53 protein-coding genes and 3 pseudogenes (1 of these 56 only partly in view) are annotated in these 56,760 nt (G+C 58.5%); 27 read left to right on the top strand and 29 right to left on the bottom strand.

Going from position 1 to position 56,760, the window contains the following annotated elements:
• A protein-coding gene (chrA, locus tag ACIPZE_RS00280; protein ID WP_283436234.1) for a chromate efflux transporter crosses the window boundary here: on the top strand, positions 1 to 338 show its final stretch. The gene continues 862 nt to the left of window position 1, outside the view; the window shows 338 of its 1,200 coding nt (coding positions 863-1,200); its start codon lies off the left edge, out of view; the stop codon is at positions 336 to 338.
• A gap of 33 nt (positions 339 to 371) precedes the next feature.
• Here chrA and ACIPZE_RS00275 read toward each other — a convergent pair whose 3' ends face one another.
• Positions 372 to 1,259, bottom strand: coding sequence for an EamA family transporter (locus tag ACIPZE_RS00275; RefSeq protein WP_400770453.1), 888 nt, complete (start codon positions 1,257 to 1,259; stop codon positions 372 to 374).
• Between the two features lie 107 nt (positions 1,260 to 1,366).
• Here ACIPZE_RS00275 and ACIPZE_RS00270 point away from each other — a divergent pair, with 107 nt between their 5' ends.
• A complete protein-coding gene (locus ACIPZE_RS00270) occupies positions 1,367 to 2,149 on the top strand; it encodes an AraC family transcriptional regulator (RefSeq protein WP_400770451.1) in 783 nt (260 codons plus the stop codon).
• A 92-nt stretch (positions 2,150 to 2,241) separates the two neighbouring features.
• Here ACIPZE_RS00270 and ACIPZE_RS00265 read toward each other — a convergent pair whose 3' ends face one another.
• A complete protein-coding gene (locus tag ACIPZE_RS00265) occupies positions 2,242 to 2,655 on the bottom strand; it encodes a hypothetical protein (RefSeq protein ID WP_400770449.1) in 414 nt (137 codons plus the stop codon).
• Positions 2,656 to 3,311: 656 nt separating this feature from the next.
• Here ACIPZE_RS00265 and ACIPZE_RS00260 point away from each other — a divergent pair.
• Positions 3,312 to 3,674: a DUF6124 family protein gene (locus ACIPZE_RS00260; RefSeq protein WP_400770447.1), complete on the top strand. Its 363-nt coding sequence runs from the start codon at positions 3,312 to 3,314 to the stop codon at positions 3,672 to 3,674.
• A 103-nt stretch (positions 3,675 to 3,777) separates the two neighbouring features.
• Here ACIPZE_RS00260 and ACIPZE_RS00255 read toward each other — a convergent pair whose 3' ends face one another.
• The 5 genes and pseudogenes from ACIPZE_RS00255 to ACIPZE_RS00235 all read right to left on the bottom strand — a co-directional run bounded on the left by ACIPZE_RS00255 (position 3,778) and on the right by ACIPZE_RS00235 (position 9,853).
• Positions 3,778 to 4,290: a hypothetical protein gene (locus tag ACIPZE_RS00255; protein WP_400770445.1), complete on the bottom strand. Its 513-nt coding sequence runs from the start codon at positions 4,288 to 4,290 to the stop codon at positions 3,778 to 3,780.
• A 178-nt stretch (positions 4,291 to 4,468) separates the two neighbouring features.
• Complete coding sequence (locus ACIPZE_RS00250; protein WP_400770443.1) at positions 4,469 to 5,137, bottom strand: DUF3313 domain-containing protein; 669 nt, start codon at positions 5,135 to 5,137, stop codon at positions 4,469 to 4,471.
• Positions 5,138 to 5,229: 92 nt separating this feature from the next.
• Positions 5,230 to 7,203 (bottom strand): alkyl/aryl-sulfatase, encoded by a 1,974-nt coding sequence (locus ACIPZE_RS00245; RefSeq protein WP_400770441.1) that lies wholly within the window; start codon positions 7,201 to 7,203, stop codon positions 5,230 to 5,232.
• A 597-nt stretch (positions 7,204 to 7,800) separates the two neighbouring features.
• Positions 7,801 to 8,235: pseudogene (locus tag ACIPZE_RS00240) on the bottom strand (DUF1214 domain-containing protein); the annotation flags it as partial.
• Positions 8,236 to 8,389: 154 nt separating this feature from the next.
• A complete protein-coding gene (locus ACIPZE_RS00235; RefSeq protein ID WP_400770439.1) occupies positions 8,390 to 9,853 on the bottom strand; it encodes a DUF1254 domain-containing protein in 1,464 nt (487 codons plus the stop codon).
• A 249-nt stretch (positions 9,854 to 10,102) separates the two neighbouring features.
• Here ACIPZE_RS00235 and ACIPZE_RS00230 point away from each other — a divergent pair, with 249 nt between their 5' ends.
• Positions 10,103 to 10,663: a fasciclin domain-containing protein gene (locus tag ACIPZE_RS00230; protein ID WP_400770437.1), complete on the top strand. Its 561-nt coding sequence runs from the start codon at positions 10,103 to 10,105 to the stop codon at positions 10,661 to 10,663.
• Between the two features lie 145 nt (positions 10,664 to 10,808).
• Here ACIPZE_RS00230 and ACIPZE_RS00225 read toward each other — a convergent pair whose 3' ends face one another.
• From ACIPZE_RS00225 to ACIPZE_RS00215, 3 genes and pseudogenes are all read right to left on the bottom strand, one after another.
• Positions 10,809 to 11,063, bottom strand: a complete 255-nt coding sequence (locus ACIPZE_RS00225) for a hypothetical protein (RefSeq protein WP_129394253.1) — start codon at positions 11,061 to 11,063, stop codon at positions 10,809 to 10,811.
• Positions 11,064 to 11,184: 121 nt separating this feature from the next.
• Positions 11,185 to 11,553 (bottom strand): hypothetical protein, encoded by a 369-nt coding sequence (locus ACIPZE_RS00220; RefSeq protein ID WP_400770435.1) that lies wholly within the window; start codon positions 11,551 to 11,553, stop codon positions 11,185 to 11,187.
• 40 nt (positions 11,554 to 11,593) lie between these two features.
• A pseudogene (locus ACIPZE_RS00215) lies at positions 11,594 to 11,686 on the bottom strand (cation transporter); the annotation flags it as partial.
• Between the two features lie 49 nt (positions 11,687 to 11,735).
• Here ACIPZE_RS00215 and ACIPZE_RS00210 point away from each other — a divergent pair.
• Complete coding sequence (locus ACIPZE_RS00210; RefSeq protein WP_400771012.1) at positions 11,736 to 12,194, top strand: metallophosphoesterase family protein; 459 nt, start codon at positions 11,736 to 11,738, stop codon at positions 12,192 to 12,194.
• 39 nt (positions 12,195 to 12,233) lie between these two features.
• Complete coding sequence (locus ACIPZE_RS00205; protein WP_400771010.1) at positions 12,234 to 12,335, top strand: hypothetical protein; 102 nt, start codon at positions 12,234 to 12,236, stop codon at positions 12,333 to 12,335.
• On the opposite strand, the gene ACIPZE_RS00200 is transcribed toward ACIPZE_RS00205, so the two are convergent.
• Positions 12,332 to 12,787, bottom strand: a complete 456-nt coding sequence (locus ACIPZE_RS00200) for a GNAT family N-acetyltransferase (RefSeq protein WP_400770433.1) — start codon at positions 12,785 to 12,787, stop codon at positions 12,332 to 12,334. The two genes, ACIPZE_RS00205 and ACIPZE_RS00200, sit on opposite strands and share 4 nt — an antisense overlap.
• A 238-nt stretch (positions 12,788 to 13,025) precedes the next feature.
• On the opposite strand from ACIPZE_RS00200, the gene ACIPZE_RS00195 reads away from it, so the two are divergent.
• From ACIPZE_RS00195 to ACIPZE_RS00185, 3 genes are all read left to right on the top strand, one after another.
• Complete coding sequence (locus ACIPZE_RS00195; RefSeq protein ID WP_400770431.1) at positions 13,026 to 15,413, top strand: DUF3772 domain-containing protein; 2,388 nt, start codon at positions 13,026 to 13,028, stop codon at positions 15,411 to 15,413.
• A gap of 195 nt (positions 15,414 to 15,608) precedes the next feature.
• Positions 15,609 to 17,105, top strand: a complete 1,497-nt coding sequence (locus tag ACIPZE_RS00190; protein WP_400770429.1) for a hypothetical protein — start codon at positions 15,609 to 15,611, stop codon at positions 17,103 to 17,105.
• Positions 17,106 to 17,227: 122 nt separating this feature from the next.
• Positions 17,228 to 17,689, top strand: a complete 462-nt coding sequence (locus ACIPZE_RS00185; protein WP_283436220.1) for a DUF3574 domain-containing protein — start codon at positions 17,228 to 17,230, stop codon at positions 17,687 to 17,689.
• On the opposite strand, the gene ACIPZE_RS00180 is transcribed toward ACIPZE_RS00185, so the two are convergent.
• From ACIPZE_RS00180 to ACIPZE_RS00125, 12 genes are all read right to left on the bottom strand, one after another.
• Positions 17,686 to 19,050: an APC family permease gene (locus ACIPZE_RS00180; RefSeq protein ID WP_400770427.1), complete on the bottom strand. Its 1,365-nt coding sequence runs from the start codon at positions 19,048 to 19,050 to the stop codon at positions 17,686 to 17,688. The two genes, ACIPZE_RS00185 and ACIPZE_RS00180, sit on opposite strands and share 4 nt — an antisense overlap.
• On the bottom strand, positions 19,040 to 21,427 hold the full coding sequence (locus ACIPZE_RS00175) for a TonB-dependent receptor plug domain-containing protein (RefSeq protein ID WP_400770425.1): 2,388 nt from the start codon (positions 21,425 to 21,427) through the stop codon (positions 19,040 to 19,042). Before ACIPZE_RS00175 ends, ACIPZE_RS00180 begins: the two co-directional genes overlap by 11 nt.
• Before the next feature lie 433 nt (positions 21,428 to 21,860).
• Entirely contained in the window at positions 21,861 to 22,526 is a 666-nt protein-coding gene (locus tag ACIPZE_RS00170; protein WP_400770423.1) for a sulfite oxidase-like oxidoreductase, read from the bottom strand.
• A gap of 173 nt (positions 22,527 to 22,699) precedes the next feature.
• Positions 22,700 to 23,755, bottom strand: a complete 1,056-nt coding sequence (locus ACIPZE_RS00165; protein WP_400770421.1) for a substrate-binding domain-containing protein — start codon at positions 23,753 to 23,755, stop codon at positions 22,700 to 22,702.
• A gap of 24 nt (positions 23,756 to 23,779) precedes the next feature.
• On the bottom strand, positions 23,780 to 24,805 hold the full coding sequence (locus ACIPZE_RS00160; protein WP_400770419.1) for an ABC transporter permease: 1,026 nt from the start codon (positions 24,803 to 24,805) through the stop codon (positions 23,780 to 23,782).
• Positions 24,798 to 26,354: a sugar ABC transporter ATP-binding protein gene (locus ACIPZE_RS00155; RefSeq protein WP_400770417.1), complete on the bottom strand. Its 1,557-nt coding sequence runs from the start codon at positions 26,352 to 26,354 to the stop codon at positions 24,798 to 24,800. The genes ACIPZE_RS00160 and ACIPZE_RS00155 overlap by 8 nt, the downstream gene beginning before the upstream one ends.
• Before the next feature lie 8 nt (positions 26,355 to 26,362).
• On the bottom strand, positions 26,363 to 27,034 hold the full coding sequence (locus tag ACIPZE_RS00150; protein ID WP_400770415.1) for a methionine ABC transporter permease: 672 nt from the start codon (positions 27,032 to 27,034) through the stop codon (positions 26,363 to 26,365).
• Positions 27,031 to 27,831 carry a methionine ABC transporter ATP-binding protein gene (locus ACIPZE_RS00145; RefSeq protein WP_400770413.1) on the bottom strand — a complete coding sequence of 267 codons (801 nt, stop codon included), beginning with the start codon at positions 27,829 to 27,831 and terminating at the stop codon, positions 27,031 to 27,033. Before ACIPZE_RS00145 ends, ACIPZE_RS00150 begins: the two co-directional genes overlap by 4 nt.
• The gene (locus ACIPZE_RS00140) at positions 27,828 to 28,637 is read right to left on the bottom strand and encodes a MetQ/NlpA family ABC transporter substrate-binding protein (protein WP_400770411.1); all 810 of its coding nucleotides are present in this window, start codon (positions 28,635 to 28,637) and stop codon (positions 27,828 to 27,830) included. The genes ACIPZE_RS00145 and ACIPZE_RS00140 overlap by 4 nt, the downstream gene beginning before the upstream one ends.
• Positions 28,638 to 28,664: 27 nt before the next feature.
• Complete coding sequence (locus ACIPZE_RS00135; protein WP_400770410.1) at positions 28,665 to 29,711, bottom strand: isopenicillin N synthase family dioxygenase; 1,047 nt, start codon at positions 29,709 to 29,711, stop codon at positions 28,665 to 28,667.
• 1,007 nt (positions 29,712 to 30,718) lie between these two features.
• Positions 30,719 to 30,868: a hypothetical protein gene (locus ACIPZE_RS00130; protein ID WP_400770409.1), complete on the bottom strand. Its 150-nt coding sequence runs from the start codon at positions 30,866 to 30,868 to the stop codon at positions 30,719 to 30,721.
• A 46-nt stretch (positions 30,869 to 30,914) separates the two neighbouring features.
• Positions 30,915 to 31,190 (bottom strand): hypothetical protein, encoded by a 276-nt coding sequence (locus ACIPZE_RS00125; protein WP_283436210.1) that lies wholly within the window; start codon positions 31,188 to 31,190, stop codon positions 30,915 to 30,917.
• 146 nt (positions 31,191 to 31,336) lie between these two features.
• Here ACIPZE_RS00125 and ACIPZE_RS00120 point away from each other — a divergent pair, with 146 nt between their 5' ends.
• Both ACIPZE_RS00120 and ACIPZE_RS00115 read left to right on the top strand, forming a co-directional pair.
• Positions 31,337 to 32,173 (top strand): AraC family transcriptional regulator, encoded by an 837-nt coding sequence (locus tag ACIPZE_RS00120; RefSeq protein WP_283436209.1) that lies wholly within the window; start codon positions 31,337 to 31,339, stop codon positions 32,171 to 32,173.
• A gap of 55 nt (positions 32,174 to 32,228) precedes the next feature.
• Positions 32,229 to 32,825, top strand: coding sequence for a LysE family translocator (locus ACIPZE_RS00115; protein WP_400770408.1), 597 nt, complete (start codon positions 32,229 to 32,231; stop codon positions 32,823 to 32,825).
• 88 nt (positions 32,826 to 32,913) lie between these two features.
• Here the strand turns inward: ACIPZE_RS00115 and ACIPZE_RS00110 are convergent, their stop codons facing one another.
• Positions 32,914 to 33,687, bottom strand: coding sequence for an AraC family transcriptional regulator (locus tag ACIPZE_RS00110; RefSeq protein ID WP_283436207.1), 774 nt, complete (start codon positions 33,685 to 33,687; stop codon positions 32,914 to 32,916).
• A 230-nt stretch (positions 33,688 to 33,917) separates the two neighbouring features.
• Between ACIPZE_RS00110 and ACIPZE_RS00105 the strand changes: the two genes are divergently transcribed.
• From ACIPZE_RS00105 to ACIPZE_RS00075, 7 genes are all read left to right on the top strand, one after another.
• The gene (locus ACIPZE_RS00105) at positions 33,918 to 35,543 is read left to right on the top strand and encodes an APC family permease (protein ID WP_400770407.1); all 1,626 of its coding nucleotides are present in this window, start codon (positions 33,918 to 33,920) and stop codon (positions 35,541 to 35,543) included.
• A gap of 22 nt (positions 35,544 to 35,565) precedes the next feature.
• Positions 35,566 to 36,492, top strand: a complete 927-nt coding sequence (locus ACIPZE_RS00100) for a 4-hydroxyproline epimerase (protein ID WP_400770406.1) — start codon at positions 35,566 to 35,568, stop codon at positions 36,490 to 36,492.
• Positions 36,493 to 36,547: 55 nt separating this feature from the next.
• Complete coding sequence (locus tag ACIPZE_RS00095; protein WP_400770405.1) at positions 36,548 to 37,495, top strand: dihydrodipicolinate synthase family protein; 948 nt, start codon at positions 36,548 to 36,550, stop codon at positions 37,493 to 37,495.
• 69 nt (positions 37,496 to 37,564) lie between these two features.
• Positions 37,565 to 39,157 carry an aldehyde dehydrogenase (NADP(+)) gene (locus ACIPZE_RS00090; RefSeq protein ID WP_400770404.1) on the top strand — a complete coding sequence of 531 codons (1,593 nt, stop codon included), beginning with the start codon at positions 37,565 to 37,567 and terminating at the stop codon, positions 39,155 to 39,157.
• Positions 39,147 to 40,403: an FAD-dependent oxidoreductase gene (locus ACIPZE_RS00085; protein ID WP_400770403.1), complete on the top strand. Its 1,257-nt coding sequence runs from the start codon at positions 39,147 to 39,149 to the stop codon at positions 40,401 to 40,403. The genes ACIPZE_RS00090 and ACIPZE_RS00085 overlap by 11 nt, the downstream gene beginning before the upstream one ends.
• Positions 40,404 to 40,510: 107 nt before the next feature.
• The gene (locus ACIPZE_RS00080) at positions 40,511 to 41,560 is read left to right on the top strand and encodes an NAD(P)-dependent alcohol dehydrogenase (protein WP_129394283.1); all 1,050 of its coding nucleotides are present in this window, start codon (positions 40,511 to 40,513) and stop codon (positions 41,558 to 41,560) included.
• Positions 41,561 to 41,705: 145 nt separating this feature from the next.
• Positions 41,706 to 42,401, top strand: coding sequence for a tRNA (adenine(22)-N(1))-methyltransferase (locus ACIPZE_RS00075; RefSeq protein WP_400770402.1), 696 nt, complete (start codon positions 41,706 to 41,708; stop codon positions 42,399 to 42,401).
• Positions 42,402 to 42,596: 195 nt separating this feature from the next.
• Here the strand turns inward: ACIPZE_RS00075 and ACIPZE_RS00070 are convergent, their stop codons facing one another.
• The 3 genes and pseudogenes from ACIPZE_RS00070 to ACIPZE_RS00060 form a co-directional block, all read right to left on the bottom strand.
• Positions 42,597 to 43,331 carry a hypothetical protein gene (locus tag ACIPZE_RS00070; RefSeq protein ID WP_283436199.1) on the bottom strand — a complete coding sequence of 245 codons (735 nt, stop codon included), beginning with the start codon at positions 43,329 to 43,331 and terminating at the stop codon, positions 42,597 to 42,599.
• Between the two features lie 227 nt (positions 43,332 to 43,558).
• Positions 43,559 to 43,840 (bottom strand): annotated as a pseudogene (locus tag ACIPZE_RS00065) (hypothetical protein); the annotation flags it as partial.
• Positions 43,841 to 43,947: 107 nt separating this feature from the next.
• The gene (locus tag ACIPZE_RS00060; RefSeq protein WP_400770401.1) at positions 43,948 to 45,210 is read right to left on the bottom strand and encodes a hypothetical protein; all 1,263 of its coding nucleotides are present in this window, start codon (positions 45,208 to 45,210) and stop codon (positions 43,948 to 43,950) included.
• Positions 45,211 to 45,449: 239 nt separating this feature from the next.
• Between ACIPZE_RS00060 and ACIPZE_RS00055 the strand changes: the two genes are divergently transcribed.
• From ACIPZE_RS00055 to ACIPZE_RS00035, 5 genes are all read left to right on the top strand, one after another.
• Entirely contained in the window at positions 45,450 to 46,277 is an 828-nt protein-coding gene (locus ACIPZE_RS00055) for an oxidoreductase (protein ID WP_283436196.1), read from the top strand.
• 11 nt (positions 46,278 to 46,288) lie between these two features.
• Positions 46,289 to 47,227: an AraC family transcriptional regulator N-terminal domain-containing protein gene (locus tag ACIPZE_RS00050; protein WP_400770400.1), complete on the top strand. Its 939-nt coding sequence runs from the start codon at positions 46,289 to 46,291 to the stop codon at positions 47,225 to 47,227.
• Positions 47,228 to 47,354: 127 nt separating this feature from the next.
• A complete protein-coding gene (locus tag ACIPZE_RS00045; RefSeq protein WP_129394287.1) occupies positions 47,355 to 47,564 on the top strand; it encodes a 4-oxalocrotonate tautomerase family protein in 210 nt (69 codons plus the stop codon).
• Positions 47,565 to 47,588: 24 nt separating this feature from the next.
• On the top strand, positions 47,589 to 48,299 hold the full coding sequence (locus tag ACIPZE_RS00040) for an SDR family NAD(P)-dependent oxidoreductase (protein ID WP_283436194.1): 711 nt from the start codon (positions 47,589 to 47,591) through the stop codon (positions 48,297 to 48,299).
• Between the two features lie 88 nt (positions 48,300 to 48,387).
• On the top strand, positions 48,388 to 49,314 hold the full coding sequence (locus ACIPZE_RS00035) for a LysR family transcriptional regulator (protein WP_400770399.1): 927 nt from the start codon (positions 48,388 to 48,390) through the stop codon (positions 49,312 to 49,314).
• A gap of 21 nt (positions 49,315 to 49,335) precedes the next feature.
• Here ACIPZE_RS00035 and ACIPZE_RS00030 read toward each other — a convergent pair whose 3' ends face one another.
• Positions 49,336 to 49,920, bottom strand: coding sequence for a TetR/AcrR family transcriptional regulator (locus ACIPZE_RS00030; RefSeq protein ID WP_400770398.1), 585 nt, complete (start codon positions 49,918 to 49,920; stop codon positions 49,336 to 49,338).
• Positions 49,921 to 50,131: 211 nt separating this feature from the next.
• On the opposite strand from ACIPZE_RS00030, the gene ACIPZE_RS00025 reads away from it, so the two are divergent.
• From ACIPZE_RS00025 to ACIPZE_RS00010, 4 genes are all read left to right on the top strand, one after another.
• A complete protein-coding gene (locus ACIPZE_RS00025; RefSeq protein ID WP_283436192.1) occupies positions 50,132 to 50,809 on the top strand; it encodes a type 1 glutamine amidotransferase domain-containing protein in 678 nt (225 codons plus the stop codon).
• Positions 50,810 to 50,913: 104 nt separating this feature from the next.
• Positions 50,914 to 52,038 (top strand): alkene reductase, encoded by a 1,125-nt coding sequence (locus ACIPZE_RS00020; protein WP_283436191.1) that lies wholly within the window; start codon positions 50,914 to 50,916, stop codon positions 52,036 to 52,038.
• 191 nt (positions 52,039 to 52,229) lie between these two features.
• Entirely contained in the window at positions 52,230 to 53,768 is a 1,539-nt protein-coding gene (locus ACIPZE_RS00015; protein WP_400770397.1) for a cryptochrome/photolyase family protein, read from the top strand.
• A gap of 130 nt (positions 53,769 to 53,898) precedes the next feature.
• The gene (locus ACIPZE_RS00010) at positions 53,899 to 56,370 is read left to right on the top strand and encodes a PAS domain-containing protein (protein ID WP_283436189.1); all 2,472 of its coding nucleotides are present in this window, start codon (positions 53,899 to 53,901) and stop codon (positions 56,368 to 56,370) included.
• 81 nt (positions 56,371 to 56,451) lie between these two features.
• Here ACIPZE_RS00010 and ACIPZE_RS00005 read toward each other — a convergent pair.
• A partial coding sequence (locus ACIPZE_RS00005) for an isochorismatase family protein (protein ID WP_400770396.1) occupies positions 56,452 to 56,760 on the bottom strand: 309 nt, incomplete at its 5' end.

The raw sequence follows: 56,760 nt of genomic DNA, 5'->3' as shown, positions 1-56,760 counted from the left end.
TCGGTGCCTCGATGACCGTTACGCCCTCAGGCTGGCTGGGTGGCGTAATCTGTTTACTGGCGATTTTTGCCCCTTCGTTTTTGCTGGTCGTGGGAGCCTTGCCATTCTGGCAGCAGCTGCGCCGCAATACCCGTGCACAGGCCGCTTTGGCCGGGGTGAATGCTGCGGTGGTCGGCTTGCTGTTGGCCGCGCTTTATCACCCTGTCTGGACCAGTGCCATTCTCGTGCCGCAAGACTTGGTTTTGGCACTGCTCGCCCTGATTGCCTTGATGTTCTGGAAGCTGCCACCGTGGCTGGTTGTGCTCGGGACGGCAGTGGCGGGCTGGGTTATGTATTAAAGAGTGTCCGGCACGTCAGGGTCGGGCCAATGCTCAGGCGATTCGCGCACGACGGCGTGACAACAAACCCTGCAAATACCCTGAACCCAATACGATCGCCACCAGCACCAACAGGATCAATCCCCACTCCGCAGAACTCGGGTGTTGGCCAAGAATCGCCATCGAACTGAAGATGCCAAACACCGGAATCAACAGCGACAGCGGGGCCACGCGCGAGATCGGGTATTCGCGCAATAGCAGGTTCCAGCCCCAATAACTGAAGTGCGTCGCTGCATACACCTGGAACGCGAGTGAAAAAACGGTCATCGCATTGAGCTGCGCAGGCAGTGCGATAAAGGGTGCCGAGCCATGCAATGTCCACGTCAGCAACATCAGCGGGATCGGCGGAAACAGGCTGGCCCACACCACGAACGCGAAGATCTCGCGCACCTTCGATACCTTGATGATGACGTTGCCGACGCTCCAGGCCATTGCGCTGCCAATCACCAGTGCCAGCCCTGCCCTCGACGCGTCGCCGGGGCTGCACAAGACGATGCCCAGTAACCCTGCGGCCGCCAACAGCGCGCCGAGCAATTGCGGGCGCCCGAGACGTTCGCGAAAAAAAATCACGCCCCAGCCCAAGGTGAAAAATGCACTGCACTGGATCAGCAGTGATGCGGTGCCGGGCGGCACTCCCCACGCGATGCCCTGATTGATCAACGCCCACATCGCGACGCCGAAGATCAGTCCGTAAGCGGCTAACCATCGAAACGCTATTCGTGGGCGCTCGACGAAAAACACCCAGGGCAACGCAGCCAGCGCGAAACGCAACGCGGTCAGCAACAGCGGATCGATGTCGACCAGACCCAGTTTGGTCACGGGAAAATTCAGTCCCCACACCGCTGTTACCATGATCGCAAGTAGGAGATGTTTCTTGTGCATGATCGATCGTTCCCATCGCCGAGCGGAAGTGCTCGTGCGGGGAGAATATGCAAGCTATCGAGCTGGCCCGCTTTCAGTCACAGGCCATCTTTCGATAGAATCGGGCCATGCGCACAATCACCGGTCATCCTTACCAGAACATACCCCGCGATGCAGTCGTGACCGCCGTTGATTACGCGGACGGCACGTTATTCCCGCTGCACGATCATCAACGGGGTCAGTTCGCGTATGCCGCCAGCGGCGTCATCACCGTGTTCACCGACGATGGCAACTGGGTCGTTCCGCCCCAGCGTGGCATCTGGGTGCCCGCGCAACTCCCCCACTCCATGCAAATGCGTGGGCCGGTGACCCTGCACAACACCTATATCCGCAAACAGGCGGCGCAGCGACTGGGGTTGTCGGGCCAATGCCAGGTACTCGATGTGTCGCCATTGCTGCGGCAGTTGCTGTTGAAAGCCATCGACGTGCCGGCGCGCTATTCCAGCCAAGGGCGCGACGGTCATTTGATGAGTCTGCTGCTGCACGAGATTGCCGCGATGCCCGCACTGTCGCTGAATGCGCCACTGCCGGCAGAACCGCGTCTGGCGTCGGTGTGTCGCGAGTTCCTGAACCTGCCTTCGCTGGAAGTGGGTATCGATGAGATGGCCGTACGTGCGGGAATGAGCCGGCGCACCTTTACCCGACATTTTCGGCTGCATACCGGGATCAGTTTTATCGAGTGGCGGCAACAGGCTTGTCTGCTCGCAGCGGTGGTGATGCTGGGCAAAGGTCAGCCAGTCACCCAAGTCGCGATGACCTTGGGATATAGCAGTTCCAGCGCGTTTGCCACGGTATTCAAGCAATTACTGGGGGAAGTGCCGAGCCGTTATGTCGTCGAGCAACACGTTTAGCGGTCGCATAAAAAAGGCCGGATCTATTGTTTGATAGATCCGGCCTGTTTCTTTAACCTTGACGCTTTGCGAGCAGCACCCAAGTCAAATCCTTAGTTGCTCGTATCCAGCCCACCGTAAATATTGGCACTGCTATGCGATGTGCCTTTATTACTGTAAGTTGTATCGTAACCACCATAGATATTTGAACTGCTTTGCGAAGTACTGCCATCACTATTATGCGTATCGACTCCGCCATAAATATTCTTTGTACTTTGCGATTTACGGCCATCGCTATAGCTTGTGTCTTGGCCACCGTAAGGGTTCGCGCTGCTTTTCGAAGTGATGCCATTGCTATAGCTGGTGTCTTGTCCACCATAAATATTCTTGCTGCTGGTAGAGCTTGTTCCATCGTCGTATCGGCAATTGAAACCACCGTAGCTGTTGGCACTGCAATCGTCTGCCAGGGCTTGATACAACGGCATGGCGAACAGAACCGAACCCAGCAAAGCAACCTTGAGCTTCATGAAAACTCCTTGAAGAAAACTCGACATCACTTAAAAGACATTAGTTAGCGTTACCGTGCAGGCACGCTTGAGAGATAAAGGACGAGATAACTCATGAAGGATAAGGTGGATGAAACTCCTTGTTCAGAAGTGGCCGCATGCCATTATCTATACAGACTGAGTTTCGAAAACTAAGTTTCTGCAGTACAAAATTATTTTTAACGCGACAAGATCAAAGGATGCCTGGGCAGTCTGGCTGCGGCTGCGGCTGAGTTGCACGTCACCATCGGCGCGGTCGCATCGCTGAAGGCCATGATTGTTTAACGTTTTTTGCGTTGTGTTTAAGGACACTTGGCGTTACGTCCGAAAGGCTACGACGCCTTGCGCCGTTGCCTACGACTACGCCAGAATCCGCCGACTTGTGCGCCTGGAGTGCCATCGGTAACTTGATTCGCGTCACTGTTCGCAGTGACCGGGTTTAGTAGCCCGAGGTAAATGAAAGTGCACAAGCGTCTGTCAAAAAGGTATTCACGTACCTGCATTTGATGGCGGCTGTGCGTAGGGCGCCCTCGGGCGCGCCGGCTTTCTTCTTTTCCCCGGTCTACTAACCTGCGCACCGCTGCCACCCCCTGTTTAGTAGCTCGGCGCGGCGGCCACATAACAGGAAAAAGAAGAACATGTGCAAGATAACGCCGAACCCTCCAGAAACCGATCCGGCCTCACCTTATGAATCGCTTGATTCAAGAAAAATGCACGACGCGGCTGAGCGTGCGCTCGATCATTACCTAAATCCCGCTGCGGCGATCATGGCTACGCCGTATCAGGCGAGCACGATGTTTCTGGTTAACCCGGAAACGGATACCGAGTCATTGCTGGTTAACGCGTGCGAATCGCTGGCCTCGGCCTCCATCATGCTGGGGGATGTTGCGGGGTTGGTGGATGGACCGATTCGCAAGACGTTGCTGGGCATTGCGCAGGTGGTAATGCTTGGGGAGTTGGCGGTGAATAGGGCTTTGGACAGGGTTGAAATTACAGACTAGGTCATTGCATTCAGTGGCGGTTTGACCGTCGCCACTGATCGGATCAGATTCTTTTGAGCGCTTGCGAATGGCTGCTTTCGGGCAAAAACAGCCGTTCGACACTCTAGCGTTGCATAGGCGCAAGCGGCCCCACGAACATCACCTTTAGCCGATCCTTTCCGATGACACGGGCCAACTCTGCGATAACGCAATACATGAATATCAGCGTGATGAGCAATATTTGCACGGCCCAAAAACGCGGCCAGTTCATCGAAGCCCACAGCAAAGAGTTCGCTTCCATGAGGTTCGGCGCTTCTTTCCAGAAATCGTAAAGCCGCTCCAGATAGTGGACGATCAGCGCCACCAGCGCATACATGAGTGTCTTCCAGATGACGTTCCAGATCAGCGGTTTATCGGGAAAGCGGTTGATGAACGGCAGCATATCCGCGACCAATACGGACTTTCCAAGTATGAGGGAAGCAATCAGCACCGAGGCTGACACCGGAAGATCGACCCCCGCCCCTTTGATCATGAGTGAGCGAATCAACGCGACTATGTGCAAAATCACGAAAAAAAACACCGTGGGTGGCAGCACTTTCATGAATTCATGTTTGACCTTAATCATCACCGCGCTCATTTCGGCGTCCTTTAGAAGGTAGGAAATCCGCTTTGCACCAAGACCAAGAGTGTTTAAGCATTCAGGGTGCATTGCTTTTTTATCGTGCCCTCAGAACCGCCACGTCGCACCACCACCGATGATGCGCAACGTGGCGTTCTTGTGGATGCCCGATAAGGTTGTGCCCGAACGTGCAGCGCTATTTCTTCAACTGCTCATAAGACTTGACCATGTCCCTCGCCCAGACATCGAGCAACGCTTTGAAGTCATTGGCCTCCAGAACCTGCGCGGAGTTGTCGAGATCAGCGCCGGCGCCCTTGCGCACCACTTCGGCGACCAGTTTGTTGTCACTTCCATCGAGAAACGCGGCTTCGGTCGCCAGGCTGGTGTCCTGATCACGAATGCCGGTGGCGGCGCTGACGCCAGCCGCCACGAGTGCAATCGGGATGACTTCATACGGACGCAACCCTTTGGTCTTGGCACTGGCGGCGGTGATTGCCGGGCGTACTACCAGCACGCCCGGCCCTGGGCCGCTAGCGAGCGGAAGCGCGCTGGAAAATGCATTTTTTAAGGTCTGGTCGTAGTACTGAGTGATGCCATTGAGGGTTTTTTGCGGGATTTTTGCGGTCGGTTGCGGCTTGGGAAACAGCTGACTGGGTTCGACGTAAACGCTGGTGAATTTACTGACATCGACTTTCGGATCAATCCAGCGCATGACAGCGGCACCGGAAGGAGATTTCTCCTCCTTCAGGACGCTGTAGTCGCCGAGAAATCCGGAGTACTGCTCGGGGTCCACGTACTTGCTGGCACAGCCGGAAAGGGCCAACGACAGCACACACAACGGTACAGCGAGTGCCTTGAATTGCATGAGAACGCTCCATTGTCGACATACTGGTGTGACGCTGGTCTGCGGCGGCGTTTTGAACCGCTACCGCAGACCGACATCAACTGACTCGGTCGTTACGGCGTGACGATGTTGAACCAGAAATCGAAGTCATCCATGTACGACACCAACTCTTCGAGCTTGCCCTGCGTGCCATCGACTTTGATATCACCCTTGGCCAAGGCGTCCTTCAAAGTGGTTTCTTTCAGCACGATTTTGTTCAAGGTGTCGCGAGTCAGGGTCACCTTGGCATCAGCGTCTTTGCCTTCAACGCCTTCAGTGTGGTTAAGCACGCCGTTCTCCATTTCCACCGAGTAGTTTTGTTTCAAGTCAGTGAAATCAAAGTTGAGCGACAAACGCTTGCCATCCGCTTTCGGGCCATTGAGGCGCATGGCCAGGAAATCGAAGAACAGATCGAGATCCATGGCGCGAACAGTGTCCGGACTGGCGGTGTCAGGAGTAGGCAATTTCCTCACGCCATCGCGCAGTTCTTGTGCACCAGTGAGGTAGAAATTGCGCCATGGGCCGCTTTCGGCCTGATAACCCAGTTGCTCAAGCGCATCGGCTTGCAGGTTTTTCGCCGCTTGGTTGCTCGGGTTGGCAAACACCACATGATTGACCACTTCCGCGACCCAGCGGAATTCGCCTTTATCCATGTACTCCTTGGCCTTCTTGAGTACGGCGTCTTCGCCGCCCATCATTTCCACGTAATGCTTGGCGCCCTCCTCCGGCGGCAATTCATTCAACGTAGCCGGGTTGCCGGTAAACCAGCCCAGGTACAGCACATAGGTGGCTTTGACGTTGTGGTTCACCGAACCGTAATAACCACGGTTGGAGAACTTGTTGGCGATCGCCTTGGGCAGTTTGAACTGCTCGGCGATCTCCACCATCGTGTAACCCTTGTTGATCATGCGCAGGGTTTCATCGTTGATGTAACGATACATGTCGCGCTGGGAAGACAATTGCTCACGCACTTCCTTGTTGCCCCAGACTGGCCAGTGGTGCATGGCGTACATCACCTGGACGTCGTCACCCCACAGTTTCAGCGCTTCGTTGAGGTACTTGGACCATGGCAGCGGTTCGCGGATCTTCGCGCCGCGCAGCGAGTAGGTGTTGTGCAGGGTATGGGTGGAATCTTCGGCGGTGTTGAGCGCCTTCTTCTCTTTGATGTAATAGAGCATTTCCGCCGGTGCTTCACTGCCGGGCGCATACAGGAATTGGTAGGTCAGGCCGTCGATGACGTGGGTTTCACCGGTGGTCTTGATAATGTCGGTCGGCGGTATCAGTGTCACGGTACCGGCCGACGTGGTGGTGCCCAAGCCTGCACCCAACTGACCAGTCGCCGATGGGGGCAGCAGGTTGCCGTACATGTAACTGGCGCGGCGGCTCATGGCGGTGCCGGCCATGACGTTTTCGGCCACTGCGTGTTCGACGAAGCCTAGAGGAGCGTAAACCTTGACCTTTCCGGCCTTCACATCGTCTTCGTTGATCACCCCGCGTACGCCGCCATAGTGATCGACATGGCTGTGGGTATAGATCACCGCCACCACTGGTTTCTTTGGCCGGTGCTGATAGTAAAGATCGAGGGCTGCCTTCGCGGTTTCGGTAGAAATCAATGGGTCAAAGATGGTGATGCCGTCCTTTCCCTCTACGATAGTCATGTTCGAAAGATCGTAGTTGCGCACCTGATAGATGCCATCGGTGACTTCGAACAAGCCAGAAATATTGATCAGTTGAGACTGACGCCACAGGCTGGGGTTGGTAGTGTCCGGTGCAGCCTCACCTTCCTTGATAAAGGCATACTTGGCAGGGTCCCAAATGACGTTGCCCGAGCCGCCTTTTATTACTGTCGATGGTAACGGCGCAATAAAGCCTTTGTGCGCCAGTTCAAACGAGGTTTTGTCGTTGAACGGCAGCTCATTGAGCAACGCATTGTTCGCCGCCTTGGTGGCTTCCGACGCAGGCTTTGGCTTTTCCGCGTCAGCCGCGAAAGCTTGCGAAGCCAATCCGATAGCTGCCACCAACGAAAAAGCGGCACCAGCCAATTTCAAGGAACGCCATTCCCCTCGGGATTGACGTTGCACTGTCGAATGAATTTCCAAGACCATCTTCTACGCTCCTTCATAGTAGGAATGCGCTAAGCCTAAAGCGCAAAGAACAAGCCCATTTGAAGGTAGTAGGAATTTTCTGACGGCTAGAAAAAACTTCGGGAAACTCCAGAAATCAAGTGAAACAAATTTTAACGTAAGTGATGACAAGCTCCGGATTTCAATCGGCGGAAAGGTTTCGGTTAAAGTGCTAAAAAACAATAATCACAGGAATATCAATAGCTTGTAACTTCGCCATACAGATCGAAAAAAATTTCCAGGCATTCCAAATAGATCGATAACTGCATCCCAGAGAATTGCCTTTACACACTGTCATGAGGCGACGAGCGGTAACCTAGATGACAAACGTAGTCCCTGCCAGGACGGTCGCAAATGGCCATACATACGAGATTTTTAAAGTCCAGCGCTAGGTTATGAACGACCGCTTCCGGCCGTTTTCTGCCTTCCGCGACAGGCAGCAATCTGCCAATAGCAGCTGGTGAAGGGTATTGAAGGTATGAGTACGCTGATGTACCCATACCGCTCAAGAACGTCTCAGAATCATTGCTTGTTCAAATCCCCCGGTTTCCAAACTTTGTCGAAGAACGCCATGGTCGGGCCGTACAAACGCAGAATCACGAAGTAGCCTTCGCCCGGCAGGGTTTTGACCCAGTTTTTACCGGCGCCGGGTGAGTCCGGGCCGAAATGCACATCGATCGAACCATCGGCATTGGCGACAGGTTTGTCCATGGTATTGATCGATGGAAACGGCTGGCCATTGTCCAGGCCGGACGCGGTGATCGAGTCGTACGCGGTGACCGACCAGAACAGTGCAGCGGGAATACCTTTGGGCAGGTTCAGCGTGTAGCTATTGCTGCCGGAGAGCAATTCACCCTTGGCATCGACGAACGTGGCCGGGTACTTGGCGCCGACGTTTTCCATGTTCACGGCCATGCCCGGGCTGGCGGAATAGGCGTTAGTGAAGAAGCCGGTGCGCGGGTCGATGTAGTTGAACGTGTCGGCGGTAAACGTCGCGTTGCCGCAAAAATGGGGACGCGCAAAAATGGGGACGGATTTATTTTCAGAAAAAATAAATCCGTCCTCTTATTTTCTTTTTCAGAAAAAATAAATCCGTCCCCTTATTTCACGTTCAATTGGCTTTGACCACAGCGGGCGGCACCCATTGGCCATTCAGCGAGGCCGGCTCAGGCCAGTAAGCGCGAATGTAGAGCGAGAAATCAGCACCTTTGGGCGTCGGCAGCCAGTTGGTTTCCTTGTTCTTGCCCGGCGATTCACTCTGCACGTAAATCGTTAGCGAGCCGTCAGCGTTGGCTTGCAGGGATTTGTTTTTGGTGCCGATGGAATAGCGCTTGAGGTCGTTTGGTGAGAAGAAGTGCTGTTCGTTGTACAGCGTCAGCGACCAGAAGCCTTTGACCGGCGGCAACTGCCCTTTGGCGAAGGTCACGGTGTAGCCGTTTTGCCCGTTGAGGCGCGTGCCGGCCTTGTCCAGATCCTGGTAGAAGTACTTGGTCTCTTTCTGCTGGTTGACGAAAATATTCGAGCGCGCGACGGCGGTACGGCTGAAATAGTCGGTGCCGAATGCCGCACCGTTGCTGATGGTGCTCCAGTGATCCGGCAGTTGCAGGCCATAGTTGCGGAACTGCAACAGCGGATCGATCACTTCGCTGTCGGCTTTTTTCGCTTCATCGATCATCGCAGCTTTCAGTTGCGGATCAGCCTTGGCGATGGCCGCGAGAGTGGCCATCTGCGCGTAGCGAGCTTCTTCGCCCGGCAACGGTTTAGCGTCCTTGAGTAGCGCCGGCAACTCGTCGAAGAATTTCTCCGGCATCACCCATTTGGTTTCGCCGCTGCCCGCCGCCTGCGCCGGGAGTTTCGGCAGTTTCGCCCAGTCGCGATGTTTGACCTTGCCGTCGAATTGCGACAGCGGGTACATGTCCACGCCCGACAGCGACGCTTGAATGGCCGCGCGGTCGACAGCGCTATCGTCCTGGAACACCCGGGGAATCACGAAACCGGTGTTGGTGCGCGAGCGGAAGACTTTGGTGATCCCGGCCGGGACTTCGCCCTTCCAGTCAGGGCCCACCAGCAGATAGAAACCGGGCTTGGTGTCATACATCTTGCCGAGTTCGGCAAAGCTGTCGGAACGCAAATCCACCACTTGGTACACCCAGAAACGGCTGCCGAAATCCGGCACCTGCAACACCACCGGTTCCAGATCCAGCGCGATGCTGCCCGCGCCGTAGACCACGTCCTGATTCGGGCAGGCCACGAGGCGCTCGGCCGGATCAATGTAATCGCTGAGCATCGATAGGCGATTGATCGGCGCGACCGGAACAATTCCGCCCATCAAGCCCGGTTCAGGCAAATCCTTGAACGCTTGGCGACGGTTAAAAATATTGGCCATCGGCCAACCCCAGAAATACGCCTCACGGGCCATCATCCGCACGTAGGGCTCAGTGACCTTGGTGTTGGCGACAGGCCCGGCAACGGAAGCTTCGCCAGCGTAGCTGGGTGGCACCAGCAGGGATGTGGTTGCCAGTGCACCGAGCAGCGTCAGTGCGAACAGGTTCAGGCGATGGGGCGATTGATTCATAAAAGCATCCTTACTTGCGGGATCACCTTTTGCTGGTGAGTCGCAGGAAAGATAGCTCAAGTTTGGTGGAGTGACGCTTGATCGGCTTGAACGTCAGCTTCTGGCCCAGCAGCCATCCAAAAACGCCCTACGCCAACCAAAAACCGCGATCAAAATAAAAACTTTTCCCCCACGCTGCATCCATTCCCGCCCCTGCTCCGTAAATTCATCACCCTCACTCGAAGGGTCGAAGAATTCAGGAGATGCATCATGCACACGCTCATCAAACGCATTGCCCTTACCTGCCTCACAGTGCTGAGCCTTGGCGCTGGACTCGGTTTCGCCGCCGACACCGTCATGGTTGGTGGCGCCGCCATGTATCCGACGAAAACCATCGTCGAAAACGCAGTCAACTCCAAAGATCACACCACGCTCGTTGCCGCAGTCAAAGCTGCCGGACTGGTTGATACGCTCAACAGTAGAGGCCCCTTTACCGTCTTCGCCCCCACCAATGAAGCCTTTGCCAAACTGCCCGCCGGGACTGTCGATACGCTGGTCAAACCGGAACACAAAGCAGACCTGACGAAGATCCTGACCTACCACGTTGTCGCCGGCACCCACACCGCCAAGCAGTTGATGGATGACGCGAAAATGCATAGCGGCAAAGTGATGCTGAAAACCGTTCAGGGCGAACCGCTGACGGTCATGTTGCACGACGGCAAACTGTGGCTGGTGGATGCAAAAGGTGGCAAGGCTGCAATCACTATCGCAGACGTCATGCAATCCAACGGTGTGATTCATGTCATCGATACGGTGCTGATGCCGAATTGATTTCTAACGGCTTGGGCGGGCGTTCTTCAGAGCGTTCGCCATGCTTGGAAGTGGCTCAGCAAACGCGATATAGATTTGAATGACATCCGCGCTCAAACCACTGTCGGAAGTCGCCAGGGCGCAAAGCCCTGGCAGGCAGCAGAGACTACTTTTTCTTTTTCGCAGGCTTTTCTGCCTTGTCTGATTTCTTGGCCTTTTCGGGCTTGCTGTCAGCTTTCTTCGCGGATTTCTTCGGTTCAGGGTCTTTTTTCTTGTCTTTCTTGTCCTTGTCAGAGGATTTCGAAAGCGCCGAGGCCGCCGCAGCTTTCTTCGTCGGTGATGCCTTTTTGTCTTTCAACTCTTTGCTGGCTTTGGAAGCTTCACCTTTGCTTTTCTTCTCGTCTTTAGCCACGTTGATCACCTCTCGGAGCATGCCGGTATTGGCACATCGCCTGCGGGATTACCCATAGGCTAATCATTAGGCGAGCGTGTCCAAGAGCGGTTCAAATTCTTTTGCTGCTACACAAGGACTTAGCACTCGATTAGTTCTGACGAGCGGACATGCCCTTCAGTCGCTTCCCCCAATCGCCGCCATGAATGTTTTGACACTCTTGCTCCGAGTCGAAGCGGACATTGCGATCGGTAAGCTTCAGCTCGATTCCGGCCTCACCCAACGCTACAGCCGTCAGCTCGAAGATGCGCACTTTCGCCTCAACCTGAGCGAGCTTTCTATCCGCGAGGGTTTCGAACACCCAGATCACGCTCAGGGTTTCAGCCAGTGCGCTCAGGTCAGCCGTGTGGGTGAGCCAGGTGAAGCCTTTGATTTCAGCTTTTGCTGTTTCGCACGCGTCCGTCAGCGTGGTGATCAGCCGGCGCTCCATGCGCGCCAGTTCACGTTTGCCTGCAGGCATTGCAAGTTCCTTGGAAGATCATCGGGGGGAGCGGCATCTCAGGCTGTTTAACCCGGTCGCGGATTGCCTCGGCAACGTGCGCGTCTGTTTGATCGAGCAGTATACCGGCGGTATCTCTTATCAAGGTCAATGCTCACTGGCTGACCGCTGCCATGCAGATCAACCCTGCTAATCTCTCCCCCATGAAAATAGCCATCATCTCCGACACCCACGGCCTCCTCCGCCCCGAGGCCCTGGCCGCCGTTCAGGGCGTCGACCTGATCATCCACGCCGGCGACATCGGTGCCGCCGAAATCCTCGCGCAACTGGCCGAAGTCGCGCCGGTACAGGCGGTGCGGGGCAACAACGATCTAAATCTCCCTTGGGCCGCCGACCTCCCGGACCACCTCACCCTCGACCTCAATGGCTGGCCAGCCCTGCTGACCCACGATATCGCCGACGTCGCCGCCCTCCTCGACAGCTCCATCAAACTGATCATCACCGGCCATTCCCACAAGCCCTTGATCGAATGGCGCGGCGATCGGCTCTACATAAACCCAGGCAGCGCCGGGCGTCGGCGTTTCAAACTTCCGGTTACTCTCGCCCTGTTAGACGTGGGTGTTGATACTCTGGAGCCGCAGCTTATCGACCTTCTGCCCTGAAGGCGGTGACACGGAAGAAAATCCGTGCAGCCGTAGAGCATTTCGAAGGTCGTCACACACATTGGGTTCGAGTTTGAAGTACGCGCAGATATCCTGAGAATCTGGGGATACTTGCCCAAATCCTATGACGAATTTTCCTAGTGCTCCAGTGCCTTCGCCATGATGATCGTGCGCTCCGCCTGATGGTATTCATCCCGGACTTTCTTGAAGCCAAGTGCCGCGTAGAAGCCTTCGGCAGTAATCGACGAGGGCACACGCAGCAGGTCGATACCTGCGCTCAGGGCGACTGTTTGAAGCTGCTCCATGAGGTGTCTGCCGACAGCCAGCCCTTGATGCCGTGGATCGACAAACACGCTGCGAACAACGTCGTGATCGAGACTCGCGGTGGCCACGACATGACCGTCGAGCGTGGTCACGAAGACCTGACGCCGGGCCAACAAGTCCAGGACCGCCCGTGGCGAAAAACTTTGCTCCACCTGATCAATGATGTCGGATGAATAGTCCAGCGCGTTGGACTCGCGAAGCGTATGGATGATGACCCGGCTGATCGCCGAGGCATCTGCCGGGGTCGCGGTGCGAATCAGGTAATCCATTCTGATGATTCCTCCCAATCATTGGCTAGACGAGTGCCGCGCAGACAAATGACAGCCATCACACCGGTTCAGTCTGTAACCGCGACACCACCGTGGAGCCCAAGCCAACTGATATAGAGCATTTTGGCAGCATTTTCCGCTATTGCTCGTGCCGTACTTGCCGTGAAACTTTTCCGCCCCATCCGGCCTGATCACCTAACCTCATAGACTGTGTGTCCATCGAGAGTCGGCCCGTCCCATGCGCAACAGCATGAAGTCGTTGTTTTCAGTGGTATTCGTCTTGCTCATCAGCAGCAGTCCGGCGCTGTGGGCCGCCGAATTGCCTGCGCCTTCGGTGGCCGCGGTCGCGCCGCTGCCGGTGATTTCACAAAACGACCTGCAAGCCTTGCAGCAGCGCCTCGACGGCCTCAAGCAGCAAATTTCCTCGGCAAACAATTACAACCAGCTCGAAGGCCCGCAGGATCGGGTGCAGGCGTTCATTCTGGATGTCGATAAATTGTCGGCGGCGTTGCTGCCGCAGCAGGCGCAGTTGGCCGTGCAGTTGAGTGTATTAGGAGCGGCGCCGGCAACTGAGGTCGCGGCCGAGCAGGCGGATATCGTTGCGCAGCGGGCGTCGTTGGCGGAACAGAAGAGCAAGATGGACGCGTCGCTGAAGAGTCTGGCGGCGCTCAAGCAAAGCGCGGCGGATCTGATTACGCAGATCGCCGGTATCCGCCGCTCATTGCTCGAGAGCGAGTTGACCCTGGGCACCCACAGTGTGTTGAGCCCGCATTTCTGGTCGCCGCTGGTCAGTCCGACGCCGGACGATCGTCAGCGTTGGCGTTTTTTCATCGCCCAAATCAGCGAAACCTGGGCCACGGTCTGGGCGCCGGGGCAGCGTTTCTATACCACTTTCCTGGTGTTGTTGGCGCTGGTTATCTGGACGTTCGGACGCCGGCTGGCCGAGCGCGGGCTGACATGGCTATGCATTCATCGCGTGCCGGAGGGGCGTTTGCGTCGTAGTGCGCTGGCGTTTGCTTCGGCGCTGGCAACGATTGTTACAACGGGCCTTGCGCTGCAATTGCTGTTCTATGCCTGCACTCGCCACGAGCCGTTGACGCCGGTGCTGGAGACGTTTTCCGAGGAGTTCGAAAAAGCCGTTTATGCCTGTGTGCTGATCACCGGGCTGAGCCGCGCGTTGTTGTCGACCCAGCATCCGTCGTGGCGGCTGCCAGCGATTGCCGACCCCGTGGCGCTGGCGATGAAGCCGTATCCGCGCATTTTGTCCGGCACGCTGCTGGTGCTGGTGACGCTGGTGCAAGTGAGCAATTCCACCGGCATGAGCAGCCAGATTGTCGTGGCCGGGCGCGGCGTCATCTCGATTGTGGTCATGGTGATTGTCGTGTCGTTGCTGTTGCGCGTGGGCAAAGTGCGCAAGGCACTGGTCGCCGCTAACGATGCCTCGGCGACGGGCAGTACGTTTTCCGGCGTGGTGTACACCATCGCCAGTATTTCGATGTTGGTCTCGGCGATTGCCCTGCTCACCGGCTATATCTCGCTGAGCCGGTTCATCACCTATGAAGTGGTCTGGGCTTACATCGTGCTCTCGGGTTTCTACTTGCTGATCCAGGTGATCAAGGACGGCTGCGAGTACGCGTTTTCAGCCAAACATGCGAGCGGCAAAGCACTCAAGCAATTGCTCGGCATTGGCGATCGACGACTCGAGCAGATCTCGATTCTGTTGTCCGGGTTCAGCCGCGCAGCGCTGTTGCTGCTGGCGGTGATCGCGCTGTTTGTCGGCGGCATCGGCACCACGCTCGGGCAGTTGGCGACCAATATCATGGCGATCCTCGGTGGCGCCGGCTTGCGCAAGTTCAATATCGTCCCGGCGCACCTGCTCAATGCGGTGTTGGCGCTGATGATCGGCATCTGGTTGATCCGTGCCCTGCGCCGCTGGCTCGACAACGAGTTCCTGCCCAAGACCGACATGGACCCGGGCATGTGCGCGTCGCTCAGCACGCTGTTTTCCAATATCGGTTATGCCTTTGTGATCCTCATGACCCTGTCGTCGCTAGGCGTGCAGTGGACCAACCTGGCGTGGATCGTCAGTGCGCTGTCGGTGGGCATCGGTTTCGGTTTGCAGGAGATCGTGAAGAACTTTGTTTCCGGCCTGATTCTGCTGACCGAGCGCCCGGTGAAGGTCGGCGATCTGATCAGCATCAGCGGCGTCGAGGGCGACATCCGCCGGATCAACGTGCGTGCCACGGAAATCCAGCTCAGCGACCGCTCGATCGTGATCGTGCCGAATTCGCAACTGATCTCGCAGAACCTGCGCAACGTCACCCTCGGCGGTAGCGCTCAGGGGGTGGCGTCGCTGGAGTTGATGTTCCCGCTGGATATCGACCCCGAAGAGGTCAAGGACCTGCTGCTCAACACCTATCGCGAGAACGAAACCATCCTCGATAAACCCGCGTCGTTCGTGCGTTTCAGCAAACTGTCGCCGGACGGCATTACTCTGACGGTGACCGGCTATGTCGGCAGCCCGAGAATCGTCGGGGTGACCAAGAGTGACTTGCTGTTCGAGATTCTCAAGCGCCTCGGCGCAGCGGGAATCGCCCTCGCCACTCCCCCACCCAGCAGCCCCTGACACCCCCCGTAGGAGCTGCGGCACGCTGCGATCTCTTGATCTTGCCTTATAAAAACAAGATCAAAAGATCGCAGCCTCGTTGCACTCGTCAGCTCCTACAGGTCATGCGCTGTACCAGACAGAGGGTAAAGTCTTTGTCGTTACTGCCGAAATGTTAATGTGCCATCACTTTTAATCCGACAGTGTGCCCTCTGCATGGATGCCTTGATCCGCCGTTTCAGTTGTTTGTCTTTGCTTGCCCTCGCCCTCTACGGATGCCAGAGCTCCCCGTCCCCCAAACAGACGAGTGCCGATTTCGATGCGCTGGGGCGCATGGAGTTTGACGCGGCAATGCTTGGTCAACCCAACCCGAATACCATCGTGCGCGATGGCGATCACGTCAGCTACTACGTGATTGCCACTGAGGGCCGGCGAATACTTCATCTGGCGAACTTCACCGCCGACTGTCATCTGCCAGATGCGCAAATGGCGCATTTGACCAACAAGGGCATGCTTCAGTTTGCGGCTGTTCGAAACAGTCGAGCAGCCGAAGACAAGCAAATGCCTGCCGAACAGAAAAAGCTGTTTCTGCAGAGTCCTCAATTCAAACAGGTGTGTGCTCAGACCCCGGTGGCACAATGGCGGGTCATTTCGGCACCGGAGTTACAGGAATGGCAGCTGATTGATCGTGCCAGCCTGAATCAGAAAGACGGCCAGATATTCTTCTGGTCTGCCCGGGTACCCGCAGGCGAAACGCTTCTGCCCCGGGGAAATGGCCTGTATGCGCAGGAGCGTAGGCGCTGGAGCGCTGATTGCGCTCAACAACAATTGACCTCGCTGAGTACCTTCTACGTAGATAAGCAAAACCGCGTGATAGCCGGCGCGATCAGCGTTGACGCCATCGCCGAGAAAAACCTGAACGCCGACAACCGTCAATTGCTCACAACTGCATGTGCTACACCACAGGTGTTGGCGGCACTGAAACCTTTCTCGGGCCGAGAACAAACGTCATTCGTATTGCCTGATCCAGTGCTGCCGTCCTCCGTAACCAAATCCATTGAAGCGTTGAAATTGCCGGTCCCGGAACACAACATTCAACGCTTGCGCGTGATCTTCAAAGACCCCAACGAGGCTGATCGGCGCAAACAGCTTCAGGAGGCGGGCATGTCGTACCTGCTCTCGAACAACCCCGAACGACTGGCGCTGGGACGCTTGGGCAGGGACAGCCGCTACCTCGGATACGAGCCGGGCAAGCAGCTCACAGAACGCTACAACGGTAAAAATTATCAATCGGTCAACATCACTTTCCGAGGGCTGATCGACCTCGCCGATATTGATTACAGGAATGACAGTGACGGCATCACCGTGCGTAAAAACGCGATCACCGACCTGCGATTCACCGGTGACTGGACGAACATGCCAGTCGGTGCGCTACTGAGCTACACCGAACAAAGGTCCAGCACCCGCCACCAGAAAGCCGCTGAACTTGAGGACACACGGTTTGACTGCGCCGTGGAAGCACAAGAGCCTGCCAGTGCGTTCTTTCCATCGTTGACGGGCACCGCCAAAGTCATCACTTGTACAGGCAGGCACTACCGCCACGGTGAAAGCACTGCGATGTATGCCTATTTGCAGGCGTACGGGATGTTCGTGCCGATCGACCTCACCCAGAATCGCAGCTACGGTGAGTTCAAGATCGAAGCGGTCGAATGAGTGCCGCAGGCGTTTCGGGTTATTCCCGAAACGCCTGCCAGCCTGCTTTTTAGGTCTTTATTGGTGGTCGAGCGGCAACCTTATACTTCAGCGGTTCACCCACCGCTCAATAAGGATGCTCCATGCCTCAACGTCTTTTACTGGCGGCACTGTTTGTCGCAGTCGCCGGTTGTACCAGCCCTCCTCCGGTTTCCGTTCACACCCATGATCCCGCCAGTTCAACGCTGCAAGGTGACGCCGCGCGTCCGGCGCAGGCGCAATGGCTGCGTACCGAATTGTACTTTTCGGTGGGTGCGATCGATGGCAAGGAAGGTGCGGTCAGCCCGGCGCGCTGGCGCGAATTTCTCGACAAGGAAGTCACGCCGCGTTTCCCGGATGGCTTCAGTGTGCTCGACGCGTATGGACAATGGCGTGATAAAGGCGCGAAAGAGCCCGAACGCTTGAGCACCAAGGTCATCGTGATCCTGCATGAGAACAGCGCGCAGCGTTCCAGCGACATCGAAGCGATTCGCCTGGCGTACAAACGCATCACCGGCGACTTGTCGGTGCTGCGTTTGTCGCAACCGGCCGAGGTGTCGTTCTAGTCCGAAGTCTGTCGAAGAGCTTGCCGAGGCGTCGACGCCACGCGGCTCAACCCCGCCAGAATCAGCGCCCCCACCAGCAACACGGCAATCCCCAGAAACGCGCCATAGCCGACCACTGTCACGCTGGAATACAGCATGTACAGGCACAACCCGAAAAACAGCAGCGGCAACAGCGGATACAACGGCACCCGCACCGGCCTCGGCACCTCGGGAAAGCGCCGCCGCAGAATGATCAACGCGACGCTGCTCAAGCTCAGAAACAGCCAGTACACCGGGGTCAGATACTCGACCATGGTGTTGAAACCGCTCTGGGTGAAACTGCCGAACAACACCAACAACAACGCCACCGCGCCTTCCGCGAGCAAGGCTTTGCGCGGCACCCCGTGACGATCGTCCCAGTCGCCGAAACTGCGCAATTGCGGCACATCGCGGGCGGCTGCGTAGGTAGTCCGGGCGCCGACAAGCAGCGTCGAGTTAATGCTGGCGATCGCGGCGATACCGACCATCAATAGAATCAGCATGACCCCGGGCGCGCCGAATGCACGGTTCAGCAGCTCAACTGCTGGCGCGTTGCTCGCCGCCAGTCCGGCGAATCCCAGACCGGCGACGAACGCCCAATTGAGCGCCAGATAGATGCTCATCAGCACCGTCAGCGCTCCGATCAGCGCGATGAAGATGCCCCGTCGACCATCGCGCACTTCTGCAGATAATGTTGCCGCGTCGCTCCAGCCACCAAAGGCCAGAAACACGAAAATCATCGCCGCCGAAAATCCGGCCATACCGCTGTGCTCCGGCGTAACCGATACGTCCGCTACCGGTGGTTCGATGCCCTGCCACTGCAGCCAGACACCGGCGCTGGCAATGCTCAGAAAACCCAACGCGAGCAAGCCCACCAACAACGTCTGGGTGATGAAACCGATGTGTTTACCCGTGAGATTGAGCAGCACCAGGGCGGCAATGATCGCCCCGGCAAACAACCCCGAGCCGTACTGCCCCAACGGCACCACCGCGTTGAAGTAATCGGCAAACATGAACGCCGACAACGCGATCCATCCGGTGTGCATCACCGAAAACCGCGACCAGGCGAACAGGAATCCCATGCGTTCGCCGTAAGCCATGCGCAGAAAATGATAATCGCCACCCGGATGCGGAAATGCCGTGGCCATCTCGGCAAAACACAGCGCGCCGATCATCGACGCCACACCGCCGAGCACCCACACCAGGTAGAAATGTTCTGGCCCGACGTTAAGTGCCACGGTCGGCGCGGTTTTCAGGATGTCGGTGGTGATCACCATGCCCAGCGTGATCAATAGCGCCTGAAACACCGGCAGATGCCGTCCCGGCCCGGCGTCAGAAGCCATAAGTGGCGCGGGCGTAGTAATAGGCTCCATTGGTGCCGATTGGCGAGAGCACGTCATACGGCAGGTTGCCGCCGTAGTTGATCGCCGAACCGGAGCGCTCCGGGTAGTTGTCGGTAAGGTTGTTGCCACCCACGGCAATATTGAATTTCGGGGTGAATTTGTAGCTCACCTCAGCATCCAGTTGCCACACCGCGCCATAGGTTTGCTCAGGTTGCGAGTCGCCGAAATCGAACACGCGGGTGGTCTCGCCCTGACGCGTCAAACGCCCGAGCAAGCCCCAATGTTCGCTGGCCCAGTTGGCGGAAAAGATGAAACGATCCTTCGGCGCAGCGTCGGTCAGGGTGTTGGTTTCCTCGACACCGACCAGCGCATCATTGCCGATGCCCAGTGCAGTCAGTTGCGACGGCGTGCCTTTGGTGCTGGTGACCTTGGTGTGGTTGTAGGTGTACGCGGTGGTCAGGCCCAATTGCCCGTCATAGAGCGGCTGATGGTAGTTGAGCACCAGTTCGGCGCCGTGGGTGCTGGTGTCGGCGGCGTTGGTGAAGAAGTTGACGTCGTGCACGCCGGCGACGCCGAAGTTGTCGTTGATGTAGTTTTCCAGGGCATCGCTGCCGATACGTTGCGACAGGGTGATGCGGTCTTTGACGTCGATGCGGAACACGTCCAGCGACGCGTCGAAGCGTTCGTTCAACTGGAAAGTCAGGCCGAGGCTGAAGTTCTTCGAGGTTTCCGGATCGAGTTTCTCCGCACCCAGCGCGCGGGCGATCGGGTCGTTGACCGAGAGCACGCGAATATTGGTCAGCGTGCCGCCATCACCGAAGTTGCTGGTGGTGTTCTGGAAGCCGCTTTGCGCCAGCGAGGGAGCACGGAAGTTGTTCGACACCGCACCGCGCAACGCCCACTGATCGGTCAGTTTGTAGCGGCCGCTGAGTTTGCCGGTGAGCTTGCTGCCGGCATCGTCGTAATGCTCCCAACGCGTGGCGCCGTCGACGAAGAAGCGGTCGGTGAGGTCGCCGGACAATTCGGCGTAAGTGCCGAACACATTGCGGTCCAGGTCCGACTCTTCGCTCGGCCGCAAGCCATTGGCGCCGTCGGCTCCGGAACCAATGTAGGAAGCTTCGTCGCCGGCATAGGTCAGGTAATTTTCGTAGCGATATTCACCGCCGACGGCCAGCACGAACGAGCGCTCGCCGAGGCGCAATTCACGGCTGAAATCGAGGTTGCTGGTGGTCTGGCGCAGTTCGTAGTCGCCGGTATCGAACCGGGTCGGCGAGTCTTCACCGAGGCTGACGTTGAGGGTGCGTCGGGTCGAACCCTCGAAGCGGTTGCGGCCGTGGGTGACGCTGCTGTCGAAGTCCCAGTCATCGCCGATCATGCCTTTGAAACCGGCCGTGGCGGAGACATCCTTGTTGTCACCGAGCGATTGCGGCAAGTAGCCGTTGGGGTAGAACTGCGGCTGCTCGTACGGATAGCGATAGAACTCGGCGCCAGTGGTATGGCGCTGGTTGTAAGTACCGAAGCTGTAGGCCTTGCCGCCCGCCAATGGTAATTCACTGTTGAACCACAGGTTGACGTCGCGGGCGAGGCCGTCGCCCATCACGTAATTGCGCTGGCCGGGGGTGTCGGCAAAACCGTCGAAACCGGCGCGGTTGGTCGGGTTGCGATCCTTGTATTCGGTGCCGCCACGAATGAAGCCGCCCTCCTCGCCAAGCCGCGTGCCGATCTTCGCGGTGGTCACGCTGTTCTGGCCGTCGGTGGTGGTCTTGCCAATCGCGTCCTGATGGGTGTGATAGGCGCCATAACTGGTCGAGACCTCGCCGCCCTCGGGCGCGTCGTCGAGGATGATGTTGATCACCCCGGCAATCGCGTCGGAGCCGTATTGCGCGCCGGCGCCGTCCCGCAGCACTTCGATGCGTTTGATGGCGCTGATCGGGATCGAGTTGAAATCCACTGGCGCCGTGCCACGGCCGATTTTCGACGAATCATTGACCACCGCCGAGGTGTGGCGACGCTTGCCGTTGACCAGCACCAGCACCTGATCCGGACTCATGCCGCGCAATTGCGCCGCTCGCACATGGTCGGCACCGCCGGAGTTGGATTGACGCGGCAGGCTGAAGGACGGCAACAGCGTCTGCAATGCGGCGCCCAGTTCGCCATCAGCAGCGCCGGCGGTTTTCAGGTCCTCGGCGGTGAGTACATCGACCGGCACCGGCGAGTCGAGCACCGTGCGCGAAGTGCCGCGCGTGCCGGTCACCAACACCGTGCCGAGGCGCGATTCGTCTTCTGCACTGGCGGCTGTTTCTTCGGCTTTGACGGGAAGTTGCCAGATGGCAGTTACAACAGCAGCGGCCAGTAATGAACGGGAACGGTAATGCATGTAACAGCTCCTTGAATCGCAGTTAATACCCGGCCGTCACCGACAATAAGAAGTCGGCAATCAATGCGCGGCAATGTCTGCTGTAATTTTGATTTTTAAAGGCAGTTGAAACGAAGAATATTGGTAACGCGCAGAATCCCCAGAGTAAGTCATTGTCCCTTGAAGCCTGATGCTAGACGAGCGACGGCTTAGCGCAAAAGAACCAATAACACTTAGGTTAGATCGTTCTAAAGGAATGTTCTTAGTCCAACACAAGTGTTGCTGAGGCAACACTAAAGCTCATTAAAAACAAACTAATCCAACTATAAAACTTCCTTCTGTGGGAGCTGGCTTGCCAGCGATAGCGGAGTGTCAATCAACGAATCTGGTGACTGGCTGAACCGCATCGCTGGCAAGCCAGCTCCCACAGTTGATCGCATTACGAGGCGAGCGCTTAGTCGAACTCTTTGTCCCGCCAGGCATCTTCGGCAATGTCCAGTTCATCACCGCTGAAACGCTGTTCGGCAAACGGATCTGCGTGCAGGTGAAAGCCGTTCTGCTCCCAGAAACCCGGTTGTTCATGCTCGACAAATTCAAGACCGCGCAACCATTTTGCGCTCTTCCAGAAATACCGGCCGGCGACCACCAGACGCAACGGCCAGCCGTGTTGCGCGGTCAGCGGTTGGCCGTGGTAATGGGTGGCCAACAGGCTGTCCGGGTGCAACAGATCGTCGAGTCGCAGATTGGTCTGGTAATCGTGGTCAGCGTGGGCCATGACGAAGGCTGACTTGGGCTGGATGTTCAGTACTTGCAACAGATCCTGCAGATGCACCCCACTCCATTGGGTGTCGAACTTCGACCAGCGCGTGACGCAATGAATGTCGCATTGCAACTGCCGTTGCGGCATTGCCAGCAGGTCGGCATAACGCAACTTGATCGACTGTTCGAGCGTGCCAAACAGGCGTAGCGACCAATCAGCAAGATCGTATTGCGGCACTGCGCCTTCGTGCAGAATCGGAAAGCGCTCCGTCAGCACTTGCCCCGGCGGCAGTCGTGCGCCGAACAGCGGATCGGCACTCGGCAAACGGCTTTTACGCAGGCGCGCAGCCTTGTTGTGCATGTGTTCTCCAGATTTCGCCAATGCAAATCAGCCGTAAATTCTATGACTCAACCCGCCCTTGTGGGAGCTGGCTTGCCAGCGATGAGGCCTGTCGAGTCAATATCTCTATCGGCTGAAACACCGCTATCGCTGGCAAGCCAGCTGCCACAGGGTGCTCATCGGACTTGAGCGTTTTAGTTAGCCACGGGAATCCATGGCGCCCGCGCGACGTTGGCGGTGTCGCCGAAGGCCGGGAGTTTCTGCGCGAGGTCGCGGACATTTTTCACGTCCAGGTCCAGCAGTTGCTGGCGAGTGATCAACGTCGGCGGCACCAGCACCTGATGGCCAGGGTTTTCCCCGGCAATCAACATCGCCAGACTGCGCACACTGATCGCCCCGGCCACTTGCGGATTGACCGCCGCCGTCGCGGCCCAGGCGCTGTCCGGCTCTTTCATGATCTGGATGTCGGCCGTGGAAATATCGGCGCTGTAAATCTTCACCTTGCTCGCCAGCCCGGCTTCGTCCACGGCAATCTTCGCGCCTTTGGCAAACTCGTCGAACGGCGCAAAAATCACGCTGATCCCCGGATTCGCCCGCAGCACCGCACTGGCCTGATCCGCCACCGAATTGGCAATCGGCGGATTCAGCGTGCCGAACCGTGCCTTCTCGATGATTCCCGGATTGGCCTGCTTGACCTGACTCCAGATCTCGTCACGGCGCTCCATCGGCGTGAAACCGCTGATGTACACATAACCGGCATCGAAACGCGTGCCGTTGTCCTTCACCGCTTGATCCAGTGCCAGACGCGCCAAGGCATGGTGATCCTGCTCGACTTGCGTCACTTGCGGCGTGTTCAGATCGACATCGAAGGCGACGACCTTGATGCCTTTGGCGATGGCCCGGTCAATCGGCCCTTTGAGGGTTTCCGCCAGACCCAATTGCACGATGATCCCGTCGACACCGAGATCGGCCGCCTGATCGATCATCTCGCCCTGACTCGCCGCCTGCTGCCGCGCATCGAACACGCGCAAGTTTGCACCCAACGCTTCAGTCTGTTTTTCCACGCCGCGCAGATACGCCTCGGGAAAGTCCCCGGAAAACAGATAACCCACCAGCGCAATCTGCACCTGACCTTTATCGAACGGCGCCGGTGCGCCAGGCAATGCCTTGGCTTGCGCGCCCAGCGCCAACGTCGAAAGCACCGCCGCCGCGAGGCAATGGCGGGCAAACTGTTTGATTGAACCGTGCATACAACTTCCTTGAATGGAGGCGGCTCAGCGCGCTCGATGCGCGAGGCCGAAGGTGAACATCAGGGCCAGCACCAGCACCAGTCCCTTGACGAAATCCTGTGCGTAATACGGCGCGTTGAGCATGGTCAGGCCATTGAGCAACGACGCCACCAGCAGCGCGCCGACGAGGGTGCCAAACGCGTTGGGTTTCTTGGCGCCGAGCACAGCAAAACCGATCAGCGCCGCGCCCAGTGCATCCAGCACCAGGCCGTTACCGGAACTGACATCGCCACGGCCCAGGCGCGCCGCGAGCAACAGCCCACCGAGTGACGCCAGCACTGCCGAGAGCACGTACGCCAGCAACTTGAACCGCTGCACCGGCGCACCGGCCAGCCGCGCCGCCTGCTCGTTGCCGCCAATCGCATAGAACAACCGGCCAATGCGCGTACGTTCGAGAAACAGCCACACCGCAACAGCCACCACAGCGGTGATCAGCACCGGAATCGGCACCACGTCCCACAGCCGGCCGCGACCCAGAGCGAGGAACGCGGCGCTGAACGTCCCTTCGGTTTCTTCGCCGTTGGGCAAAGTCATGCCCACCGCAATCGAGCGCCCGCCCGTGGGAATCAACTGCACACCGATCACCAGAAACATGCTGCCGAGCGTCGCGAGAATGTCCGGCACCCGCAGTTTGACGATCAGCCAGCCGTTGAGCAGCCCGACCAGCGCGCCGCCCGCTAGGCTGATCAGCACCGCCGGCACGGCGCCCCAGCCGAGTACGACCATCACGTAACTGGCGATCATCAGACTCATCGCCGCCACCGCGCCAATCGACAGGTCGAGGCCGCCGACCGCCATGGTCAGCGTCACACCCAGCGCCAGCAGCGCCACGATCGACACCGATTGCAGGATGCTGAACAGATTGCCGACGCGCAGGAAGGCAGGCTCGGCGAAACTGAAAAACACCACGATCAGCGCCAGCAACCACAGCAGGCCATAGCGGATCAGCGCTTGCAGCAGAGGTTCGGCAGGTGCCGCGCGGGTCGATAACAGTGAACTCGAATCAGGCACTCGCTCTGCTCCTTGGCGTGGCTTGAGGGGGTTTTTCAAAGACATCGCTGCCGGCCAGGGCGCTGACCAGCTCGGCGCGATTGAGGCCCGCGCGCGGGTATTCGGCGACCACCGCGTGATCACGTACCAGTAGAATTCGATCGGCAATCTCGAGGGCTTCATCGACATCGGCGCAAATCACCAATGTCGCGCGACCGTGGGCGCTGTCGCGCAGCAGTTGGCCGATCTCGCGACGCGCACGCACGTCGACGCCCTGGAACGGCTCATCAAGGATCAATACCCGCCCCTCGCCGAGCAACCACCGGCCGAGCACGACTTTTTGTTGATTGCCGCCAGACAGCGCGGTCATCGGCACATCGATGCCGGCGGTCTTGATGCCGAGCGCCGCCACTTGCGCCTCGACTGCTGCGGCTTCAGCGCGATTGCGGATGAAGCCACCATGGGTAAAACGCTCAAGAAACGGCAAGGTCAGCGTGCGACGCAGGGAGAAGTCAGGCACCAGCGACTGGCTGGCACGGTCCTCGGCGGCAAAGAACACACCGCGCTGAATCGCCTCGCGTGGCGACCCGGCGAACCCTTCAACGCCATCCACTCGCAGCCAGCCCGACGCCGCTTGACGCAGACCGAACAGGACTTCGGCGATCTCGGTTTTACCGGCGCCCAACATCCCGGTCAGCACCACGACCTCGTTTTCATGCAGCGTCAGATCGAAGCGTTGCGTGCGCGGCAGGACTTTCAGTCCGTGCAACTGCACCACTTGCTGCCCCGCCACGCGCGGCGTGTAGGTATGCGCTTGCAGCGCTTGGCCGAGCATCGCGGTGACCGCCTCGGGCAACTGCCGCGCGGTGAACTCGCCGGCCAGTCGTCCATCACGCAGGACGATGGCGCGATCCGCCACACGTTGCAGGTCGGACAGGCGATGAGAAATGTAAACAATCGCCACGCCACGATCGCGCAAGGTGTCGATCAGGGCGAACAAGCGCTGCGCTTCGGCATCGGACAACGCCGCCGTCGGTTCATCGAGAATCAGCAGTCGCGGCTGCAAAGCAAAGGCTCGAGCCAGGACGACCAATTGCCGTTCGGCCTGACCGAGGTGTTCGATCGGCTGCTCCAGCGGCAAGGTCAGACCGAGGCCGGCCGCAATGCTCGCGGCGCGTGCCAGCAGGCGTTTGCGGTTGAGCCAGAAATCCGCGCCAGGCTTGCACAATTCATCGAGCAGGAGGTTCTCCGCCACACTCAAACCCGGTGCGATGCCTTCGTTGATCTGCTGATGCACGGCGACGATGCCGACCCTGCGCGCAGACAACGGCGAGCTGAAATGTCGAGGCTGACCGTCGACGCTGATCTCGCCAGCATCGGCGGTCTGGCTGCCCGCGAGAATCTTCACCAGAGTCGACTTGCCCGCGCCGTTGGCCCCGAGCAACGCCACCACTTCGGCGGGATAAATATCCAGGCTGACGCCGTCCAGCGCCCGGTTCGAAGCAAACGACTTGCTCAGCTCACGCACACGAATCAGCGGCTCGCAGGCCACAGCGACAGGCGCACTCATAAATTTCCTTAGCGGCGATGAGCCAGCGAACGCACCAACCGATCGCCCAGGCTCTGCACGCCTTGAACGAGGATGACCAACACCACGACGGTGGCAACCATGACTTCATTGTTGAAGCGCTGATAGCCGTAACGGATTGCCAGATCACCGAGCCCACCGCCACCGATCACCCCGGCCATCGAGGAGAATCCGATCAGCATCACCAGCGTCAATGTGATCCCGGCAAGCAACGCCGGCAGTGCTTCGGGCAACAGCACCTTAAAGATCACATGGCCGATGTCGCCGCCCATGGCGAGGATCGCTTCGATACGGCCCTTGTCGACTTCGTCCAAGGCGTTTTCAACGATGCGGGCGAAAAACGGAAACGCACCGATGGTGATCGGCACCACGGCGGCGGTACTGCCCAAGGTTTTACCGACCACCAAGCGGGTCAGCGGGATCAGCGCAATCAACATCACCACGAACGGCAATGAGCGGCCGAGATTGACCAAGGCACTCAGCGCCGCATTCAGACGTGGCATCGGGTAAAGCCCGCTGCGCCGACTGATAAACAGCAAGACGCCCAGCGGCAAGCCGATCAACAGCGTGAACAGCCCGGCGAGCAACACCATGTACAGGGTTTCACCGGTGGCGTTGAGCACCAGTTGGAGGATTTCATGCCAGTCGATCGAGCGGTTCATGATTGCGCCGCCCGTACGCCGTACTGTTTGAGGAAACTCAGCCCCGGCGCCGCATGCCCCAGCGGTAATCCGCAGGTCGGGCGCAGCGAACTGCCCAGGCTCGATTGTGGGTCGGCCATCAGCCGCGGTACCGGACCGGCTTCGACCAACCGGCCGTTGGCCATGAGCGCGGCGTGATCGCAGATCGATTTGACCACGTCGAGTTCATGGGTGATCAGCACAATGGTCAGGCCGAGTTGCCGATTGATATCGCGCAACAGTTCCAGAATCGACGCGGTGGTTTCCGGGTCGAGGGCGCTGGTCGCTTCGTCCGACAGCAAGTACGCCGGCTCCGCGGCCAACGCCCGGGCAATCCCCACGCGCTGTTTCTGGCCGCCGGACAATTGCGAAGGGAAAGCCTGTGCCTTGTCGCTCAAGCCGACCAGTTCCAGCAGCTCGCGCACCCGCACATGGCGCCACGGTTTGCCGACACTGGCGATTTCCAGCGGCACGGCGATGTTGTCGAAGACATTGCGCGAATGCAGCAGGTTGAAGCCCTGGAAGATCATGCCGATGCGTTGGCGTTGCGTGCGCAGGTCGCTGGCGGAGAGCGTCATCAGGTCAACGCCATCCAGCACAATCCGCCCGCTGTCCGGGCGTTCGAGCAGATTAAGGCAACGCAGCAGCGTCGATTTACCCGCCCCGCTGCGCCCGAGAATCCCGTAGACGGCGCCGTCGGGAATACTCAGCGAGACTTGATCGAGCGCCGGTTGCGACGCCGATGGATAGGTCTTGCTCAACTGCTCGACGTTGATCATGGCTTGCCGCCCGCCACCGGAATCACCGAACCGGCGAAGTTATCGGTGATGTACTTCGCCACTTGCGGTGAGGTCAGGTCCTTGGCCAGTTGCGCGATGCGTGGGTCGTTTTCCAGCTTTGGCGTGGTCACCAGAATATTCGCGTAAGGATTGTGCTCGGCCTTCTCCAGCCCCAGCGCATCCTTGGCCGGTACCAGCCCGGCATCGAGCGCGTAGTTGCCGTTGATCACCGCCAGATCGACGTCGTCCAGCGAGCGTGGAATCTGCGGCGATTCGATTTCGAGGATCTTCAGCTGTTTCGGGTTTTCGGCGATGTCCTTGGGCGTTGCCTGATCGGCGGCCGGATCGTTGAAGCCGGGTTTGAGTTTGATCAGGCCATTGTCCTGCAGCAGATACAGGGCGCGACTCAGGTTGGTGACGTTGTTGGGCACGGCGACCGTGCCCTTTGCCGGTACCTCGGCGAAGCTCTTGTAGCGGCGTGAGTAAATCCCCAGCGGCTCGATATGCACCGTGGCCGCCACTGCCAGTTTCTCACCGAGGGCCTGTTCCTGGGACTTCAGGTACGGCAGATGCTGGAAGTAATTGGCGTCGACATCACCGTGCACCAACAGCTCGTTGGAGTTCACGCCGTTGGGGATTTCGATGATCTTCAGGTTGAGTTGCGGATCGATTTTCTGGATGTACGCGAGGATCTGCGCGTGGGGCACCGGGTCGGCAGCCACGCGCAACGGTTCCAGCGCCTGCGCACCGAGCGACGTCACCAGTGCGCCGAGGACGGCCAGGGTCAAACCTGCTTGTTTCAACATGTCGAGAGTCCTTCAGCGAGTGATCAATCAGGCGGTTTTACGCGCCGGCACAGGTGGCAGCAGCGCGTCGGCATAGAAGCGTTGCGCGACATCCGGATGCGAGCGCAAACGCCCCTTGAGGTAGTTCCAGCCGACATCGCGAAACAATGGATTGAGCGGATCACTCGCTGGCCCGCGCGCCTCGCGCAACAGCGCCGTCGGCAGCGGATACAGCGGCACTGTGGCGTCGAGTTGTGCGCCGAGGAAGAAGGCGATGGACAGGCGCTCACTGCCTTCGGGCGGTGAAACCACCCGATGCACCGTGGCGCGCAAGTAGCCGTTGCTGGCGAGTTCAAGCAGTTCGCCAATATTCACCACCAAAGTGTTTTCCCGAGGCAGCGCATCGATCCAGCGCCCCTCTTCGACCTCGACTTGCAGACCGGCCTGCTGGTCTTGCAGCAGAAAGCTGAGGAAGCCGGAGTCCTTGTGCGCGCCAACGCCCTGATGGCTTGCCGCGGCGGACTGGCCGGGATAACGCATCAGCTTGATGTGTTCGTTGGGTTTGTCGCCGTACAACTGATCAAACGCATCGGCCCGTAACGACAGTGCCTGAGCGAAGGCGCGCAGCAGGTGCAAGGACATGCGCGTCATCGCCTGTTGCCAGTCGAGCAGCAAGGGTTTGAGTTCCGGCAATGCCGCCGGCCATTGATTGGGGCCTTGCAACCGCGCCCAAAACGGGCTGTCCGCGTCTAACGGCAAGGCTTCACGTTCGGCGCCCAGATCAAACTGTTCGCGTTGATCGGGTTGGCCACGGGTGATTTCCGAAGCGGCGCGGTTGTAGCCGCGAAAGTGTGGCGAGTTGATCATGCCGACGGCGTTTTTCTCGCTGTCGGGCAAGGCAAAAAATTGCCGGGCGTGATCCTGCACTTGTTTGAGTAGCGTGCTGTCGATGCCATGCCCGGTCAGATAGAAAAAACCGACATCGCGAGCGGCGTGGCGCAGGCTTTCAAGAAATTCGTAGCGCTGTTGCGCGGTGCCGTCGAACAACGAAAGGTCGAGCGTCGGCAACGTGGTGATATCGAGGGCATGCGGCATGATTCACTCCCGTGTGAATCAAACCTGAAGAACCTGTGATCGATTCAGCGTGTGCCGTCATGGCAATCGGGGGTCTATCGGTTTGATGCGTTGATTCGTCGTTGCAGACAAAACTAAACGATCTTAAAAATACCAATCCAATATCTTTTTCGCATTAGCTTAAGCCGATCCCTGTAGGAGCTGCCGCAGGCTGCGATCTTTTGATCTTGTCGTTTTAAAAACAACATCAAAAGATCGCAGCCTGCGGCAGCTCCTACAAGGAGGGGTCAGGCGCGGGGGCGTTGGCTGCGCTGTTCGGCGCTGGCAAAGACTGCGAAAAAGACAATTCCTACTTTTGACAGTTTTACACAACAAAAAAACCCGTTTCAGCATAAGACTGAAACGGGTTTTCCCCACTGGGACGTTCGTTACTTCAGATCGTCAAAGTGGTCTCGCAGGAATTCGTAAAAGCTCAATGCTTTAAACGATCTCCATACGAGGCTCAGCGTACGCAGCAAATGCTTCATACGTTTTGGCCTCCAGGCTAGGGGGCCAAACCTCCAGCAGACTTACCGGATCATGCCTGCTTTCGGCTGCACGTCGGAGCAGCTAGTGAGGCGGCCGGTTGGATCCCCTCCGACCCATCATTCCGGCACGGGTGCAAAACCGTGTCAGAGGGCATGAAATCGTTAAGTGCCAGCCAAACCTCACCGATACACAAACATGAGAGCGGCGCCATCATACCTCTCAAATCCCAGGTTCTAGGCAGAGTAATTCCCAGCCATTGTAAAATGTTATTTCCGTCAGCTTTTCTTTCGATTAACTCACAACAAATAAACCAGTTGAAAACAAATTCTTCATTGCAAGAACGCACAAAGGCTCATACCATAAGTGCACGTCGGAGCAGCTAGTGAAGCTCCAAACCCCGGCCGCAAACCGAGGTTTACAAAAAGAACCGCCCCGCAAAGGCGGTTTTTTTTCGCCTGCAATTCCGCGCTTTCTGTTCACGCAGCAGGGTTAAGGAAAGATCACAACGTCCGCGCCCAGGCCTGGGTCATGGCGCCAAGCAGTTGTTTTTGCTGTGGCTCGGGCAAGCGTTCGAGCATGGCGACAATCTGTTCGCGGGAAGCTTTTTCCAGCGGGGCGAGAATCTCGCGGCCCAGATCAGTCAGGTGCAACTGGGCCGCGCGGGCGTCGGTGGGCGAAGGGACTTTGTGGATCAGGCTATTTGCACTTGGCCAACACCACTTGACAGGTATTCGGCGTGCCTCCGGAGCGTCCGGCGTAGCGGATGCAGTTGTTCATCGATTTCTGTCGCGCCATGTTCAGGCTGGAGCCCCATGCCAGACCACCCTCGCCCACAGTCGGCAACGCTTTGGCATAACAGCTGTCGCCGACGCCTGAGGGTGGATAATGCTTACGGTTCGAGCAGCCTGCGGTCAGCGTCAGGCTAAGGGTGATCAGGGTATACAGGACCCAGAGCGAGCGTCGGTCGATCATTGTGTTGCACCTGTCGCTAAAGGGTCGTGTGCCGTTGAGTCTAGCCGTTTGCCCTGGCCTTTCTGCACAAATCTTCTAAACGTCCACCTGCATTGCGCGGTATTTTATGAGGCCGCATTTTTCAAAGCCGAGCCCTGGAGCCTTCCGTGGATAAACGCAACTGGATCGATCTGTCCCAGGATGTCGATACCGGGATTGAATCGATTCGCGCTCACTTTGAAGGGCATGCCTACGACCCGCATTGGCATGACAGCTTTCTCGTCGGAGTGACTGAGCAAGGCGTTCAGCAGTTCAATTGCCGCCGCGTGCGCCATCGCAGTACGCCAGGCCAGGCAATCTTGCTGGAACCGGGAGAGATTCACGATGGCCATGCGCCAACCGAGGACGGCTTTACCTATTCGATGCTGTACCTCGACCCGCATTGGCTGGAGCGCGAAATGCACGCACTGTTCGAAGACGCGCCGTCCGACAGCCAGCCCGGTTTTGCCGACACCTTGAGCCAGGACTCGCGTCTGGCCACCGCCATTCATCAGGCCTTCCACGCACTGCATGACGGCGACTTGCGCATCGTTCGCCAAACCGCCATCGATGGCCTGCTGGGCTCGCTCACTGGCCATCTCGCCTGGCGCAGGCGTCAGGATTTCGATCCGCGTCTGCCGATGGTGGCCCAAGTGGCGCGGGATTATCTGCATGCGCATACCTATGAAGACATTGGTCTCGATGACCTCGCGCGCGTTTGCGGGGTGGATCGTTTTCGTCTGAGCCGTGCCTTCAAGGCAGCTTTCGGTCTCGCGCCGCACGCTTACCTGATCCAGCTTCGTTTGGCCAAGGCACGGCAGTTGCTGGCACGCGGTGAAACACCGGCGCAGGTTGCCAGCGTGCTCGGTTTTGCCGATCAAAGTCACTTGGGCCGCTGGTTTCGCCGCGCTTACCAACTGACACCGGCGGACTACCGCAAGCGCTGCTCAAACCTTCCAGACTGACGCCCGCCAACTGACGATCATGGCTTCCTGTTTTGACTCTCAGGGAATCCGAATCATGGCGTCATTGTTGCCCTTCCTGCTGTTTGCTTTCGTTGCTTCGATCACGCCGGGGCCGACCAACATCCTCGTGTTGAGCCACAGCTCGCGCCAAGGTTTGCTCGCCACGCTACCGATTATTTTGGGTGCGTGCGCGGCAGCTGCATTGATCGTTCTGGTGGTGGGTCTCGGCGCCGGCGAAACATTGCTGCGCTTTCCACGTGTGCAGCAAGCCATGGCCTGGGGCGGTGTGCTCTGGTTGAGTTGGCTGGCATGGCAGATCTTTCGCAGTGCACCGCCATCGCTGAACCCGGCGGATACGCAAGAAAAAGGCATCAGCGTTGTCGGTGCGGCCATGCTGCAACTGGTCAACCCCAAGGTGTGGATGATGGCCGTGGCGGTGGTCAGCGTATTTCTCGGCGGCGGCGACAAGACGCTGCAGTTGTTGGTGTTGTCACTGGCGTTCCTGTTGGTGTCTTTGCCGTGCATGACGCTCTGGGCGCTGCTTGGCGTGGGCAGCAGACGATTGATCGGAACACCGCAAGCGTTCAAGCGCATGAACGCAGTCCTGGCGCTGTTGCTGCTGCTGTCGGCATGGCTCACCATCCTCGCCTGAATATCCCCTGTAGGAGCTGCCGCAGGCTGCGATCTTTTGATGTTGTTTTTAAAAAGACAGATCAAAAGATCGCAGCCTGCGGCAGCTCCTACAGGGGTGAGGTGGCTTGGCGATATTGGCGGGGGGTGAAGCCGGTCGAGGCCTTGAACTGGCGAGTGAAGGCACTGTGATCGGTGTAGCCGCACTGCAATGCAACGTCGGTGATCGGCAGGTCGGTGTGCAGCAGGCGATGGGCGTGCTCCAGGCGCACTTTCTGGATCATCTGCCGTGGCGTCAGGTGAAACACGCGCTTGCAGTAGCGCTCCAGTTGCGCGACTGAAATACCGGCGATTTTAGTCAGCTCGCCGAGGGTCACGCGCCGATTGAAATGCGCGCGAATGTGCTCGTCGACAGCAGCCAGTCGCTGGAACGCCGGGTGGGTTTCACTGGCCGATTGCAGATCGACCGAAATGCCTGCGAGGCCGATGATCTCGCCATCGCGGTTGTACAGCGGCTGTTTATGAGTCAGGCACCAGCCGGGCTCACGGCTGCCATACAGGTGCAGTTCAAGCTGATCCTCCAGCACAAACCCTTCCTCCAGCACCTTGCGATCCTGCTCGGTGTAACCAGGCCCCAGTTGCGCCGGGAACACCTGCGCGCTGGTTTTGCCGAGCAACGGGCGCAAGTCCTTCAGGCCGCAACGCTGCACCAGCGTGCGGTTGGCCAACACATAACGTGCCTGCATGTCCTTGATGAAAATCGCCGCATTGGGGATCACGTCGAGCATCGGCAACAGCAGCGCTGCGCCGGCCAACAGCTCTGCAAGCGTCTGAGGACGATGACCGTCATGACCCTGGGCCAGGATCGAAAACGCGCTTTGCATCGAAAGTCTCCCCTGCTGATCAATCGGCCAAGTGTCCGCGCTGCGGCCGTCGCGTGCAGATTGCAGCATCGTCAAAGGCCTGTCGAGCGGCACGTTTGTTCTACGCAATTGTGCTGATTTCGTCATCGATCCCGAAGCAAAACATCAATCGCCGACCTGGCGATCGGTTCAAAGTCTGGCCGTCCCAGTGACACAACTGCCTATCCAATAACTCACAAGAAGGCGATGCCATGTCAGGCCAAGGCAAGTTCAAAAAACAGCTTTCACTGATCGACCTCACATTTATCGGGCTGGGAGCGATTTTCGGTTCCGGCTGGTTGTTCGCGGCCAGTCATGTGTCCGCGATTGCCGGGCCGGCGGGGATTTTCTCTTGGCTGCTGGGCGGTTTTGCCGTGTTGTTGCTGGGCATTGTTTACTGCGAACTGGGCGCGGCATTGCCACGTGCCGGCGGCGTGGTGCGTTACCCGGTCTACTCGCACGGGCCGCTGCTGGGTTACCTGATGGGTTTCATCACGCTGATCGCCTTTTCCAGTCTGGTGGCGATCGAAGTGGTTGCCTCGCGCCAATACGCAGCAGCGTGGTTTCCCGGCCTGACCAAGGCTGGCAGCGGCGACCCGACCATGCTCGGCTGGATGCTCCAGTTCGCCCTGCTTTGTGTGTTTTTCCTGCTCAATTATCGCAGCGTGAAGACCTTCGCCAAGGCCAACAACCTGATCAGCGTGTTCAAGTTCATCGTGCCGCTGCTGGTGATTGGCGTGCTGTTCACCTTCTTCAAACCGGCTAACTTCCAGGTGCAAGGTTTCGCGCCGTTCGGCTTGTCCGGTGTAGAGATGGCAGTGTCGGCAGGTGGCGTCATTTTCGCGTATCTGGGCCTGACGCCGATCATCTCGGTGGCCAGCGAAGTGAAAAATCCGCAGCGCACCATTCCCATCGCGCTGATCCTTTCGGTGCTGCTCTCGACCCTGATCTACGTGCTGCTGCAAATGGCGTTCCTCGGCAGCATTCCGACGGAAATGCTCGCCAACGGCTGGGCTGGCATCAGCAAGGAATTTGCCCTGCCGTATCGCGACATCGCGCTGGCGCTGGGCGTCGGCTGGCTGGCGTATCTGGTCGTCGCCGACGCAGTGATCTCGCCGAGCGGTTGCGGCAACATCTACATGAACGCCACCCCGCGCGTGATCTACGGCTGGGCGCAGACCGGAACCTTCTTCAAAGTCTTCACCCACATCGATGAGAAGTCCGGCATCCCGCGTCCGGCGCTGTGGCTGACCTTCGCCCTGTCGGTGTTCTGGACCCTGCCGTTCCCGTCGTGGGAAGCGTTGATCAATGTGGTTTCCGCCGCACTGGTATTGAGCTACGCCGTAGCGCCGGTTTCCGTGGCCGCGTTGCGCCGCAATGCACCGAACATGCCGCGCCCGTTCCGGGTCAAGTGCATGGGCGTGCTCGGGCCGGTGTCGTTCATCATCGCCGCGCTGATCGTTTACTGGTCGGGCTGGAGCACGGTGTCGTGGCTGCTCGGCCTGCAAATCCTGATGTTCGTTGTGTACCTGCTCTGCGGTCGTTTCGTGCCGACTGCTCACCTCAATCTGCTCAGCCAGGTGCGCTCCTCGGCGTGGCTGATCGCCTTCTACGCGGTGACCATCGTGCTGTCGAAACTCGGCACTTTCGGTGGCCTGGGCATCCTCGCTCATCCGTTCGACACAATCGTCGTCGCTGCTTGCGCAACCGGCATCTATTACTGGGGCGCCGCGACTGGAGTGCCGGCGCACCTGCTACGTCTGGAGGAGGACGATGAAGAAAGCGAAGTCGCCGCCCGCGCCTCGACCGTGTCTGCGCGCCCTGCCGGCGCCTACTGAAATCACCCAACGGGACACACTCATGAAACGCGTACACGTCATTGATTCCCACACCGGCGGTGAGCCCACGCGCCTGGTAATGAATGGTTTCCCCGATCTGCCCGGCAACAGCATGGTGGAAAAGCGCGATGCCCTGCGCAATCAGCATGACGCCTGGCGCCGTGCCTGCCTGCTGGAACCGCGCGGCAACGACGTGCTGGTCGGTGCGCTGTATTGCGAGCCGGTCTCGGCGGATGCCACGTGCGGAGTGATCTTCTTCAACAACGCCGGTTATCTCGGCATGTGCGGCCACGGCACCATCGGCCTGATCAACTCGCTGCAGTACCTGGGGAAAATCGCCCCGGGCTTCCACAAGATCGACACCCCGGTCGGCGCGGTCAGCGCCACGTTGCATGACGACGGAAGCGTCACGCTGGGCAACGTCCCGGCTTATCGGCACCGCAAACAGGTGCCGGTGGATGTTCCGGGATTCGGCCGGGTATTCGGCGATATCGCCTACGGCGGCAACTGGTTTTTCCTCGTCTCCGAGCACGGCCAGACGCTTTCCATGGACAACGTCGAACACCTCACCGCCTACACCTGGGCGATGCTCAAAGCCCTCGAAGACCAAGGCATTTACGGCGAAGACGGCGCCGTTATCGACCACATCGAACTGTTCGCCGATGACGCCAACGCCGACAGCCGCAACTTCGTCATGTGCCCCGGCAAAGCCTACGACCGCTCCCCGTGCGGCACCGGCACCAGCGCCAAACTCGCCTGCCTCGCCGCCGACGACAAGCTGCAACCCGGCGCACGCTGGGTGCAGGCAAGCATCACCGGCAGCCAGTTCGAAGGTCGCTACGAATGGCAAGGCGAGCGCATCCGGCCGTTCATCACCGGCCGCGCCTACATGACCGCCGACAGCACCTTGCTGATCGACGAAGCAGATCCGTTCGCGTGGGGCATCTGAGCTGCCGCGCGGACTTTTCACCTCAATTTGAATGATGTGCCAAGGAGTTAAACCAATGAGCGACAACATCTTCACCGGTTGCATGCCGGCCCTGATGACCCCGTGCACCGCCCAGCGCAAACCGGACTTCGATGCGCTGGTGGCCAAGGGTCGCGAGCTGATCGATATCGGCATGAGTGCCGTGGTTTATTGCGGCTCCATGGGTGACTGGCCGCTGCTGACCGAAGCCGAGCGTCAGGAAGGCGTGGCGCGCTTGGTCGCAGCGGGGATCCCAACGATTGTCGGGACCGGCGCAGTCAACACTCGCGAAGCGGTCGCCCATGCAGCGCACGCGGCAGAAGTCGGCGCGCAGGGTCTGATGGTGATTCCCCGCGTACTGTCCCGGGGTGCTTCGGCGGCTGCGCAGAAAGCCCACTTCGCGGCGATCCTGCAAGCGGCGCCGAACTTGCCGGCGGTGATCTACAACAGCCCTTACTACGGCTTCGCCACCCGCGCCGAGCTGTTTTTCGAACTGCGTCGTGAATACCCGAACCTGATTGGTTTCAAGGAATTCGGCGGTGGCGCCGACCTGCGTTACGCCGCTGAAAACATCACCTCCAAGGACGATAGCGTGACCTTGATGGTCGGCGTCGATACGCAAGTGGTGCACGGTTTCGTCAACTGCAACGCCACCGGCGCGATCACCGGGATCGGCAACGCCCTGCCCCGCGAAGTGCTGCAACTGGTAGCACTGAGCAAGAAAGCGGCCCAGGGTGATGCGAAGGCACGACGTCAGGCGCGTGAGCTGGAGTCGGCACTGGCCGTGCTGTCGTCGTTCGATGAAGGCTGCGATCTGGTGCTGTATTACAAGCATCTGATGGTGCTCAACGGCGACAAGGAATACACCCTGCACTTCAACGAAACCGATGCGCTGAGCGATTCGCAACGGCGTTATGCCGAGAAGCAGTACTCGCTGTTCCGTCACTGGTACGAGAACTGGTCAGCCGAGCAGAACTTCGCCTGAACCATGCATTCGCCTGCCGCGAGGTTTTTGCCTCACGGCGGGCATCACTTCTTTTATCAGGAACAGACCATGACTCTGACGGGCCATATGTTGATCGGGCAGCACACTGTCGCGGGCAATCGCGAAGCCATTCGAGGGATCAACCCGGCCACCGACGCTGTGTTGGAGCCGGCGTATGCCGGTGGATCGGCCGAGCATGTGGAACAGGCTTGCGCGCTGGCTTCGGCGGCGCTCGACGCTTACCGCGAAACAACCCTCAGTGCCCGTGCCGAATTTCTGCAAAGCATTGCCGAGGAAATCGAAGCCCTCGGCGATGAATTGATCGAGCGTGCACACGCCGAAACCGGCCTGCCGCGCCCGCGTTTGCAGGGTGAACGTGGCCGCACGTGCCAGCAACTGCGCCTGTTCGCGCGCACCGTGCTTGCCGGTGAGTGGCTGGACGTGCGCGTCGACACCGCGCAACCGCAACGCCAGCCGCTGCCGCGTTCGGACTTGCGCCAACGGCAGATCCCCCTGGGACCGGTGGCCGTATTTGGCGCGAGCAATTTCCCCCTGGCGTTCTCGGTGGCCGGTGGCGATACCGCTTCGGCATTGGCCGCCGGTTGCCCGGTTGTGGTCAAGGCACACAGCGCGCATCCCGGCACCAGCGAGTTGGTCGGTGGCGCAATCGCCCGGGCGATCAAGGCCTGCGGTTTGCCGGAGGGCGTGTTTTCGTTGCTGTACGGTTCCGGGCGTGAAGTCGGTATTGCGCTGGTCAGCGACCCGCGCATCAAAGCCGTGGGCTTCACCGGTTCGCGCAGTGGTGGTCTGGCGTTGCTGCAAGCGGCGCAGGCACGTCCCGAACCGATTCCGCTGTACGCGGAAATGAGTTCGATCAATCCGGTGCTGCTGTTCCCGGCGGCGTTGCACAACCGTGCGCGGGCACTGGCCGAAGGATTTGTTGGCTCGCTGACGTTGGGTGCAGGGCAGTTCTGTACCAATCCGGGCTTGGTGATTGCACGCAAGGGGCCTGCGCTGGACAGTTTCATTGAGGCCGCCGCTGAGCAGATAAAACGTCAAGCGGCGCAGACTATGCTCACACCGGGGATCTTCAAGGCCTACGAGTCGGCAGTGAATACGCTGGCCGAAAACAGCGCTGCGCATATTGCCGCGCAGGGGCAGATCGGCAGCGGCCCGAACCAGGGTCAGGCGCATTTGTTCGTCACTGACGCCGCCGATTTCCTCGCCGATCACAACCTGCAAGCCGAGGCTTTTGGTGCGGCGGCGTTGATTGTGCAATGCGCCAGCGATGATGAAATCCGTCAGGTCACCGAGCAACTGGAAGGCCAGTTGACCGCCACCCTGCACCTTGATGACGCCGACCTTGAGCAGGCCCGCGTACTGTTGCCGATACTGGAGCGCAAGGCCGGACGGCTGTTGGTCAACGGTTGGCCTACGGGCGTGGAAGTCTGCGATGCGATGGTTCACGGTGGGCCTTTCCCGGCGACGTCAGACGCGCGCACAACGTCGGTCGGTACGGCGGCAATCCTGCGTTTCCTGCGCCCGGTCTGCTATCAGGACTTCCCCGACAGCCTGCTGCCCAGCGCGCTGCAACAGGCCAATCCGCTGCACTTGAGCCGCCTGCTCGATGGGCACAGGGAAGCACTTGCACATGCCGAATAACGCTCATGACATCGCCGTAGTCGGTGCCGGAATCATCGGCGTTTCCTGCGCCTTGCGCCTCGCACGCCAGGGACTGCGCGTGGTGGTGATCGATCAACAGGATCCGGGCCACGGCGCCTCGTTCGGCAACGCCGGGCACCTGGCGACCGAGCAGGTTTTTCCGATTGCCGACGTGTCGATTCTCAAGCGCTTGCCGGCGATGCTGATGGACCCGATGGGGCCGTTGCGACTGGATTGGAAATACCTGCCGCGCGCCCTGCCCTGGTTCACCCGGCTGTTGCTGAATTTGCGTTCAGAACCCTTTGGCAAAACCGTCGCCGGCTTGCGCGCACTCAATGAAAGCAGTCTGGCGGCCTGGCAGCGCCTGCTCGCTGACATCTCGCGGCCCGATCTGTTGAAAGTCGACGGCTCGTTGCTGGTGTTTGAAAAACCCGAATCGCGTCAGGCCATCGCAGCACTCCAGACGCGCCTGCATCAACAACAAGTGCCCGTAAATTTCTGGCAGGCCGCTGCGGTGCATGAAACCGCGCCGCAACTCAGCGAGCGGATTCAGGGCGGCCTGTTCTTCCCGCGCACCGGGCATTTCATCGATCCGTATCGCGTGGTGACCGAACTGGTCGAAGCGGCCAAGGCCAGCGGCGTCAGTTTCGTCAAACAGCAGGTTCAGGGCGGTTTTGTGCAGGAACACGGCGTGTCGTTGATCACCGGCAGCGGAGGTTTCAAAGCGCGCCGCGTACTGATCGCCTGCGGTGCGCATTCGGCGAAACTTACCGCCGCACTCACCGGCAAAAAAGTGCCGCTAGACACCGAGCGCGGTTATCACCTGATGCTGCCTCACGAACACAACCGCTTGCCCTTCCCAGTCACCTCGCTGGAGCGCAAGTTCATCATGACGCCGATGTCTGAGGGATTGCGGTTGGCGGGCACCGTCGAGTTCGCCGGACTGCAGAAGCCGCCAAGCATGGAGCGCGCGTGGCAACTGCATCGATTGAGTCAGGGTTTGTTCCGTAAGGATTTGAGCGCTGACAACGCCACACCGTGGATGGGTTTTCGGCCATCGTTGCCGGATTCGTTGCCGGTGATCGATCAGGTGTGCGACGGCAAGGTGCTGCTCGCGTTCGGGCATCAGCATCTGGGGCTGACGCAGGCGGCGGTGACGGCGGAGATGATTGTGCAGATGGCTTCGCCGCACAGTCAGCCCGATGATCTCCCTGACCACAAACCGTATGCGCTGGATCGCTTTTGACGGCGTTTTCTCACAGGATCAGGCAAGCATTGCACAGGATTGCACTACTCCCCGATCCTGAATAACCGCAAGAATGGCCATCCGACACACCGATTGAGGATGTTCCCATGCTTGTAAAAGCCTATGGTGCCCACGCTGGCGACAAACCCCTGGAGCCGATGCAGATCGAGCGCCGCGCGCCGGCGGCGCATGACGTGCAGATCGATATCGCTTTCTGCGGCATCTGCCATTCGGACCTGCACCAGGTGCGTGCCGAGTGGGCAGGCACGCAGTTTCCTTGTGTACCGGGGCACGAGATCGTTGGTCGTGTTGCGGCCGTCGGCGCGCATGTCGCCGATTACAAGGTCGGCGATCTGGTCGGTGTCGGCTGTATCGTCGACAGCTGCAAACATTGCGACGACTGCGAAACCGGTCTGGAAAACTACTGCGACGGCATGATCGGCACCTACAATTTTCCGACCCCGGATGCACCGGGCTGGACGCTTGGCGGCTACGCGCAAAATATCGTCGTGCACGAACGTTACGTCTTGCGCATCCGTCATCCCGAAGCGCAACTGGCCGCCGTCGCGCCGCTGCTGTGCGCGGGCATCACCACCTATTCGCCGCTGCGCCAATGGCACGCCGGCCCCGGCAAGAAAGTCGGCGTGGTCGGCATCGGTGGTTTGGGCCACATGGGCATCAAACTCGCCCACGCGATGGGCGCGCATGTCGTCGCCTTCACCACTTCCGAGTCCAAGCGTGAAGCGGCAAAAGCGCTTGGCGCCGATGAGGTGGTGGTGTCGCGCAATGCCGAAGAAATGGCGGCGCACACCAAGAGCTTCGACCTCATCCTCAACACCGTGGCGGCGCCGCACGATCTCGATGCATTCCTGGTGTTGCTCAAGCGCGATGGTGCGTTGACGCTGGTCGGTGCGCCCGCCTCACCACACCCGTCGCCGAACGTCTTCAACCTGATCATGAAGCGCCGCACGATTGCCGGCTCGATGATCGGCGGCATTCCCGAGACTCAGGAAATGCTCGATTTCTGTGCCGAGCACGGCATTGTTTCCGACATCGAACTGATCCGCGCCGATCAGATCAACGCGTCTTACGAGCGGATGCTCAAGGGCGATGTGAAGTATCGCTTCGTGATCGATAACGCGACGTTGGCCGGCTGACGCGCAGGCCCATTGGCAGCCATCGGTTGCCCATGGGCCTGGGCAATTCCGTCGCCGGGATTTGACAGGCCGGACGTTGCTCGCCAGAGTCGCACCCCTTTTCCAGCCAAACATGCCGCACGGTTGTGGCGAACAGGGGTTGTCGTTGAACCAGAACACGTTGTCCATGCGCCTGGAGCGCGTCGCCACTCACATACCCGATGGCGCGCGCCTGGCCGATATCGGCTCGGATCATGGCTACCTGCCGGTGGCACTGATGCGCCGTGGCGCAATCACCGCGGCGGTGGCTGGCGAAGTGGCGCTGACGCCGTTTCATGCAGCCCAACGCACCGTTCGCGAGAACCACCTCGACGCGCACATCAGCGTGCGCCAGGCCAACGGGCTGGCGGCGATCAAGCCTGAAGACCGGATTAGCGCAATCAGCATTTGCGGTATGGGCGGCGAAACCATCCGCGACATCCTCGAACACGGCAAGGCCCACCTCAGCGGCGGCGAACGCCTGATCCTGCAACCCAATGGTGGCGAACAACCGCTGCGCCTGTGGTTGATGGAAAATGGCTACCGTATTCTCAGCGAGGAAGTGCTGCGCGAAAGCCGTTTCGACTACGAAATCATCGTTGCCGAACGCGCCGGGCCGGTGACTTACACCGACCAGGAACTGTACTTCGGCCCCTTGCAGATGCAGGCCCGCAGCCCCGAGTTCCTGATCAAGTGGCAGCACAAACTTCGCCACAAGCAGAAGACCCTGAGCCAGATCACTCGTGCCGAACGGGCCTTGCCGCAGGAAAAGGTGGAGAGCCTTGCCCGGCAAGTACGGTGGATTAACGAACTGTTGATTTGATTTTGTGCAAGTCGTTTGCGATGGCGGTACTCAAGACGCGATCTATCGCCAGATTTATGTGTTCGTGGACTGTAAAACCACTCAACAGTCAGCACAAACGATCAGCAAAACCAGGATGACTATTTTTGGCCAAGAACCCGAAAAATCACGTCTTAAGTTATCGTTCTTTACATTAATTAACAACACGTTTCATCATTACGTTTCATCAGCTTCCTTTGATGCTGCATGCGCACACTCGCTTACGTATAAGGCATACGTATCAACCAGCCTGTGAAAATAGCCAAAGGAGAAACGAAGTGTCTTAATCGAAACTTTGTACTCCTTACCGGCCTGATATCCGCCTACATGAGCGTAGCAATTCCTGGCACTTAGCAAGGCCTCATAGAACTTAACTTCCTTATCATGAGGCCCGGGAAGAGGTAACTCAAATAACACATTACACATTCGTACAACTTGGGCTGGATCGTGAAGCGTTTTAGCCTTAAGCTTGGCAACAAGATCCTCACCTACTGGATTCTTCTTTAAACCCAGATAACTTCTATCACGGCCACCCAACCTCTCCAAATTCTTGATTGCCTTGCTGACGAGCACCTGCGACTGGCAGCACAATAGCAGCAGATCATGAACCAAACCTTCATATGCTGACAACATCCCCACCAGTAGTGTGCCTCGAGAAAATCTATCCTCAGGTTCATCATCAAGCGATGACAAAAGTTTTTCCAGCGACGCAACATTTGATTTGTAAATCTCAATTTTTGCCGGAAAATCAAACAGCACATCGAACCATGCAAATGCCTTTTCGTATGCTTCGCTTTGTATTTCATCAAGTCGAATTAATTCTTCGAGCTCCGCTTCAAGAGCATCAAGCTCTTTCATTGATTCGTCTGAGTCGAAATCAAAATCTTCATCCAAGTCAATATACTCTGACATAGTCCATCCTTAAGTTTTAGTCAAAACACCAAGCCACTTTTATTTGTAGATTTATGCCTCATAACACTTAACCCAACCATGCCCATCAGTAACCAGCAGAAGGAACGGACGTCATCATCGAAAAAAAACTAGCCCTTACTGACTTCATAACTTCCTCTTTATTCCCACCATGAATTAGATATTCTGCCACTAGCTCAATGAACGCTTCAGACGCCATGATCAAAATCGACGGATTTGTTCTGCTGGACCAGCTGGGTCAAAAACCAGTCCTGCGGATCTTCTATAGCGGAAAAATTATGGTCAGTAATCCCGATAATCTGCAGCTCAAGCTCATAGCATCGTCGCAGGAAGGTTCTGGCTTTGCTGATTAACTCACCTGCGTTCAGCTCACCATTGATCCTCGGCCGGCGAAGATTACCGAGACGCAAATCTGCATCGTTCCGGTGCCTGCCGTCTTCAGGAGTCTGGACTTGGAAATCGGCCTTGAACCAGTGAAATTCTTGGTACATATTTTTTCCAACAGCCAATGTTTTAATGAGAACGAGAAATTCAAGCACACTGCAAGAACACTAAAAAATTGAGCAGGGAGAATGCTCACATTGCCTCTATTGATAAATCATCTCGACTTTCTGGCCAGCTCCATGAGGTGGCGTCGGTCTTCTACCAAAATTCTCTGCACATTCTCCAAGCTTCTTTGATCAGCGCGCTGGTTAAAGGCGTCTTCCTGCAAATTCCCGGAAAAATTCGCCATTCGTTTGTCCCCGATCAAGCCCGCCAGCCAGCCCGTCAACTCACTATTAAAGAAGGGATAAGCCCGATGTGAACCGAGATGAATCGCAACTGCACGCAGCTCAGTCAAACAGATGATATCCGTCAGATCTTCATCGAAAGTGATCAATCGATCCAGGCAGAAATCCACTCCTTGCCAACGCTGAGGATTGGAAAACGATTCGATGATTCGGAGTATGTATAAATCCCAAGCGCAGTTATTGATAATTCGCAGAGGGTCTTTTTTGTCCAGAACCGAGTTGAGCTTCTTCGAAAGCGTCGTTCTCTGGGTATGGAAGAGAATGTCTGCGCAAACAATCAGTTCTCGCAACATGAAGATATGTAACTCGTCGTGCATGAAGCTGAGCAGCGCCCCCATCTTCGCTTCGGGTGATGCGGTTGAGCTGCTTTCCAGAATCTTGGCCCGCAGGATCATGCATTCAACCGCCGCAGCTTGCTGAGCCAGCGCGACACCTAAACCACTCTCCAAACTACGCGAAAACTCTTTGATCCGATCCTCGGCAAATGCTTCTGACTGCTCTCGATAGAGGCTGCGATACCGCTCTCCCCAGCCTGCACTCAGGGGAGTGGCATCAAGTGACAATGCGTACGTAGCGGCTAATGTTTCCTTGCAGAACTGACGCGTTTCAGGCGACCAGTTTTTCTGTGCTTCACATAGATAAATGTAACAGTTCAATCTTCCGAGATCGTCGAAAGAAAACGTTCGCTGCAGATCTGCACGCACAACCTCGAGCTCGGGAGATATATGCTGCGCGTAGGACATTTTTCGGATGTAACTGGCTGCATTGGAATCCAGAAAAAGCGAGCCTCCCAGCGTGTAGCCCACCCGCGTCTCAGACAAGGCAAAGGTTTTGTCCAAAACCCAGACAGATTTCCCACGAAGCATGGTGGAAACAAAACCTTTTTCCGAGAATAGCTGCCGCTCCAGACCAAACGGCCCACCCGATTCCTCTGCCGCATACAGGATGCGCCACTCACCGAGCAGTTCGATTTCATCCTGAAAACGCTCCAGGGCTTGCTTGAAACTTTCTGCAGAGCACACACGGTGTAGCGCACGTTGCACTTCGTACTCAGCGTATTCCTTTACCATTTACCATTCCTTTTAAAACCGATATTTAGCGATTTCGGCAAAGGGCATACTGCCATCATTCACCCTTCATTGAGAATCGTCTGCGTGTTTTTTCCATCCCGGGTAGCTTCCGTATACGTTTTCATTTGGAATGCGATGCGTGCGCTCATAGGAACAGGCAATGCTCGAAGACGAACCGGCATAGGTAGACTCGTTGTCGCTAGCTACCATGGTTGAACACCCAAGCCCTGGAGTTCGTCATGTCGAAAACCCTGTTCATCACCGGTGTCAGCAGCGGCTTCGGCCACGCGCTGGCCAAGGAAGCGCTTGCCGCCGGCCACCGAGTCATCGGCACTGTACGCAATCAGGCCGATCTGCAAGCCTTGCAGTCACTGTCCGCGGAAAACGCTTACGGGGTGATGCTCGACGTCACTGACTTCGGGCGGATCGACAGCGTCGTCGCGGAGGTTGAAGCCACTCACGGCCCGGTCGATGTGCTGGTTAACAATGCTGGCTACGGCCACGAAGGCATTTTCGAAGAATCTCCGCTGGAAGAGATGCGCCGGCAATTCGACGTCAACGTCTTCGGCGCAGTCGCCGTCATCAAGGCCTTCCTGCCGTTTTTTCGCCAGCGGCGTGCGGGCCATATTCTCAACATCACGTCCATGGGCGGCACGATCACCATGCCCGGGATCGCCTATTACTGTGGGAGCAAATTTGCCCTTGAAGGGATCTCCGATACCCTCAGCAAAGAGCTGCGCCCGTTTGATGTCTTCGTCACCGCGGTGGCGCCGGGGTCGTTTCGTACCGACTGGGCCGGTCGCTCGATGCAGCGCACCGCGCGCAGCATTGCCGATTACGACGCCAGTTTCGATCCGCTCCGCAAAGCGCGCGAAGAAAAGAGCGGCAAGCAGCTCGGTGATCCGCAAAAGGCTGCGCGGGCGATGCTGCAGATCATCGCCAGCCCGACGCCTCCAGCCCATCTTCTGCTCGGCAGCGATGCTTTGCAGTTGGTCCGTGACAGGCTGCAACGCGCACTCGCCGAGGTTGATCAGTGGCAAGCGTTGACCCGCTCCACCGATCATTGAGAGAGGATGCAATGACCCAGGCCGATGCAACCACCGCGCGCATGATCCAGCTCATGGACACACTTGCCCCGGTTGAGGGCTACAACCTCAGTGCGCTCGACGGTGTGCGCTTCCTGCGCTCGAATCGGCCGCTGAGCCGCACGCCGGTGCTGTATGACCCCGGCATCGTCATTCTCTGTCAGGGCCGCAAGCGCGGTTATCTCGGCGCAGACACCTACGTCTATGACGCCCAGCATTATCTGGTGGTGTCGGTGCCGATCCCCTTCACCATGGAGACCGACGCCACCGAGGCCGAGCCGATGCTCGCAATCTACATGCACCTCGACTTGCAGCTGGCCAGCGAGTTGATGCTGCAAGTGGATGAGGTGCACGGCGCCAGCGATGCGCAACCGAAAGGCATGTACGCTTCGCCGATGGACGAGCCGTTGCGCGCGACGACGTTGCGTTTTCTCCAGGCCATGAGCATCGCTGGCGAAGCGCAGATCCTCGGGCCGGCGCTGATACGCGAGATCTATTACCGGATTCTCACGGGCGCGCAAGGCGGCTCGCTGCGTGCCGCACTGAATCGCCAGGGGCATTTCGGCAAAGTCAGCCGTGCGATCCGCAAGATCCACAACAGCTACCAGCAGCGCCTCGACGTCGAGCAACTGGCCGAAGAAGCGCGCATGAGCGTACCGAGTTTCCACTTGCACTTTCGCAGCGTCACCGACACCTCTCCCATGCAATACCTGAAGTCGACTCGCCTGCATCAGGCGCGATTGCTGATGCTGCGCCAGGCCATGAGCGCATCGACCGCAGCGTTCAACGTCGGCTATGCCAGCGCCTCGCAATTCAGCCGCGAATTCAAACGCTTTTTTGGCCGCACACCGCAAGCGGAGATCGAGTGGATGAAGGCGACTTATGCGCTGCCAGCGCCGTCGACACCTTCGGAGTACGTTTCTTCGCACTAGCGATTAGTTACACCAGATCACAAATGAAGTACCTCAGCCCTCATTTATCAATCTCCCGCAACTTCTTAAAGTCCACTCCAACAGCAACCTTTCATTCCGACGGGTTAGCGAGCGGAGAGAACCCCCAATGCCTTTCATCAGCGTACGCATCACCCGCGACGGCGTGACCCGAGAGCAGAAAGCCCAGGTGATCAAGGAAATCACCGAGACCATGCAACGCGTGCTCAACAAGGATCCGAAGCTCACGCACATCGTCATCGAGGAAGTCGATACGGATAACTGGGGTTATGCGGGCATGACCACCACCGACTACCGCAAACAGTTGTCCAGCCAGTAATTTCGGATCCCTGAGGAAATCATCATGAACACATCGAAAAAAGTTGTAGTGATCACTGGCGCCTCGCAAGGCATCGGCGCTGGCCTGGTCGAAGGCTTTCGCGCACTTGGTCATCAAGTGGTAGCGACGTCCCGTTCCATCAAACCGTCGGATGATCCGGATATCCTGAGCGTGCCCGGCGACATCGCCGACCCGCAAACCGCCGAGCGGGTGATTCGTCAAGCCGTCGAACGTTTTGGCCGAGTCGATACGCTGGTGAACAATGCGGGGATTTTTCTCGCCAAACCGTTCACTGCTTACAGCCAGGAAGACTATGCCCTGGTCGTGGCGACCAATATGAGTGGCTTCTTTCACATCTCGCAATTGGCGATTGCTGAAATGCAGAAGCACGGCAGCGGACACGTGGTCAGCGTTACCACCAGTCTGGTCGACCATGCGATTGATGGCGTGCCATCGGTGCTGGCTTCGCTGACCAAGGGCGGCATCAACGCAGCGACCAAATCGCTGGCCATCGAGTACGCAAAACGCGGGATTCGGGTCAACGCGGTCTCCCCCGGTATCATCAAAACCCCGATGCACGGCGAGGACACCCACGCAGCGCTTGGCAACCTGCACCCGCTGGGTCACATGGGCGAGATCGATGACATCGTGCAAGCGATTCTCTACCTCGACAGCGCGAAATTCGTCACCGGCGAGATCCTGCACGTCGACGGTGGCCAGAGCGCCGGTCACTGATCTTTGCGCCACTGCACCGCCGGTGTGTACCGGCGGTGTCGTTTCCTGTGGTAAACATCAGGATGAATGATCCTCGGTGTCAGCCAAAATGAAGCGTCACTTTGAAGACTTGCAATTGGGCAGTATCGAACTGTTTTGCCTCGCCGCCGAAGCGGGCAGTTTTACCGCCGCCGCTCAGCTCGCCGGGGTGACACCCGCCGCCGTCAGCCGCTCGATTCTGCGCCTGGAAAAACGCCTGGGCTCGCGACTGTTTGCGCGCACCACGCGCAGCATCCGCTTGACCGACGCGGGCAGAATATTTTTCCAACAGTGCAGTCAGGCCCTGACGCAATTGGTTGAAGCCCAACAACAAGTGATGGGCGCGCAGACCACACCGTCGGGACGCTTGCGCATCAGCCTGCCGACCACTTACGGGCACCATCGGATTTTGCCGCTGCTGCCAAAATTTCGTGCGCTGTACCCTGAGGTCAGCGTCGATATCCACTTGGGCAATCGCAATATCGACTTCGTCGAAGATGGCTACGACCTGGCAATCCGCGTTCGCGCCCAACCGGATTCGACGCTGATTGCGCGCCTGCTCGAAGACGCGAAACTGGTGGTGGTCGCCTCCCCCGAATACCTGAAAAAGGCCGGAACACCGCAGACACTGGAAGATCTGCTCGACCATGAATGCATCCAGTTCGAACTGCCCAGCAGCGGGCGACGGATCTCATGGTTATTTGAGGAAAATGGCCGCGATCGCGAGGTGATTTCGGACGGCGGCTATTCCTGTTCCGACGATGTCTTGGGTGGCGTGACGTTGGCGAAACACGCTGCGGGAGTTTTTCAGACGTACAAATTCATCGTCGAAAAAGAGTTGGCCGATGGCAGTCTGGTCGAGGTGCTACAGCCTTATGGCGGGCGCTCGCGGCCGTACACCTTGCTGTATCCGCACGGTCGCTATGTGCCGCAACGGGTGCGGGCGTTTGTCGATTTTCTGCTGGAGTATCGGGATGAGTGGGCGGCAGGCCAGTGACACCCACTTGTCAGCGACGGCTTAAACGCTCAGCAGTCGCTTGGTCATTGCCATCGAGGTGTCGAGCGATTGCCCGGTACGCTGCAATTTGTTCAGCAAACTGGCGCCCAGCCACAATTGATACAGCGTCTCCGCCAGTTGCCGGGCATCGCCCTCGGGCAAGCTCTGTTGCGCCTGGCCTTCTTCGATGCAGACAGCGATACGCGACACCACTTGCTCGGCGCCGTCACGCAAGGTGAGGCGCATCGATTCGGACAGGTCGGCGACCTCGGCACTGAGCTTCACTACCAGACACTCATCACCGTGCCCTTCGAGGGTGCAGCGGTTCAGCCAGCCCTGCCAATAATCCATCAGCCGCTCATAAGCATTCAGCTCAGGCAGGGTCAGGCGCCGCTCCATGTCGGCGAGATAGCCGACAAAGTAATCCGCGAGCAAGGCTTGGCCATACAGCTCTTTGGACTTGAAGTAGTGATAGAACGAGCCCTTGGGCACGCCGGCGGTTTGCAGGATTTCGCTGAGGCCGACACTGGTGAAGCCCTTCTCGGCCATCATCCGGTGGCCGGTGTCGAGCAAGTGTTGGCGGGTGTCGTCGTAAGTCGGTTTCATGGGGCGCAAAGTACCAGACAATAGACCAGTCGTATATTTCAGAGGATGAGGAGTTTGCCACAGCCGGCGAGGAAAAACCTGCGTCGAAAAAAATCACTAGACGACCGGTCTAATTGGAAACTATGCTGCGCCCCGACAACCTTTCCACCGGGTGTCGTCGCCGGGCAAATTCCTTGTGCCGCGACGCCACTCGAACAATCCAGGGTGCGCTATGAAAATCTTGATGGTTCTGACTTCTCACGATCAACTCGGCAACACCGGCAAGAAAACCGGCTTCTGGCTGGAAGAATTCGCCGCTCCCTACTACGCCTTCAAGGACGCTGGTGCCGAGATCACACTGGTGTCCCCGGCTGGCGGTCAGCCGCCGCTGGACCCGAAAAGCGATGAGCCCGATGCCCAGACCGCCGAGACCGAGCGCTTTCGCAACGACCCGACCGCGCAACAGGCACTGGCCAACACCGGACTTCTGGCCAACGTCAGCGCTGATGATTTCGATGCGGTGTTTTATCCAGGTGGGCACGGCCCGCTGTGGGATCTGGCCGAAGACCAGCACTCGATCGCCTTGATCGAAGCATTCGACCGCAGTAACAAGCCCCACGGTTTTGTCTGCCATGCGCCCGGCGTGCTCCGTCACGTCCTCGCGGCTGACGGCAAACCGCTGATCCAGCATCGCCAGGTCACCGGTTTCACCAACGCCGAAGAAGCTGCCGTCGGCCTGACCGACGTGGTGCCGTTCCTGATCGAGGACGAGTTCCAGCGTCTCGGCGGGCATTACTCGAAAGTCGCTGACTGGCAGGTGCATGTGGTGGTTGACGGGCAACTGGTCACTGGCCAGAACCCGGCGAGTTCCGCCGCTGTCGCCGAACAGCTGCTGAAAATGTTGGGCTGAAACTGCATCGCAACTCATACCAACGCCGCGCACGGGGTGCCGGCGTTTTTTTTACATTCGACTATTAGTCGACTGGTCTAATAAGCCAAAAGACAAGGTAACCCATGAATCACAGTAGTTTCTTCAAACCCGCCACACTCGGTCATCACACCCTGAAAAACCGCATCGTCCTGCCGCCCCTCACCCGTCAGCGCAGTACACAACCGGGCAACATCGCCAACGAACTGATGGCCGAGTATTACCAGCAACGTGCCGGCGCCGGCCTGTTGGTCACCGAAGGCACACAGATCGAACCTCGCGGCCAGGGTTACGCCTGGACGCCGGGCATTCATACCGCTGAACAAATCGCTGGCTGGCGCAAAGTCACTGACGCCGTGCATGCCGTCGACGGCGTGATTTTCGCCCAGCTGTGGCACGTCGGTCGGGTCTCGCATACCGCCTTGCAACCCGACGGCGCAGCGCCCGTATCCGCCTCCGCCGTAGCCACCGATCGGGTCAGCGTGTTCATCGAAACCGAACCCGGCGCAGGTGAACTGGTTGCCCCGTCCGCTCCTCGCGCGCTGGGCACCGTTGAAGTCGAAGAACTGGTCCAGCTCTACATCCAGGCTGCACGCAATGCCATGGAAGCGGGCTTCGACGGTATCGAACTGCACTGCGCCAATGGTTATCTGGTCAACCAGTTCATCTCTGCCCACAGCAACCTGCGCGACGATCAATACGGCGGCTCGTTGCACAATCGCCTGCGTTTTCTGCGTGAAGTGGTGGCGGGCGTCGCCGAATGCATCGGCAAGGAAAAAGTCGGCGTGCGCTTTGCGCCACTGTTCACCACCACCGATGAAGCACGGACTTACCTGGGCATGGTCGAGGAAGATCCGCACACCACTTACATCGAAGCGATCAAAGTGCTTGAGGATGTCGGCATTGCTTATCTGTCCATCGCCGAAGCCGATTGGGACAACGCGCCGGCGATGCCGCACACGTTTCGTCAGGCCGTGCGCGATACCTTCAGCGGTGCGATTATTTATGCCGGACGCTACACCGCCGAATCCGGCGCGCAATTGCTCGATTGCGGATTGGCCGACTTTGTCGCGTTCGGCCGCCCGTTCATGGCCAACCCCGACCTGCCCGCACGTATCGCCAATGACTGGCCGCTGAATGCGTTGAATCCGGCTACGGTGTATGGCGGTGACGCCAACGGCTATGTCGATTACCCGGTTTATCGCGGCTAACCGTTAAACATCATTCCAGCAACCGCGAAGCGCTTCTGAAACATCAGGAGCGCGATTGGCCCATGCGCTGGCTTTCGATCAAGCGCACACAAAAAACCTATACACAAACTACAATCTGTACAACTATCTGGACTTAACGCTCAATTGTCCACCGGTAGCCTGCTGCCGCTTATTACGCTGAATCCGTGCAAATGAACAAAACCAATCGGCTGTGCCTGGTCCTGGGTGACCAGTTGTCTTTTGATCTGGCTTCATTGGCAGATCTGGATTGCGCGCACGACAGTGTGCTGCTGGTCGAGGTCATGGAGGAAGCCAGCCACGTTGCCCATCATCCGCAAAAGATCGCCCTGATCTTCAGCGCCATGCGGCACTTCGCTCAGGCGCTGAGAAACAAGGGCATGCGTGTGCATTACGTCGCCCTCGACGACCCGCAGAACAGTGGCTCGGTGCCCGGCGAGTTAAGGCGTTGGCAAGCGCTGTTGCAGGCGAACGAGTTGCACGTCACCGAGTGCGGCGACTGGCGTCTGGAGCAGTCGCTCAAGGAGTGTGGCTTGCCGATCCACTGGCATGCCGACAACCGTTTCCTGTGCGGTCGCGACGAATTCCGCGCGTGGGCTGCTGGCAAAAAGCAGTTGCGCATGGAGTTCTTCTATCGCGAGATGCGCCGCAAAAGTCGCCTGTTGCTCAACGGTGACGGCACGCCGGTCGGCGGTGCGTGGAACTTCGATGAAGACAATCGCAAAACCTTGCCTAAACACGTAAAGGCGCCCTACCCGGTTGGTTTTGCCAACGATGCAATCACCCTCGACGTGCTCGCACTGGTCAAAGAACGCTTCGCCAGTCACTACGGCAGCCTGGATACTTTCAACTACCCGGTTACACACGCCGACGCCCAGGCATTGTGGGCGTGGTTTCTCGACTACGGCCTGGCCGGCTTCGGCGATTATCAGGACGCCATGGCCAGCGATGAACCCTTCCTGTTCCATGCACGCATCAGCGCCGCGCTGAACATCGGTTTACTCGACCTGCGTCAGCTGTGCAGTGATGTCGAGTCTGCCTATTGGTCCGGCAGCATCGCACTGAACGCGGCCGAGGGTTTCATCCGTCAACTGATTGGCTGGCGCGAATACGTGCGTGGTGTTTACTGGCTGACCATGCCTGAGTACGCCGAGGGCAATGCTTTCGGTAACACCCGGCCGTTGCCTGAGTTCTACTGGACCGGCGCAACGCAGATGAACTGCATGCGCCAAGCCATCGGCCAAAGTTTGAAACACGCCTACGCCCATCACATCCAGCGGCTGATGGTGACCGGCAATTTCGCCCTGCTCGCCGGTATTGCGCCGAGCCAGATCTGTGAGTGGTATCTGGCCATTTATATGGACGCTTTCGATTGGGTCGAGCTGCCCAACACCCTCGGCATGGTCATGCACGCCGACGGCGGTTACCTCGGTTCCAAGCCTTACTGCGCCAGCGGCCAGTACATCAACCGGATGTCCGACTATTGTCGCGACTGTGTTTACGCGGTGCGCGAAACCACGGCTGACAACGCTTGCCCTTTCAATGCCTTGTACTGGCATTTTCTGATGCGCCACGGTGATCTCCTGCGTGGCAATCAGCGCATGGGCATGATGTACAAAAACCTTGATCGCATGCCGCAAGAAAAGCAGCAGGCACTGTGGCAACGCGGGCAGCGTCTGCTGGACAGGCTGGATAACGGCGAGGCGCTTTGAAAACACCGGCGCGCCTGGCCTGAGTGCAACTTAAATATGCCGCCCCGTGTCAATGGGTGACAAAGCGCATGGGTGTTCGTGTTAAACGCGCCAATTGAATGCTTAGCAGATAGCAAATAAGGCATGAGGAGTGGACATCCTGAAACAGCTTACTCGCGAGGAGCTCGAGTCCGAGGTCACGCGCCTGCGTCTGGCCGTCAAGGCAACCTGCGATGCCGTCTGGGACTGGGATCTGAAAACCAGCCAGGTTATCTGGAACGATTCGCTGCAACAGGCGTATGGCTATGCGTCAGCAGCCATCGAGCCAACGTGTGACTGGCGCTTTGCGCAGATCCACGCGCAGGATCGCGCACGGGTCGAAACCTCGATTCGCGCTGCGATTGATGGCTCTGGCACCACTTGGAGTGCTGAGTACCGGTTTCGCTGCGAGGACGGTTCCTACGCTGAGGTGCTCGACCGCGGCCATCTGATCCGTAACGCCGATGGCCAGGCAGAACGCATGATCGGGGCGATGCTCGACCTGACCCGCTCGCGCAGTGCCGAAACGGCACTGCGCCGGAGCGAAGAACGCTTCAGCACCATTCTGCAAACCATCGAGGCGGCGTTTGCCATCGTCAAGGTCAAATTCGACGCCGACGACCGTCCTATCGATTATTGCTTCGTTGAAGCCAACCCGGCGTTCGAACGTCAGGCTGGCGTCAACCTGCGTGGCAAGTGGGTGACCGAGTTCGCTCCCAACCTGGAGAGTTTCTGGTTCGAGACCTACGGCCATGTCGCCAAGACCGGCGAGCCAGCCAACTTCGAGAACTACGCCAACACGTTCGAACGCTGGTTCGACGTGCGCGCCGTGCGTGTCGGCGACCCGGCCGAACGGCAGATTGCGATCTTCTTCAGCGACGTCACCGAGCGCCGCGACGCGCAGGAACGCTTGCGCGTCAGCGAGGCGGTCGCCCGGGAGAACATCGAGCGCGTGCAACTCGCCCTGGCGGCTGGCGCCATCATCGGCACCTGGCATTGGCACTTGCCCACCGATCGTTTCAGCGTCGACGAAGCCTTCGCAAGGGTTTTCAACCTTGATCCTGCCTTGGGCCGAGACGGTCTGAGCCTTGAGCAAGTGGCGATGACCGTGCATCCCGAGGACCGCGAAGGACTCACCGCGGCCATCAATGAAGTCATCGCCCGGGGCGGCCCCTATTCACACCAGTACCGAGTACGCGGTGCGGATGGCCAATACACCTGGATTGAGGCAAACGGACGCGTCGAATGCGCCGAAGACGGCACGCCTTTGCGCTTCCCCGGCGTGCTCATCGATGTCGAAGACCGGCGCAATGTCGAAGCCGAGCGAGACCGCGTGACAGCTGCTTTAAAGGCGCTTAATGACACACTGGAACAGCGGGTGTCGGCGCGAACGGCGGACTTGATGCAAGCCGAGGAAAAGTTACGTCAATCGCAGAAAATGGAAGCGGTCGGGCAACTCACCGGCGGTCTGGCGCATGACTTCAACAACCTTCTGGCGGGCATCTGCGCAGCCCTTGAGTTGATGGAAAAGCGCACCGCCCAAGGCCGTTTCAACGACCTCGACAAATACATGCTGATCGCCCAGGACGCGGCCAAACGCGCTACCGCCCTGACCCATCGCCTGCTGGCCTTCTCCCGGCGACAGACACTCGATCCGCGGCCGACCGAAGTCAACGCGCTGATTGCCGGCATGACCGAACTGATCCAGCGCACCGTCGGCCCCGGCATTCGCCTGAAGACCGTCACTGCAGCCGACCTTTGGCCTGCGCTGGTGGATGCCAGCCAACTGGAAAACGCTCTGCTGAACCTGTGCATCAACGCCCGCGATGCGATGCCCGAGGGCGGCAGCATCACCGTCGAGACAGCGAATCGCGCGGTCGAGGGCGAGTTGGCGCACGCACTGGACATGCCCGAAGGGCAATACCTGTGCCTGGCTGTCACTGACACCGGCACGGGTATGAGCGCTGAAGTGATCGCCAAAGCCTTCGACCCGTTTTTCACCACCAAGCCGCTGGGCCAGGGCACGGGGCTGGGGCTTTCGATGATTTACGGTTTTACCAAGCAATCCGGGGGGCAGGTGCGGGTGCAATCGACAGTGGGACACGGCACCACGATGTTGATTTACCTGCCGCGTTACTGCGGCGAGGCGCAGCACAATCACGATGACGCGCAAAGTACGACCTCGCCTGATGCAAAAGCAGGCGAGACCATCCTGATTGTCGACGACGAGCCCACCGTTCGCTTGCTGCTCAAAGATGTGCTGAGTGACCTCGGCTACCACGTGCTCGAAGCAAGCGACAGCGTTGAAGGGCTCGAAGCATTGCGTTCCAGCGCGCACATCGATTTGCTGATCACCGATGTCGGCTTGCCCGGTGGCATGAATGGCCGGCAGATGGCCGATGCGGGCCGGCAAATAAGACCGAAGCTGAAGACCTTGTTCATTACCGGGTATGCCGAAAGCTCGGTGCTCGGCAGCGGCCAACTCGGGCCGAGAATGCAGGTGCTGACCAAACCCTTTGCGGTCGACACACTGGTTTCACGTGTCAGTGGCCTGCTGTCCATCAAGTACACGCCCGAGATCTGAAACCTCCCGCGTTCGGCATAAAGCTCATACAAAACGAAAGCCTGCTTTTCAGGGCAGGCTTTGCGTTTTCGCCGTATCGACTTACTTCTGCAACGCCGTCAGCGCCGAGTAGCTGTTCATCAGGTTGCGGTAGTTAGGAATCCGCTGCGACAGCAGATTACCCAGCCCTTCGATATCGTTGCGCCAGTCGCGGTGCAGCTCACACGCCACCGAGAACCAGTTCATCAGTTGCGCACCGGCCTGGGTCATGCGGCTCCATGCGGCTTGTTGCACGGTGGTATTGAAGGTGCCGGACGCATCGGTCACCACAAACACCTCAAAGCCTTCTGCCAGCGCCGACAAGGTCGGGAACGCTACGCACACATCGGTGACCACACCGGCGATGATGAT

This window comes from Pseudomonas sp. NPDC089741 (genome assembly GCF_044748825.1).
GTDB classification, from domain to species: domain Bacteria; phylum Pseudomonadota; class Gammaproteobacteria; order Pseudomonadales; family Pseudomonadaceae; genus Aquipseudomonas; species Aquipseudomonas helmanticensis.
This window is presented reverse-complemented; position numbering and strand designations above follow the sequence as displayed.

Excerpts from the sequence above, each read along its gene's own strand:
- ACIPZE_RS00275 (WP_400770453.1), bottom strand. The coding sequence starts at position 1,259 with ATGCACAAGAAACATCTCCTACTTGCGATCATGGTAACAGCGGTGTGG.
- ACIPZE_RS00270 (WP_400770451.1), top strand. The coding sequence starts at position 1,367 with ATGCGCACAATCACCGGTCATCCTTACCAGAACATACCCCGCGATGCA.
- ACIPZE_RS00265 (WP_400770449.1), bottom strand. The coding sequence starts at position 2,655 with ATGAAGCTCAAGGTTGCTTTGCTGGGTTCGGTTCTGTTCGCCATGCCG.
- ACIPZE_RS00260 (WP_400770447.1), top strand. The coding sequence starts at position 3,312 with ATGTGCAAGATAACGCCGAACCCTCCAGAAACCGATCCGGCCTCACCT.
- ACIPZE_RS00255 (WP_400770445.1), bottom strand. The coding sequence starts at position 4,290 with ATGAGCGCGGTGATGATTAAGGTCAAACATGAATTCATGAAAGTGCTG.
- ACIPZE_RS00250 (WP_400770443.1), bottom strand. The coding sequence starts at position 5,137 with ATGCAATTCAAGGCACTCGCTGTACCGTTGTGTGTGCTGTCGTTGGCC.
- ACIPZE_RS00235 (WP_400770439.1), bottom strand. The coding sequence starts at position 9,853 with ATGAATCAATCGCCCCATCGCCTGAACCTGTTCGCACTGACGCTGCTC.
- ACIPZE_RS00230 (WP_400770437.1), top strand. The coding sequence starts at position 10,103 with ATGCACACGCTCATCAAACGCATTGCCCTTACCTGCCTCACAGTGCTG.
- ACIPZE_RS00220 (WP_400770435.1), bottom strand. The coding sequence starts at position 11,553 with ATGCCTGCAGGCAAACGTGAACTGGCGCGCATGGAGCGCCGGCTGATC.
- ACIPZE_RS00210 (WP_400771012.1), top strand. The coding sequence starts at position 11,736 with ATGAAAATAGCCATCATCTCCGACACCCACGGCCTCCTCCGCCCCGAG.
- ACIPZE_RS00200 (WP_400770433.1), bottom strand. The coding sequence starts at position 12,787 with ATGGATTACCTGATTCGCACCGCGACCCCGGCAGATGCCTCGGCGATC.
- ACIPZE_RS00195 (WP_400770431.1), top strand. The coding sequence starts at position 13,026 with ATGCGCAACAGCATGAAGTCGTTGTTTTCAGTGGTATTCGTCTTGCTC.
- ACIPZE_RS00190 (WP_400770429.1), top strand. The coding sequence starts at position 15,609 with ATGGATGCCTTGATCCGCCGTTTCAGTTGTTTGTCTTTGCTTGCCCTC.
- ACIPZE_RS00185 (WP_283436220.1), top strand. The coding sequence starts at position 17,228 with ATGCCTCAACGTCTTTTACTGGCGGCACTGTTTGTCGCAGTCGCCGGT.
- ACIPZE_RS00180 (WP_400770427.1), bottom strand. The coding sequence starts at position 19,050 with ATGGCTTCTGACGCCGGGCCGGGACGGCATCTGCCGGTGTTTCAGGCG.
- ACIPZE_RS00175 (WP_400770425.1), bottom strand. The coding sequence starts at position 21,427 with ATGCATTACCGTTCCCGTTCATTACTGGCCGCTGCTGTTGTAACTGCC.
- ACIPZE_RS00170 (WP_400770423.1), bottom strand. The coding sequence starts at position 22,526 with ATGCACAACAAGGCTGCGCGCCTGCGTAAAAGCCGTTTGCCGAGTGCC.
- ACIPZE_RS00165 (WP_400770421.1), bottom strand. The coding sequence starts at position 23,755 with ATGCACGGTTCAATCAAACAGTTTGCCCGCCATTGCCTCGCGGCGGCG.
- ACIPZE_RS00155 (WP_400770417.1), bottom strand. The coding sequence starts at position 26,354 with ATGAGTGCGCCTGTCGCTGTGGCCTGCGAGCCGCTGATTCGTGTGCGT.
- ACIPZE_RS00150 (WP_400770415.1), bottom strand. The coding sequence starts at position 27,034 with ATGAACCGCTCGATCGACTGGCATGAAATCCTCCAACTGGTGCTCAAC.
- ACIPZE_RS00145 (WP_400770413.1), bottom strand. The coding sequence starts at position 27,831 with ATGATCAACGTCGAGCAGTTGAGCAAGACCTATCCATCGGCGTCGCAA.
- ACIPZE_RS00140 (WP_400770411.1), bottom strand. The coding sequence starts at position 28,637 with ATGTTGAAACAAGCAGGTTTGACCCTGGCCGTCCTCGGCGCACTGGTG.
- ACIPZE_RS00135 (WP_400770410.1), bottom strand. The coding sequence starts at position 29,711 with ATGCCGCATGCCCTCGATATCACCACGTTGCCGACGCTCGACCTTTCG.
- ACIPZE_RS00125 (WP_283436210.1), bottom strand. The coding sequence starts at position 31,190 with ATGATCGACCGACGCTCGCTCTGGGTCCTGTATACCCTGATCACCCTT.
- ACIPZE_RS00115 (WP_400770408.1), top strand. The coding sequence starts at position 32,229 with ATGGCGTCATTGTTGCCCTTCCTGCTGTTTGCTTTCGTTGCTTCGATC.
- ACIPZE_RS00110 (WP_283436207.1), bottom strand. The coding sequence starts at position 33,687 with ATGCAAAGCGCGTTTTCGATCCTGGCCCAGGGTCATGACGGTCATCGT.
- ACIPZE_RS00105 (WP_400770407.1), top strand. The coding sequence starts at position 33,918 with ATGTCAGGCCAAGGCAAGTTCAAAAAACAGCTTTCACTGATCGACCTC.
- ACIPZE_RS00100 (WP_400770406.1), top strand. The coding sequence starts at position 35,566 with ATGAAACGCGTACACGTCATTGATTCCCACACCGGCGGTGAGCCCACG.
- ACIPZE_RS00095 (WP_400770405.1), top strand. The coding sequence starts at position 36,548 with ATGAGCGACAACATCTTCACCGGTTGCATGCCGGCCCTGATGACCCCG.
- ACIPZE_RS00090 (WP_400770404.1), top strand. The coding sequence starts at position 37,565 with ATGACTCTGACGGGCCATATGTTGATCGGGCAGCACACTGTCGCGGGC.
- ACIPZE_RS00085 (WP_400770403.1), top strand. The coding sequence starts at position 39,147 with ATGCCGAATAACGCTCATGACATCGCCGTAGTCGGTGCCGGAATCATC.
- ACIPZE_RS00080 (WP_129394283.1), top strand. The coding sequence starts at position 40,511 with ATGCTTGTAAAAGCCTATGGTGCCCACGCTGGCGACAAACCCCTGGAG.
- ACIPZE_RS00070 (WP_283436199.1), bottom strand. The coding sequence starts at position 43,331 with ATGTCAGAGTATATTGACTTGGATGAAGATTTTGATTTCGACTCAGAC.
- ACIPZE_RS00060 (WP_400770401.1), bottom strand. The coding sequence starts at position 45,210 with ATGGTAAAGGAATACGCTGAGTACGAAGTGCAACGTGCGCTACACCGT.
- ACIPZE_RS00055 (WP_283436196.1), top strand. The coding sequence starts at position 45,450 with ATGTCGAAAACCCTGTTCATCACCGGTGTCAGCAGCGGCTTCGGCCAC.
- ACIPZE_RS00050 (WP_400770400.1), top strand. The coding sequence starts at position 46,289 with ATGACCCAGGCCGATGCAACCACCGCGCGCATGATCCAGCTCATGGAC.
- ACIPZE_RS00045 (WP_129394287.1), top strand. The coding sequence starts at position 47,355 with ATGCCTTTCATCAGCGTACGCATCACCCGCGACGGCGTGACCCGAGAG.
- ACIPZE_RS00040 (WP_283436194.1), top strand. The coding sequence starts at position 47,589 with ATGAACACATCGAAAAAAGTTGTAGTGATCACTGGCGCCTCGCAAGGC.
- ACIPZE_RS00035 (WP_400770399.1), top strand. The coding sequence starts at position 48,388 with ATGAAGCGTCACTTTGAAGACTTGCAATTGGGCAGTATCGAACTGTTT.
- ACIPZE_RS00030 (WP_400770398.1), bottom strand. The coding sequence starts at position 49,920 with ATGAAACCGACTTACGACGACACCCGCCAACACTTGCTCGACACCGGC.
- ACIPZE_RS00025 (WP_283436192.1), top strand. The coding sequence starts at position 50,132 with ATGAAAATCTTGATGGTTCTGACTTCTCACGATCAACTCGGCAACACC.
- ACIPZE_RS00020 (WP_283436191.1), top strand. The coding sequence starts at position 50,914 with ATGAATCACAGTAGTTTCTTCAAACCCGCCACACTCGGTCATCACACC.
- ACIPZE_RS00015 (WP_400770397.1), top strand. The coding sequence starts at position 52,230 with ATGAACAAAACCAATCGGCTGTGCCTGGTCCTGGGTGACCAGTTGTCT.